Here is a 57,671-nt window from a genome sequence, read left to right as displayed (position 1 = left end):
CAGCGCACGGCTTGCGCCATCCTAGATTCGCTGGATTTCGACTTCTTCGAATTACTGGACAGCGTCACCATCGCGCGCTCGCGCAAGCACATTCAGACGTTTTACGACACGAAGGACATCGGCCCGTTCCCCGAGCGACGCAAACCTTTGTCATTCCATTCGCCGCTCACTCAGCGTACTGATGTAATGAGTTTCAACGAGATTTTCGAGCAGCTCTCGTTGCTCAGGCTCGCTGTATATGCGCCGATCAGCTACATCTTGCCAAGCCGACTAAAAAAGTACGAAGAAATGTACGACACGCAAGTGGCCGGTGGCAAAAGCAAGTTCAAACAAGTTGATCGCGAGAGAAGCCTGCAGGCGCTAATGACCACCAACCTGCTCAAGCGACTGGAAAGTTCCATTGAGTCGTTCCGGTTGACCTTGCAGTCACTGCGCACCAACCACACCAACACGCTAACCAAGATCAGCACCTTCAATCAGGGCGGCAACACCGCCAGTGTTGACGATTTGACGGATCAGTTGGAGAGTTTGGATGCCGACGACGATGACTTGCCAGCCATTGGCGACAACGAGATAGGCGGTAAGGTAAAGATCAGTCTGGCAGACATGGATCTGCCGTCTTGGGAGCGCGAACTCAAGGCGGACATGGAAATCATTGATGCCCTATTGGCATCAATGAACAAAATCACGCCCGCCGACGATGCGAAGTTGCAGAATTTGAAGTCGCTCATTCTGGGCAAGCTCGCCGCACCGATTAACCCGGGCAACAAGAAGATACTGCTCTTCACTGCCTTCGCGGATACCGCCGACTATCTCTACGCCAATCTGGCCCCGGACTTGTTGGCAATCCAGCACTTGCACAGCGCCAAGGTGACGGGCGGCGCGGCACCCAAATCCACCTTGAAGAAGAGTTACGACTTCCAGGAGTTGCTCACCCTCTTCTCGCCGTGCTCCAAGGAGAAGGCTGTCGTGCTGCCGAATGAACCGGCTGAGATCGACCTGCTGATTGGTACCGATTGCATCTCCGAGGGCCAGAACCTGCAGGACTGCGATTACCTGATCAACTACGATATTCACTGGAACCCAGTTCGCATTATCCAGCGCTTCGGTCGGATAGACCGCATCGGCTCAACTAACGCCAGCATCCAACTGGTCAACTACTGGCCAGACATTTCGCTCGACGAGTACATCAACCTCAAGGAGCGGGTTGAGAGCCGGATGATGATTGCCGACGTCACGGCCACCGGGGACGATAACGTACTGAGCGCCCAAGCCAACGACGTGTCCTACCGCAAGGAGCAATTGCGTCGCCTGCAAGAGGAGGTGATCGAGCTGGAAGACCTGAAGACCGGTGTGTCGATTACTGACCTGGGGCTCAACGACTTCCGCATGGACTTGCTCAACTATGTCAAGGCCAATGGCGAGTTGAACAACGTGCCGAGCGGCATGCACGCCGTTGTGCCTGCCAAGCCGGAGCTGGGCCTGCGCCCTGGTGTGATCTTCACCCTGCGTAACCGCAACCCGAGCGTCAACGTCAGCCAGCACAACCGGCTGCATCCGTACTACCTCGTCTACATCAACCGCGAGGGAGAGGTCATTCACGACCACACCGAGGTCAAGCTTCTGCTCGATCTGGTGCGCAGTTGCTGCAAGGGGCAAGCCCAACCTATTCCGGATGCCTGCCGCCTGTTCAACAAGGAAACGGCCGATGGCCGCAAGATGCAGGTGTACTCCGACCTGCTTGGCAAGACCATCCGCTCGATGATCGAGGTGAAGGAAGAGAAGGATCTGGACAGCCTTTTCAGCGGCGGCAAGACCACCGCGCTGGTCAATACCATTGCCGGGCTGGACGACTTCGAACTGATCACCTTCCTCGTGATTCAGGAGGCCGGATGAGTCAGCCCGCCCGATTCGAGTCGAATGCCGCGTTCATCAACTACCCGAAGCAGACCGCCTTTGGCCGCACCCTGCCAAAGAACAAGATCTACGAACACAGTGGTGCCAATACGAGGCTGAAGGACTTGTTCGTTGAACAGGTGGAGCAGATCGTCTGGCAATACAAGCTGGCCCCGGAAACGATCAACCTGCCCGCCAAGCCGGGTGTGCCAGAGCTTCAGATTTTCACCATCCAGCTCAAGACGGCGGAGCTGAATCTGGACGTCTTGCGCTGCATCGATGGCGCGGTGCAGTTTCCCATCATTTACGAGCTGAGCTTTGATGGCCGAACACAGGTGATTGCCGCGTACAAGCGCCCAAACGAGTCAGACGCCAGCCGTTGGGTCTTGAGCGACTACTTTGCGACGGCATGGTTACCGAGCGATGTCGAGCGCGCCGCCATGCCGTTGGCGCTCGACTTGGGTAGCTTGTACGAGCAGGTGCTTCACCGCCTGATTCCCACGCCCGCGCGCCAGCAAGAAGGCCTTGCTGACTTGGTCGCCCGCGTCGAACAGGTTGCGGCGAAGCAGCGTGAGGTCGAAAAGGCCGCCAGCAAACTTGCCAAAGAAAAGCAATTCAACCGCAAGGTGGAGATCAACGCTGAACTTCGGAAGCTAAAAAAGAGCTGGAGGAGCTCAACCAGTGACAGATAACAGGTCAAGGAGTCAAGACTGAAATGAAGATCCGATCCGTTCACATCAGGAACTTTCGCGCGTTAAAAGACGTGACGATCCCCTTTGATTCCGTCACGACTTTTATCGGGCCTAACGGAGCCGGCAAGTCAACTGTGCTTCGTGCGCTCGACTGGTTCTTCAATGGCAAGCCTGGGTCGCTGACGGATAAGGATTGCTCATTTGGCGCGACTGACGAAGACATCGAAATTCAGGTCACATTCGCTGAGCTTACCGAGAATGACCGCGAGGCACTTGGCAAGTACGCGCCGGAAGGTGTTGATACGTTCACTGCATGGAAGCGCCGATTCCCTGATGGCTCTGATGAACTCTCCGCCAATGCAAAGGGCTTTCCAGAGTTCAACGCGATCAAGGCGGCAAGCGGTGCTGCAGCGAAGAAGGATATGTACACCGCTCTTCGGCTTAGCCAACCATGCCTGGGCCTCCCGGCGGCGAACACCGGCGCTGCCGTTGAACAGGCAATGACAGCATGGGAGGCATCTCACACTGATCATCTTGTCAACGCTCCTGAACCACTGAAAACTGACTTCTTCGGTTTCAACAGCGGCGGCAAGATGAGTGGTCTTTTCGACTTCGTTCTGATTACTGCCGACCTTCGGGCGAGCGAGGAGTCGATTGACGGGAAGTCGAGCATCATTGGCCGAATTCTTGAGCGTTCGGTCGATCGTGCAGCAGCTGATGAAGCGATCGCAGAAATCGTCGAGGAGTCACGCGCGAAGCAGCAGAAAGTCTACGAGGAGAAGTTCAAGACGCAGCTCGATGCCATGACGACGCAGCTCAACGAGGTCGTCGCGTCTTACTCGCCTGGTCGGGCTGTTACGGTTTCCCCTGCTGAGGTGGTACTCAAGGCCCCTCGGACCACATTCGAGGTGGCAGTGCTCGATGGCACAACCGAGACTCATGTTGAGCGACAGGGACATGGCTTTCAGCGCACGCTTCTAATCTCGGCCCTCCAGCTCTTGGCGCAGTCAGGCGCAGCGTCAGCAGAAGGTATCATCTGTCTTGCGATCGAGGAGCCGGAACTCTTTCAGCACCCGATCCAAGCCCAAGCGTTCGCAAAAGTGCTACGGTCTCTCACCGAGGACGCCGATATGCGCATTCAAGTGACTTATGCAACTCATAGTCCCTACTTTCTTGAGGCGCGGCACTTTGATCAAGTCAGACGGCTGACAAGGTCGTCTGATGAGACCCCAGTGGTCTCTGTTCATTACGCAACGGTTGCTGACGTAAAGGCCAAGCTGCACGGAATTGTGGATGCTGATGTGGTTGATCGAAGACTTGACCACAATGTGGCCGATCAACTCGCTATCGCACTCTTTGCGAACCGAGCATTCCTTGTGGAAGGACCGACAGAATCATCAGTGTTCTATGGCATTGGAGATAGGTCTGCACCCGGCTCGCTTGAAGCGGCAGGTGTATCCATTGTCTTCGTAGGTGCCAAAACGTCGATCCCACTCGCACATGCGATCCTGACCTCGATTGGCGTGCCTGTTTACGCACTCTTTGATGCGGATGGCGAGTTTGAGGCACGCGCCAAGGCCAAAAACAAGAAGCAAGAAGATATCGATAAGGAGCGGAACAATCATGCAGCAGAGAACCGCAAGCTAATGCGGTATTTCGGGCTACCTGAAGAAGACTTCCCGTCCGCCACCGTTACTGATAAAGCTGCAATTTTCGAGGATAACCTTGAAGCGTTCCTGTCGACAAACTGGCCAGAGTGGGTCACGGCCTGCAACGACGTCGAGGTTGCCGCAGGGATAAGACTTAAGAAGAATCAACTCGCCTACCGAACGGCAACACTCAAGGCCGAGGGCGAAGTGCCTGAGATGCTTTTAAAAATCTTGACCAAAGTGGGAGGTAAATAACTATGCATGAAATTATCTGCCCGCACTGCGGTAAGGCATTCAAGATTGATGAGGCCGGGTATGCGGACATCCTGAAGCAAGTTCGCGATAGCGACTTCGAGAGGCAGTTACATGAGCGGCTTGAGCTGGCTGAGCAGGACAAGCGCAACGCCGTCGAACTCGCTCAAGCAAAAATCGCCAACGAATTACAGAAGGCTGTTTCTGACAAGGATGCCGTGATTCAGGAGCTGAAATCCAAGATCGATGCCGGTGAGGTTGCACGGCAACTCGCTGTAGCCCAAGCCTTGAGCGCAGTGGAGAAAGAACGCGACGCGCTTGCAAACGAGCTTGAGCAGGCGAAGCATGACAAGCACACCGCATCCAAACTCGCTGAGGCCAAACTACTGAACGAATTGCAGAAAACTGCTGCGACCAAAGAGGCAGAGATTCAGGAGCTGAAGGCGAAGCTCGACGCCAGTAACATCGCACAAAAACTCGCGATCACCGAGGCAGTCAGTTCAGTCGAAAAGGAACGCGACGAGCTGAAGAACGGCTTGCAGCGGGTAGAGCTTGAAAAACATCTCGCCGAGAAGTCCCTGAAGGAAAGGTACGAGACGCAGATCAAAGATCGCGATGACGCGATCGAGCGCCTTCGAGACATGAAGGCGCGGCTATCGACCAAGATGGTCGGTGAAACCCTTGAACAGCACTGCGAGACCGAGTTCAACCGAATCCGTGCCACAGCGTTTCCCAGGGCGTACTTCGAAAAGGACAACGATTCGCGAACCGGCAGCAAGGGCGACTACATTTTTCGCGACTCGGATGAGGCTGGCACCGAGATAGTCTCGATTATGTTCGAGATGAAAAACGAGATTGACGAAACGGCTACCAAGAAAAAGAACGAAGACTTCTTGAAGGAGCTCGACAAGGATCGCATCGAGAAGGGGTGCGAGTACGCAATTCTGGTCTCCCTGCTCGAACCCGACAGTGAGCTATACAACTCCGGGATTGTCGATATGTTTCATCGCCACCCAAAGATGTACGTCGTCCGCCCGCAGTTCTTCATTCCCATCATCACGCTGTTGAGAAATGCAGCGATGAATTCACTCAAGTACAAGTCGGAGCTGGCGCTCATGAAAGCGCAAAACATCGACATCACGAACTTTGAAACCGAGCTTGAGACTTTTAAGACTGCATTCGGGAAGAACTACGACCTTGCCGCCAGGCGCTTCCAAACGGCGATTGATGAGATCGACAAATCGATTGACCACCTGCAAAAAACGAAGGAGGCGCTGCTCGGCACCGATAAAAATCTTCGTCTTGCGAACGACAAGGCGCAAGACGTGACGATCAAGAAGCTGACTCGGGGCAATCCGACGATGGCGGCCAAGTTCGACGAACTTAAGAATCAAGATTCGTCTGATAAAGAATGAGGCTATCTATTCCAACCGCTTTTACGGGTAGAGCAGAGAATTCGTCGCCCCGCCAAAACCGTAGCACGGACCAAGGATACTAACGATGGAAAAAATGAAAATGCACTCGCCCAATCTCACGCAGGACAACATCGCCCGCATTCGCGAGCTGTTTCCGGGCTGCGTCACCGAAGCCAAGGGCGAAGATGGCGTTGTGAAGCTCGCGGTGGATTTTGACCAGCTGCGGCAGGAGCTGGCTGAGTCAATTGTCGAAGGGCCACAGGAACGCTACCACCTGAATTGGCCGGGTAAGCGTGAGGCACTGCTGACGGCCAATGCACCGATTGCCAAGACACTTCGGCCTGTGCGCTCCGAAAGCGTGGACTTCGATACCACGAAGAATCTCTTCATCGAGGGCGACAATCTCGACGCGCTGAAGCTGCTTCAGGAAACGTATCTCGGCAAAGTGAAGATGATTTACATCGATCCACCATACAACACGGGAACTGATTTGCTTTATGAAGATGACTATTCGGAGAGCAATGACTCCTACCGAGTCAAGTCAAACCAACAGGATGAGATGCGCAGAAAGCTAACCCTGAATACGGAGGCCAATGGCAGATTTCATTCGGACTGGTTGTCTATGATTTACTCAAGACTCAGGCTCGCATTGAACTTGTTAGCCGAAGAGGGCGTCATTTTCATTTCCATAGATGAAAACGAGGTTACTAACTTGCGGAAGGTATGCGATGAGGTGTTTGGGGAGAAAAATGCCCTTTCGCCATTTATTTGGTCGCTACCTCGTGGCATTAATGCAGGTCACATTTCAAGGTCACACGAATACGTTGTTGGTTACGCGAAAGACAAGTCCAAGCTACCCTTGTTCAATAAGCAGGGTGATGCTGAGCACTCAATTGACAGATGCAACAAGAAAGTTGACCGTCGGCATCCGGCATCGGAAATTAGCTTCCCAGCTGGCGTACGGTACGAAGGCACGGATCAGATATTGACGGGGGAGTTATCGGGCACGGAGTCGGTTGAGATCGTTGGGCAAATGGTATTTAAGGACGGTGCGCTGCAAAGTGCCGTTACGCTTAAAGCCGGTTGGACAATGAAAAACATGATCCAAGACTGGCTTGATGGCAAGAAAGTGTACGACACAAAGGGCCAAGAAATTCTTGAATTTTTCTTCAAGGAAAACGGGAAGTTATATTCAAAGAAAAGGGTGGAATTCGAGTCGCCTAAGTCGATTCTGTCCGATGTTCCAGACACCCAGATCGCACGAACACAAATTGCGGAGCTGCTTGGCAATCAGGATATTTTCCCGTACCCAAAGCCATCAGCGCTAATTGAGCGCTTGGTCAGCCTCACTACTGAGCCGGGCGATATTGTTTTGGATTTCTTCGCGGGTTCAGCAACGACCGCGCAAGCCATCTTTGACGTAAACGTAATCAAGTCTCCAGGAAGGCGCTTCATACTGGTTCAGTTACCTGAGCCATTGGATGAAGGTAACGTAGACAATGCCGCCGCGATCGAATTTTGCGAGAGCATTCGGAAGCCTGCCAACATTGCAGAAATAAGCAAGGAGCGCATTCGACGAGCTGGCAAGAAAGTGAAAAAGGACAACGCTCAAAAGGCAGGGGGCGACAAGCTAGACATTGGCTTTCGCATTCTTAAAGTTGACGCTTCCAATATGGCTGAGGTCTATTACGCACCTGATGCGCTTGACAAGACCAACCTCGACCTGTTCGTTGACAACATCAAGCCCGACCGCACGTCTGATGACCTGCTGTTCCAGGTGATGCTGGACTGGGGCGTCGATCTGGCCCTGCCCATTACCAAGCAGTCCATTCAAGGCAAAGACGTGTTTTTTGTCGATGGCAATGTGCTTGCCGCCTGCTTCGACGCCAGCGGAAGCATCGACGAAGCCTTCGTGAAGGAACTGGCCAAGCAGCAGCCGCTTCGTGTGGTGTTTCGCGACGCAGGCTACAAGAACAGCGCGGTGAAGATCAACGTCGAGCAGATTTTCAAGCTCTTGTCGCCCGCCACCGAAGTGAAATGCATCTGAGGGGCGCGCAATGAAACTCAAATTCAAGACGCAGGCTTATCAGACAGCGGCGGTGCAAGCCGTGGTCGACTGCTTCAAAGGGCAACCGCCTGCAACGGCGGAGGCCATCAGCTACCGCATCGATCCGGGCAAGGCCAAGAAAGGGGTCGAAGACCTGTTTGCGGAGGGCGGGTTCAAGAACGCCGACCTGAAGCTGACCGATATTGCGCTGCTGGAGAACATCACCCAAGTTCAGCATCAACAGAACTTGCCGCAGTCGTCCGAACTGGTGAAGACCAAGGTTAGCAGGGTCAATCTTGATGTCGAGATGGAGACTGGCACTGGCAAGACCTATTGCTACATCAAGACCATCTTCGAGCTGAACAAGCAGTACGGCTGGAGCAAGTTCATCATCGTGGTGCCCAGCATTGCCATCCGCGAAGGCGTGGCCAAGTCACTGGAGATCACGGCAGAGCACTTTCTGGAGACGTATCACAAGAAGGCGCGCTTCTTCATATACAACTCCAAGCAACTGCACCATCTGGAGAGCTTCTCTTCGGACGCGGGGGTCAACGTGATGGTAATCAACGTGCAGGCGTTTGCCGCCCGTGGCGCTGATAACCGGCGCATCTACGACGAGCTCGATGATTTTCAGTCGCGCCGCCCGATTGATGTGATCAGCGCCAACCGGCCGATTCTGATCCTGGACGAGCCACAAAAAATGGAGGGCTCGGCAACCCTGAAGTCCTTAGAGGAATTCAAGGCACTGATGGTGCTGCGTTACTCGGCCACCCACAAGACCACGCACAACAAGATCCATCGGCTGGACGCGCTGGATGCCTACAACCAGAAGCTGGTGAAGAAGATTGCGGTGCGCGGTATCTCGGTAAAGGGGCTGGCCGGTACCAATGCCTACCTGTACTTGCAGTCCATCGAGATTTCGACCAAAAAGCCACCCGAAGCCCGTGTCGAGTTCGAGCAGAAGCTGAAGTCCGGCGAGATCAAGCCTGTGGTGCGCAAACTGGTGAAGACCGATAACCTGTTCGACCTTTCAAACGGGCTGGATCAGTACCGTGGCTATGTGGTGTCGGACATCAACGCCAACACTGACACCTTGAGTTTCACCAACGGCGTGGAGCTGTTTGTGGGCGAGGCTGATGGCGACGTGAATGAGGCGGCCCTGCGTCGCATCCAGATTCGGGAAGCCATCAAGGCTCACTTCGATAAGGAGCTGGCCCTGTTCCAGCAAGGCATCAAGGTGCTGACCTTGTTCTTCATCGACGAAGTCGCCAAGTACCGTGACTACTCAGCGGCCGACGAGAAAGGTGACTACGCACGGATTTTTGAAGAGGAGTACCAGAGCTACCTCAACGAGGTGCTGGACCTGGATGAAACGCCGTACATCAAGTACCTAAGGGACATCGCCCCAGCCAAGACACACAAGGGCTATTTCTCCATCGACAAGAAGACCAAGCGTGACGTTGACCCCGCAGTTGCAGCCCGTGGCGAGAGCGCCGGGTTGTCTGATGACGTGGATGCTTATGACCTGATCTTGAAGCAGAAGGAGCGCCTGTTGTCATTGCAGGAGCCGGTGCGCTTCATCTTCTCGCACTCGGCCCTGCGTGAAGGCTGGGACAACCCGAACGTGTTCGTGATCTGTGCTCTCAAACACAGCGACAACACCATTTCCCGGCGTCAAGAAGTGGGCCGTGGCCTGCGTTTGTCGGTCAATCAGACTGGCGACCGGATGGATCATCCCGCCATCGTCCATGACGTCAACGTGCTCACGGTCGTGGCCAGCGAGAGCTACAAAGACTTCGTCTCTGCACTGCAAAAGGACATTAGCGAGTCCTTGTCGGTCCGCCCCAAGGTGGCAGACGAAGCCTACTTCACCGGCAAGGTGCTCAAGACCGCGACCGGCGATGTCGAGGTCACGCCGCAATTGGCCAAGCAGATCTACAAGTACCTGCTCAAGAACGACTACAGCGACGACACCGACCGTATCACCGGCACGTACCACGAGGCCAAGAAGGAAGGCACCCTGGCACCGCTACCACCGGAGCTGCAGGCTCATGCCGAGCAGGTGTACCAACTGATCGACAGCGTCTTCAGCGACAGCCAGATGTTTGAGATCAGCGACGACCGTCGCCCGAAGAAGAACCCGCTCAACAGCAACTTCGACAAACAGGAGTTCAAGGAGCTGTGGAACCGGATCAATCGCAAGGCAGCTTACAGCGTTGACTTTGATTCAGCGGAGTTGGTCACGAAGGCCGTCAACGAACTGGACAAGAGTCTGCGCGTGACACCGTTGCAGTACACGATTCAGACCGGCGAGCAGGCTGCCCAGGTGACCTATGACGGGCTAAAGGATGGCGAAGCCTTCGTGCTCAAGGCCACCGAAACCGAAAAGAATGTGCATTCCATCCACTCGGCCGTGAAGTACGACCTCATTGGGAAGGTCGCCGAAGGGACGCAACTGACCCGGCGCACGACGGCAGACATCCTCAAGGGGATCAGCGTCGCGGTGTTTGCACAGTTCCGCACCAATCCGGAAAGCTTCATCGCCGAGGCCGTTCGACTGATCAACGAGCAGAAGGCAACGATGATCATCGAACACTTGGCCTACGACCCGGTCGAGGACAAGTTCGACCTCGACATCTTCACCGCAGGCCAGACCAAGCAGGACTTCAGCAAGGCTGGTGACAAGCTCAAACGGCACATCTACGACTACGTGATCACCGATTCCGGCATTGAGCGGGAGTTCGTGAAGGAGCTGGATACCTGCACTGAAGTCGTCGTATACGCCAAGTTGCCTCGCGGCTTCCTGATCCCCACGCCAGTCGGTGACTACAATCCCGACTGGGCCGTCACGTTCAAGGAAGGCACGGTCAAGCACGTGTACTTCGTGGCCGAGACCAAGGGGTCGATGTCGTCAATGGTGCTCAACGAGATTGAGAAAACCAAGATCAAGTGCGCCCGGAAGTTCTTCGATGAGATCAACAGGAAGTACGCCCCCGAAAACGTCAAGTACGACGTGGTCAACAGCTTCGGAAAGTTGATGGAGCTGGTGAAATGATCGTCTGGCATGAGTGCTTCACTTGCGATTTTCAATCCATGGGCGATTACCCACTTGAACTTCAGGATTCGGCTGTGCTAACGGTGCTGCAACAGGCCGAGGAGTTGTCGTTGGGATGGGCCGTTGTGTCCAGACCTGGAACGGGAGGTGGTAATGGCTAAGACTAAACGGTCGTCGTCCCTTAAAGCTGCGAACGGAAAGGCCATATGGCTTCTGGTAAGCGCCGACATTGTTGTAATTGTTTTGGTGTTTACTGGTTTTGCGTTTACTCAAGCATCGCTGACTGAGCTTGCGCAGTCCGCACTCATTCGTGGAGTATTGCTGGCGACCGCTGGCCCAATCATGGCCGTGTTTTTGAATGACCTAGTGCCATCAAACGCGAAGGCTTCAATCGTGTTTTGGCGTTTCAAAGACGCGTTGCCTGGACATCGCGCGTTTAGCGAACACGCAGAAGCCGACCCTAGAATCAATATGGCAGCCCTAAAGAAGAAGATAGGAGAATTTCCGCAGAGTCCAAGGGATCAAAATACCTGCTGGTATCGGTTATTCCAGGGACATCAATCGAATGTCATCGTCGGCGACGCACACAAGCGGTTTCTCTTGTTTCGCGATTCATCCAGTCTAACGCTCTTGATATTGGTGATTACTGGTATAGCTACTGCGTTGTCAGGTGTTCGGCTCGCCCTTCAATCAATGCTCATCGGCGGGCTAGCGGTGCAATTTCTTTGGCTTTCCTTATCTGCTCGGAACACTGGTATACGGCTAGTGCAAAACGTCTTGGCGCTTGAATCCACCAATGATGGGGCGAAAAAGAAATGACCACTCGATCCATCGTGACGCGATTCCGTGCATATCAGCTTGGCAATGCCGGTGCTTCCTTTTCGGTCTTTGCCGACGACACGTTTACGTTAATCGAAGCGCGGCTTACCGATCTCAGTCGCCCGAACCTGAACCAAGAATTAGCGCAGTGTGGAAAGACCTCCATTGACGTACTGCACATTACCGGCTGGGACCAGGATCATTGCGCCATAGCTGATCTTGAGGAAATACTATCAATCTACAAACCCGCGAAAATTGAGTATCCAGGATATCGGCCGCATAGTGATACCGCAAATGAATGCTTAAAGATAATTCTGAACTATAGGACGACGAATTCGAACAAGGGGCGGTCGGTAAAATGCATCGCTGTCGATCCAGACTACATCAAGGGGCTCAAAAATGCAGAGGATCTGGCATATCGAGACACTCTGTATCACCCGCGTGCCTTATTCGATAGTGAATCAAACAACAATTCGACGATCAAGCTGTTTCGTCAGGGTTGTTTTAACATCGCTAGCCTAGGAGACGTGGAGGATGCGAATATCGGCGCCTACCTTCGGCGCTGCAAGATCTTTAAACGTGAAGTGGATGTCCTATTGCTTGCGCATCACGGAGCGGATTGCCCCACCAATTCGAAAACGTTCTTTGAAATAGTCCGGCCAAGGATCGCCATCTGTTGTAGCCAGTTTGACAACCAGTTCGAACATCCCAAGCCCGATGTTCGCCAGAGACTCTTTGATCTGAACATTCCGATTATGACGACCAAAACGGGTGATGTGCTAATCCGGTCGCTTTCGCCGCATTCGCATAAATTCCGTGCCACTAATCTAATCGCCAATTCGACGAAAGTTTCAAGTGAGCTTGATTTTACGGCGCGAAAGAGCCACTGGCTTTCAATGAATGCGGACACACTTAGAAACCTCTATCGACCGGGCTTCAAGGGACTTCGCTGATGGTGCTCAATAGAAATGGGGGGGGGATGGAGCCAAATGTAATCAATTGCGCGCATGTCACCAGCGCATTGCTTAGAGGCTGACACGATGGCCACCGTACACTTTCTCAATGTGGGTGAGGGCGACTGTATTGTGGTTCAACACAACAGTGGCAGGATCACGATGATCGACATCTCGTGTGGCAACTTGACCACTCTGAATGAGTCCACCAATCGACTAATGAAATTAGCAGGCCTCGCGGGCTCCGACACGGGCGGCAACTTTAACATGAAGGCCTATCCAACAAGGCCGCAGTCCTACTTGTCCAATATCGGGATCAACTCAATCTGGCGCTTCATCCTGACCCATCCTGATATGGATCACCTGGACGGGTTCAATGCCTTGATGGACGAGTTGGCCATCAGCAACTTCTGGCACTCGGGCGCCGACAAACCCAAGCCTGACTTCAATGGCTACAATGGCTATAAGGAAGAAGACTGGGATCGTTACGCGAAGGTAAAACAGGGCAACGAGCAAGGCACCACAACGCTAAAAATCCTTGCTGGCGACATTTTTAAGTATGCAAACCAAGACGATATCGGCGAGGGTGCCGATGGGCTCCAAGTGATCGCACCAACCAGAGACCTGGTGGATAAAGCCAACGAGAACGAAGATTTCAACGACTGCTCCTACGTGATTGTCTATCGCACGGCCGGCTTCAAGATCATCTTCACGGGCGATTCCCATGACGCGACATGGGAGCACATCTTGGACAATCATATTGAGGATGTCGCGAACTGCGACCTGCTGATTGCTCCGCACCACGGGCGCGATTCCGGTCGCTCATGGGATTTTTTGGATGTATTAAAGCCGCGCTTGACTCTGTTCGGTGTAGCCAACTCGGACCACCTAGCTTATGACGCTTGGAATCGACGTGGGCTGGATAAGATCACCAACAACCAAGCGGGCAATGTAGTCCTGGACATAGACGGTGATCGTATGCATGTCTATGTCGAGAACGATGTGTATGCTGAATCCATGAACCCGGGAAATGCCACGCGAAACGTACTTGGTTACCGAACACTGGGCTATCTGACGGCTAGTTGATCACGCGTTAGCATAGCAATGCTGACTCTGCTAACGGCACGCAGATAAGCCGCATGGCGGAAATTGTTAACTACGTGATCAATACGCCAGCCTTTTGAAATCGTTTAGTTGCAAGTCGACTGCTCAAACCGACGAACGATCAGTACTGAACGTAACAAAAATAATCATCGTTGTACTCCCCTCTTAGCAGCCCTTCGCCGGAGCAGGTTCTCTCATACTCGCGGCGCCCCCAAACTTGCGATGTCTAAAGCGGTGCCGGATCGGTGCCGCTTCGAACCTTGACGATAGGCCAATTCTGATTCGCGGGTACCGCGCTGACGGCACATCGCAATGGACTGAATCGAGTAATCCACATGAGGGGGTGCGGCATGGTGCCGACCGGCGTGTTGACTGGCCAAATCATGATGGTTTTTACCATCGTATTACTGGGAATATGGAGTGCCACCCAGTGGACGGCGGCTGCACTGGGCTACCAGCTACGCCTGGGCGCGCCGTGGTTCGACCTGCTCGGTATGCCGGTCTATCACCCGTGGAAGCTGTTCGAGTGGTGGTACTTCTTCGATGCCTACGCCCCAGACATTTTCCTGCGCGGCGGCGCCATCGCGGCCTGCAGCGGCTTCGCCGGCGCCATGGCGGCCATCGCCATGTCGGTGTGGCGCGCGCGTCAATCCAAGCTGGTCACGACCTACGGTTCGGCACGCTGGGCGCTCCCCGCTGAAATCCAGCGTTCCGGCCTGACCGGACCCGCCGGGGTTTTCCTGGGCCGCAAGGATGGCGACTATCTCCGCCATGAAGGCCCCGAGCATGTGATGGCCTTCGCGCCGACGCGATCCGGCAAGGGTGTCGGCCTGGTGGTGCCTACACTGCTTTCGTGGCCCGGCTCCGCCGTGATCCACGACATCAAGGGCGAGAACTGGAACTTGACCGCCGGTTGGCGCTCGCGCTTCTCGCACTGCCTGCTGTTCAACCCGACCGATGCGAAATCGGCTGCCTACAACCCGCTGCTCGAAGTGCGGCGCGGCATGCACGAAGTACGCGACGTACAGAACATCGCCGACATCCTGGTCGACCCCGAAGGCGCGCTGGAGCGGCGCAATCATTGGGAAAAGACTTCCCATGCCTTGCTGGTCGGCGCGATCCTGCATGTGCTTTACGCGGGCGAAGACAAGACACTGCGTGGCGTCGCCAATTTCCTGTCCGATCCGGCCTGCCCGTTCGAAGTCACATTGCACCGGATGATGACCACAAAACATCTTGGCGATGCTCCGCACCCCGTAGTCGCCTCCGCCGCACGCGAGGTGCTGAACAAAAGCGAAAACGAGCGCTCGGGTGTGCTGTCCACCGCGATGAGCTTCCTGGGTCTCTACCGCGATCCCACGGTAGCCGAAGTGACATCGCGCTGCGACTGGCGCATCGCCGACCTGATCGACGCTGCTCATCCCGTGTCGCTGTATCTGGTAGTGCCGCCCTCCGACATCAGCCGCACCAAGCCGCTGATCAGGCTGATCCTGAACCAGATCGGGCGACGCCTCACCGAGTCGCTCGATGGATCAGACGGCATCGCCCGCCGCCACAAGCTGCTGCTGATGCTTGACGAGTTTCCGGCGCTGGGCCGGCTGGATTTCTTCGAGTCGGCTCTGGCCTTCATGGCGGGCTACGGTCTGCGCGCCTTCCTGATTGCGCAATCGCTCAACCAGATCGACAAGGCCTACGGCCAGAACCATTCCATCCTCGACAACTGCCACGTACGCATCACGTTCGCCACCAATGACGAACGCACCGCCAAGCGCATTTCAGAGGCCCTTGGCACAGCCACCGAATTGCGCGCGCAACGCAACTACGCGGGCCACCGGTTGGCGCCGTGGCTCGGACACCTGATGGTGTCGCGCCAGGAAACCGCACGGCCGCTGCTCACGCCCGGCGAAGTCATGCAGTTGCCGCCCGACGACGAAGTGGTGATGGTGTCGGGCCATCCACCGATCAAGGCCCAGAAAATTCGCTACTACCTGGACGCGAATTTCAAGACGCGCATTCAGGCGCCGCCGCCATTGCGGCCTGGGCATTACGCCGATGTCCCGGCACCACGACCCGACGACTGGACCGGACTGGCCATACTCGCTGCACCGATTCCTGGTCTGGTCTTCCCCGCACACGGTGAGGCCATCGACGACGGCGGTCGCCAGCAGCAGCCGGAACTGGCCGAAGTCGCGTTCATGCCGGAACCCGAACACGCGGTGGACGATCTAGGCCTGCTCGATGACGACGACCTGCCGCTACCCCTGCCCGCCCAGCTCGATCCACGCCTGCAACGCACCGCGCGGCTGGCGGCCCTCGACCCTGACGATGGAATTGCGCTATGAGCCGCACCCGCCTGAACCTCTTCATCGAACCCGAGCACGCCAGGCGGCTCGACGAGCTGGCGACCATGAAGGGCTTGTCCAAGTCTTCGATCATCGCCGCCGCGCTGGCTTCGTTCCTGTCGCCCGATTCCGGCGACCAGCGCGAGGCGGCTATCGCCAAGCGGTTGGATCGCTTGTCTCGCCAGCTCGACAAGCTGGAGCGCGACCAGAACATCCTGATCGAGACGCTGGCGCTGTACGTGCGTTATTTCCTCACCGTCAGCACCCCCGTGCCGGAAGCGCATCAGGAAGCGGTGCGCGCCCAGGGACGGGCACGCTTTGAGCAGTTCATCGAACAGCTCGGTCGGCATCTGCTGCGCGGGCGCAGCCTGGTCAAGGACGTGGTCGAAGAAATCCAGCCCGATCAGAGCCAGTTCTTCGCCCAGCCGGAAAATGTTCCCGCCGCAGCGCCTGCCGACGAATCAGAAGGAGTGCCGTCATGAGTAGCGCGCCGCACGATCAGAGCTTGTCAGCCTCGCTGGAGCGTCGCGTGCTCATGCTGCGCACGGCGATGGGGTCGGACATCGCCAAAGCTTTGAACGACCCCGACGTGGTGGAAGTCATGCTGAACCCGGACGGTTCGCTGTGGGTGGATCGACTGGGCAGTGGCCGCGAACCGCTCGGTGTCAGCCTCACGCCAGCCGATGGCGAACGCATCATCCGCCTGGTCGCAGCCCACGTGGGCGCCGAGGTGCATGCGGGCAAGCCGCTGCTGTCCGCCGAGTTGCCGGAGACCGGCGAACGTTTCGAGGGTGCGCTGCCACCGGTGACGCCGGGGCCGGTCTTCGCGCTACGCAAGCGCGCGGTCGGCTTGATCCGGCTCGACGCCTACGTGGCCGACGGCATCCTGACCGAGGCTCAGGCGGAATTCCTGCGTAACGCGGTGCGCGAACGCCAGAACATCCTGATCGCGGGTGGCACCAGTACCGGCAAGACCACGTTGGCCAATGCCCTGCTCGACGAGGTCGCGGCCACCGGCGACCGCGTGATCGTGCTCGAAGATACGGTGGAGCTGCAATGTACGGCACACGACCACGTCCCGCTGCGCACCCGTGCAGGTGTCGTAACCATGGCCGAGCTGGTGCGCTCGACATTACGGCTGCGCCCAGACCGCATCGTCGTCGGTGAAGTGCGCGGTGCCGAAGCGCTGGACTTGCTCAAGGCCTGGGGCACCGGCCATCCGGGCGGCATCGCCACCGTCCATGCCGGTTCCGCTGCGGGCGCGCTGCTGCGCCTGGAACAACTGATCCTCGAAGTCGCGGTGACGCCACCACGCGCCCTGATCGCCGAAGCGGTGAACGTCATCGTCTACATCGCCGGTCGCGGCCATGCACGCCGCGTGCAGGAAATCGCCCGCGTCATCGGCTTCGACAGCCACGGCTACCAACTCAGCGCCGAGCTGATGCCTTCCGTCCCTTTACTTTCATCAACTCCAGGAGAACCGTCATGACGACTTCACGCATTTCCGTAAAACCTGCCTTGCAATTCGTGGCTCTCGCCGCACTGCTGCTGGCCATCGCCATTCCCGCGCATGCCGCAGGCTCGAACATGCCGTGGGAAGCGCCGCTGCAATCGGTGCTGGATTCGATCCAGGGACCAGTGGCCAGGATCATCGCGGTGATCATCATAATTGCCACCGGGCTGACGTTAGCCTTCGGTGACACCAGTGGCGGCTTCCGCAAGCTGGTGCAGATCGTGTTCGGTCTGTCGATCGCGTTTGCCGCCTCGTCATTCTTCCTGACCTTCTTCAGTTTCAGCGGCGGAGCGGTGCTGGCATGAACGCGCTACCTGCTGACGCATCCGGCTTCGAGGTGCCGCTGCACCGCTCGCTGACCGAACCCATCCTGTTGGGTGGCGCACCGCGCACCGTGGCGATTGCCAACGGGACACTGGCCGCCGCCGTGGGGCTCGGGCTGCAACTCTGGCTGCCCGGCATGGTGCTGTGGATTGTTGGGCACTCGCTGGCCGTGTGGGGCGCGCGACTGGATGCGCAGTTCATGGCCGTGTTCGCGCGGCACATCAAGCACCGGCAACTGCTGGACGTGTGAGGACGATCCCATGATGCACCTCGCCGAATACCGCAAGCGTCCCGCGCTGTTGGCCGATTGGCTGCCCTGGGCAGGGTTGGTCGCGCCCGGCGTCGTACTCAACAAGGATGGCTCTTTCCAGCGCACAGCACGGTTTCGCGGGCCAGACCTGGACAGCGCGACGCAAGGCGAACTGGTCGCAACCTCTGCGCGATTGAACAACGCGTTGCGTCGGCTTGGTTCCGGCTGGGCGCTGTTCGTGGAGGCCGAACGGCGCGAAGCGGCGAACTACCCGGAATCGGTGTTTCCCGAGCCGCTGTCCTGGCTGGTCGATGAAGAGCGCCGCGCCGCATTCGAGGAGGCCGATAGCCACTTCGAGAGCGCGTACCACCTGACGCTGCTGTATCTGCCGCCCGAGGAATCGACTGCCCGCGCCGCGAAACTGCTGTACGAGAACAGCAAGGTCGAAGGCGTGGATTGGCGTGAACGGCTGGAGGGCTTTGTGTCGGAGACCGAACGCTTCTTCGGCTTGCTTGAAGGGGTGATGCCCGAGATCCTCTGGCTCGATGATGGCCAGACGCTGACCTATCTGCATGCCTGCGTGTCCACGCGGCGGCATTCGGTGGCCGTGCCCGAGGTGCCTATGCACCTCGATGCGTTATTGGCCGATGAACCACTGACCGGTGGCCTTGCGCCCATGCTTGGCACGCAGCATCTGCGCGTGGTGTCGGTGCGCGGCTTCCCGACCTCGACCTGGCCGGGCTTGCTCGATGACCTGAACCGCCTGGGCTTTGCCTACCGCTGGAACACACGCTTTCTGTGCCTGGACAAGGCGGAGTCCGAGCGCGAATTGGGTCGGCTGCGTCGCCAGTGGTTCGCCAAGCGCAAGAACATCGCAGCACTCCTGCGCGAGACCATCTTCCAGCAGGAAAGCCCGCTGGTTGATTCGGATGCGTCGAACAAGGCGGCCGATGCCGACGCGGCCTTGCAGGAACTGGGCAGTGACCAAGTTTCATTCGGCTTCGTCACCGCAACCGTGACGGTGCTCGATGTCGACGCCACCGCCGCCGACGAAAAGTTGCACGCGGTGGAGCGGACGATCCAGGGCCGTGGCTTCGTGACCATTCCCGAAACCTTGAACGCGGTCGATGCCTGGCTGTCGTCGATTCCGGGACATGCCTACGCCAACGTGCGCCAGCCCATCGTCTCGACACTGAACCTCGCGCACATGATGCCGGTCTCCGCCGTGTGGGCAGGACAAGAGCGCAATACACATCTCGACGGCCCACCACTGATCGTGACGCGCACCGATGGCGCGACACCGTTCCGGCTGGTCACGCACATCGGCGACGTGGGCAACACGCTGGTGGTCGGCCCCATCGGCATGGGCAAATCGGTGCTGCTCGCGACGCTGGCAATGCAGTTCCGCCGCTACGCCGGATCGCGCATCTTCGCCTTCGACATGGGGCGTTCGATTCGCGCCACCGTGCTTGGGCTGGGTGGCGAGCATTACGACCTGGGTATTGATGGTGCCATCGCCTTCCAGCCGCTGGCCCGTATCGACCAGGACGGTTATCGCGCCTGGGCGGCCGAATGGGTCCAAGGCCTGTTGATTCACGAAGGCGTGGTTGTTGGGCCGGCCGAGAAGGAGTCCGTGTGGTCGGCGCTGAACAGTCTCGCCAGCGCGCCGCTCGGTCAGCGCACCATGACCGGCTTGTCTGTGCTGCTGCAATCGAACGCACTGCGACAGGCCCTGCAACCTTATGTGCTGGGCGGCGCGCACGGCAAGCTGCTCGACGCCGACCATGATCGGCTCGGTTTCGCCGACGTGCAGGCGTTCGAGATGGAAGAACTGATGCACAGCAAGGCGGCGGCGCTAGCTGTACTGCGCTACCTGTTCGCGCGCTTCGAGGAACGCCTCGACGGTGCTCCGACGTTATTGATTCTCGATGAGGCCTGGCTGTTCCTCGACGACCCGGTATTCGCCGCGCGCATCCGGCAGTGGCTCAAGACGCTGCGCAAGAAGAACGTCTCTGTCATCTTCGCCACGCAGTCACTGGCGGACATCAAGGATTCCAGCATTGCGCCAGCCATCGTCGAGAGCTGCGTGAGCCGTATCTTCCTGCCCAACCCGCAGGCGACCGAGCCGCAGATTCGCGTCATCTATGAAGGATTCGGTCTCAACACGCGGCAAATCGAGATCGTGGCGACCGCACAGCCCAAGCGCGATTACTACTACCAGTCCAGGCTCGGCAACCGCGTCTTCGACCTCGGGCTCGGGCCGGTGACGCTGGCGTTTGCTGGTGCGGCCAAGCCCGAGGACCAACGCGCCATCGACGCCGTTTCCGCGTCGGCGCCACCTGAGGACTTCGCAGCCGCCTGGCTGCGCCACTGCGGCCTCAATTGGGCCGCAGAGCTGATTGATCGCTATCCACCAGAAGGAGAAACGCCATGAATCTCAAGTCTTCATTCAAACAAAAAATTGCCGTCCTGATTGTCGCGGGCACGATGGCTGTCGGCGTGGTGCAGCCTGCGCACGCCATTTTCGGGGTCGGAGACATCGTGCTCGATCCTTCAAATCTGGCTCAGAACATCATGACGGCCGCACGCGCGCTGGAGCAGATCAACAACCAGATCAGGCAGATCCAGAACGAAGCGCAGATGCTGACAAACCAGGCGAAAAACCTGACAGGCCTGAATTTCAGCGCGCTCAATGAACTGCGCTCGGCGCTATCCGCGACGAACCAGTTGATCCAGCAGGCACAGGGGCTGGCCTTCAACGTGTCGCAGATGGAAACCGAGTTCGCGCGGCTTTATCCCGATGCCTACACCGCCTCCGCCTCGGGTAGCCAGATGGCCACCGATGCGCGCACACGCTGGCACAACTCGTTGGAGGCGTTGCGCACCGCGACCAAGGTGCAATCGCAGGCGGTGCAGAACTTCGCGTCCGACGAGCAGACCTTGACCGACCTCGTGAACAACAGCCAGTCGGCGGTCGGCGCGTTGCAAGCCACACAGGCGACGAACCAGTTGCTGGCTTTGCAAGCCCGGCAGGCGATTCAGGCGCAACAGCTTCAGATCACGCAGGACCGTGCTACCGCCCTGGAACAGGCACGTCAAGTCGCGGTGCAGGAGCGTGCCCGTGAAGTGCGCCGCCGCTTCCAGGGCGGCGGCACGCCCTATACGCCGTACACCGTCAACTACTACGGCAATTGAGAAAACGTGATCATGAAAACCCTCCTCATCGCTGCCGCCTGCACCGTGCTGCTGGCCGCGTGCGGCAAACCGGAACCAGCCGAGTCCGTCGAATCGCTGATGACCAGTCCAGAACGTCTGAAGGAAGTCCGCGCGCAGTGCAAGGCCGACCACGACAAGGCGGGGGACGCCCAATGCAACATGGCCGCCGAAGCCACGCGGCGGCGCTTCATGGGCAGCGGCACGCCGTACACGCCCGCGCCATCGGCTGCACCCGCTTCTGCACCGAAAGACTGAGCCATGAACGACCTGTCGGTCATCGACCACTTCCTTGATGTCTTCTCACACTACATCGACTCGGGTTTCGGCCTGCTGCATGGTGAGGTGGCGTTCCTCACCGCCACATTGGTGGTGATCGACATGACGCTGGCCGGGCTGTTCTGGGCCATGGGCGGCGAGGACGTGATCGGCAGGCTGATCAAGAAGACGCTCTATGTCGGCGCTTTCGCTTTCATCATCGGCAACTTCAACAACCTGGCAGGCATCCTGTTCCACTCGTTTGCCGGACTCGGACTGGTGGCGTCCGGTTCCACGCTGACAGAAACGCAGTTTCTGCAGCCGGGCCATCTGGCCAAGGTCGGCGTCGATGCGGCGCAACCGATCATGGCGCAGATCAGCGACCTGACCGGCTTCCCCGAGGTGTTCGCGAACCTCGATGTCATCGCCGTGCTGTTTCTCGCCTGGCTGATGGTGATCGTGAGCTTCTTTGTGCTCGCCGTGCAGCTCTTCGTCACGCTGATCGAATTCAAGCTGACCACGCTCGCGGGTTTCGTACTGGTGCCGTTTGCGTTGTGGAACAAGACCGCGTTCCTGGCCGAGCGGGTGCTGGGCAACGTGGTGTCATCGGGCATCAAGGTGCTGGTGCTGGCGGTGATCGTCGGCATCGGCACGGGACTGTTTGCACAGTTCCAGGTGCCGCCCGGCACTGAGCCCTCTATCGATCTGGCGCTGACCATCATGCTGGCCTCACTGGCAATGCTGGGGCTGGGGATCTTCGGGCCGGGAATTGCCACCGGACTGGTAGCCGGCGCACCTCAACTCGGAGCCGGTGCGGCGGCCGGCACGGCGTTGGGTGCTGCTGGTTTGGCTGTCGCCGGTGGTGCCGCTATCGCGACAGGTGGCGCGGCGGTAGCGGCGGGTGCGCGCATGGCGCCAGGCGCTGCGCGCGCGGCCATCGGTGGCGCTGCATCGGTCGGGCGTGCGACCAGCTCAATGGCAAGCGGCGCGAAGACCGCCTACCAGGCTGGCGCAGCCGCATCGGGTGGCGGTGGAGTTCGTGCTGCTGGCGCAGGCCTTGCCAATGTAGCCAAGAGCGGTGCCGGGGCCGTCGGCCAGCGCGTCGCCGCCAGTGCGAAAGCGGTCAAGGATCGCGTAGCCAATTTCGTCGCGGAAGCTGCTGCGCCTGCGGCGGCCGCGAGTTCTACCGAATCGGCCGATTCGACCGAAGCCAAGCCATCAACGGCAGAGCCCGCCTGGGCCAAACAAATGCGCCGCAAACAGCAGGTGAGCCATGCGGCCACGACGGCGGCGCACACCCTGCGCTCGGGCGATCACGGCGGCAGCGGGGCCAGCCCGAGCCTGCGCGACGATTCGAACCACTAAGGAAGCTTAACGGAGATCAGTTCATGCGATTCAAACGACCCCAGGTGAAGTACTCGGAAACGCCCGAGCCCGTCACCCCCTACCAGGCCGCCGCGCAGGTCTGGGACCAGCGCATCGGCAGTGCGCGCGTGCAGGCGAAGAACTGGCGGCTGATGGCCTTCGGCTGTCTGTCGCTCGCGCTGCTGATGGCGGGTGGGCTGGTGTGGCGCTCGGCGCAGTCCATCGTCACGCCTTATGTGGTCGAGGTGGCCACCGGCGGTCAGGTACGCGCGGTGGGCGAGGCCGCCACGCCATACAAGCCGAACGACGCGCAGATCGCCTACCACCTGGCGCGCTTCCTCACCGACGTGCGCTCGCTGTCGATTGATCCCATCGTGGTGCGGCAGAACTGGCTCGAAGCCTACGACTACACCACCGATAAAGGTGCGGCCACGCTGAACGACTATGCGCGCGTCAACGATCCGTTCGCGCGCATCGGCCAGACCTCGACGGCCGTCGAGATCACCAGCGTCGTGCGCGCCAGCGAATCCTCGTTCCAGGTGCGCTGGATCGAGCGCAGCTATGTGAACGGTTCGCCCTCTGGCGTCGAGCGCTGGACGGCTGTGCTGTCCATCGTACTGCAACCGCCGCGCACCGAGGAGCGACTGCGCAAGAACCCCCTAGGAATTTACGTGAACGGCCTTTCCTGGAGCCGTGAACTCGACGCGATCGAAGGAGCCAAGAAACCATGAAAACCAAAATCCGTATTTACGCTTTGCCGTTGATCCTGAGCGCCACCTTGGTGACTGTCAGCGGCTGCGCCACACACGGCAAGCCGCCGCCGGACATCACGCTGGACGAACCCGTCGCGGCGCACGCGCTGCCGGAATTGCCCAAACCCATCGAGGTGGTCGAAGTGCCCAAACCACTCCCGCTGCCCGAACAGTTGAAGCCGCTGGCGAGCTCGCCAGAGGACAAGCCAGTCGCCGAATCGCCCGACGAGAAGGTTCGTGTGGCGCGCGCCAATGCCGAAGCCCGCGTGGCCCCCAGCCGCGAAGGATATATAAACGCGATCCAGGTCTGGCCCTATACGGACGGCGCGCTGTATCAGCTCTACACCAGTCCGGAGCGTGTCACTGTTATCACCTTGCAGCAGGGCGAGGAACTGGTGACGGTCTCGGCCGGCGACACCGTGCGCTGGATAGTGGGCGACACGGCCAGCGGCGCGGGTGCCAGTCTGCGTGTGAACATACTCGTGAAACCCACCCGCGTCGGCTTGAAGACAAACCTGGTCATCACCACCAACCGCCGCACCTACCTGCTCGAAATGTCGTCGACGCCGCAGGCGTGGATGGCCTCGGCTTCGTGGGATTATCCGAAAGACCGCATGCTGGCCTTGCAGAAGCAGGCGCAGCAGGCTCAGGCGGCAGCGCCAGTGGACTCAGGCTTGTCGCTGGAGCAGATCAAGTTCCGCTACGCGATCACCGGCGACAGCCCACCATGGAAACCGCTGCGCGCGTTCGATGACGGCGAGCGGGTCTATATCCAGTTCCCTGCTGGCATCGCGCAGGGCGAGCTGCCGCCGCTATTCGTGATCGGGCAGCAGGGCGATGGCCAGCTCGTGAACTACCGCTTCCGCTCGCCCTATTACGTGGTGGATCGGCTGTTTGGTGCAGCCGAGTTGCGGCTAGGTGCGGACAAGGCCGCCGTCGTTCGTATCGAACGCACCGATGGCGTTGGCAGCACGGCGCGGAGGTATTGAGCATGAGCACGTCCGCCACACCGCAGACGCCGCCGACGGGGACAGATAAGGCCGACCCGGACACCTTGGCTCTGCGCGCTTCACCGCGTCCGGTCACGCGACTCAATCGGCGCATGCTGGCGGTGTTTGCTGGGGCGCTCGGCATCATCATCCTGGGAGCCACGCTCTGGTCCTTGCAGCCACACAAGCGCGAACGCAACCCGGCCACCGAGCTGTACAACGTGGATCGCGTCTCACGGGCCGATAGCCTCGACCAGTTGCCCAAGGACTATACCAAAGTGGTGCCAATGGCTAAGCCTGTGGTGCCGATGTTGGGTGAGCCGTTGCCGGGCGACTTGGGGCCGGCCATCGTGCATGCGCAGAACCACGGGAACACAGGCGCATACACTCCAGCGCAACCCGGCCGCATCGCTCAGCCGGGCGATGCCGAGGATGCGGCGCGTTCGTCAGTGTTCTTCCGCAGCAGTAGTGCAACAAAGGCGGCACCGGCAACCACCGCAGCCGCAATCCAGCCCGAGCAGGCATCGGGCAATCAGGCCTTCAATCCGATGGCAATGGCATCGACACAGCCAACCGATCCAACAGCTGTGCAGAACCGGCAGGATCAGAAGGAAGCGTTCCTCACGAATGGCGGCGACACCACCACCCGCAATCCGGCCAGCCTGCAATTGCCGACATCGCCCTACCAGGTGATGGCAGGCACCATCATTCCGGCGGCGCTGGTGACGGGCATCAACTCCGACCTGCCGGGACAGGTCATTGCCAATGTGACGGAGGCGGTCTACGACACGGCCACGGGTCGCTTCCTGCTGATTCCGCAGGGGTCGCGACTGATCGGCCGCTACGACAGCCAGGTGGCCTTCGGTCAGCGACGGGTACTGCTGGTGTGGACGCGCTTGATCCTGCCCGATACCTCGTCGATTTCGCTCGACCGTCTGCCCGGCATCGACCCGGCTGGTTATGCCGGGCTGGAGGATGGCGTCGATTGGCACTGGGATCGCATCATCGCCGGTGCCGCGTTGTCCACGCTGCTCGGAGTCGGTGCCGAGCTGGCAGCACCCAACAACAGCGGCAGTACCGGTGGCGTGACCGTCGCCGTTCGCCAGAGCGCGCAGGACACCGTGAACCAGGTCGGTCAGGAGATCACCAAACGCAACGTGAGTATCCAGCCGACGCTCACCATCCGGCCCGGATTCCCGATGCGGGTAATGGTGAACAAGGATCTGATCCTGCGTCCGTACCAGCCGCTGTTCTTCCAGAGGGGATCGTCGCAATGAATATGCCCACCAGCAAGCTGCGGCTAGGGCCGCTACCTAAAACCGAGACTGTAAAACTCACTGTCTCACTAACGGTCACGCTCAAGGCCGATTTAGAGCGTTACGCCGCGCTGCATGCGCAGACCTACGGCGAACCGGTCGATGCCGCCACATTGATCCCGCACATGCTGGAATCATTCATGGCACGGGATCGGGGATTCAGGAAGACCAGGGCGAAGTGATTCACAGCGATGCCGCATCAGCACAATCGCAATACGCCCATGTACGCCTGAGCGAGTTTTCGATAGATGCCGGAAAGATCACCATCACAGGACCGCATTTATACCGGCCGTTGCGATGCAACCAGCAATTGCCCTGATGATGGAGCAGATCATGTACAAAACAGATCGAAGCCTGGTGGCTGCGCGGCCAAACGACGACTCTGATACAAACGAACCGCACGACATGCAGCTACCACAACTGGTCGCGACGAATACCTTGCCGTTCAGACGCACAATCCGCCGTACCGAGCTGCGACAGATCGTGCCGCTGGCCGATACCACGATCTATGACATGGAGCGCCGCGGAGAATTTCCGCGCCGGTTCAATCTGACCGCGCGCTGCGTGGTATGGGACTTGACGGAAGTAGAAGCCTGGCTCGACGCACGTCGGCAAGCTTCCGATAGTGCACAGTTGAAACGGGCGCCTTCACCGGACGTGCGTCGGCGCAAGCGCCGCCCCGTCAAAGCAGCGCCTGTGTCGTGATGACCTTCATCGACGGTGGCAGCAACGTCGGAGTGTGTGACTTGCCGGCCACCCAAGCATCAATCATGTCGGCCCATTCTTGCAGCATGTGCCGGCGCTGCTCTGCGTATTCGGCCTTGTTGTAGACACCGCGTGATGAACGGCCATCTTCGTGCGCCAAGCACTTCTCAATCCAATCGCTGTTGAAACCGAGTTCGTTGAGGATGGTCGAACCGGTGCGGCGCAGGTCATGCACGCTGAAGCTTTCGATTGGTAGACCCTTCGCTTTCGACCGCTCGACGACTATCTGCGCGACGCGATTCAGCGTGGCGTTCGACATACACTTGTCGCCGTCATAGCGCGAGGGCAGCAGGTACTTCGAGCCACCGGCGCAGGTGCGCAGCGCGATCATGATGTCGAGCGCCTGCTGCGACAGGTAGATGTTGTGGGCCTTGCCAGCCTTCATGCGCGTTTTCGGAATAGTCCACAGCGCGTTCTCGAAGTCGATCTCGTCCCACGTCGCATGGATGAGTTCGCCCTTGCGCACCAGCGTGAGCAGGATCAGCCGCAGCGCCAGTTTGATGGTCGGGTACGAAGCCACGTACTCCAACTCCTTGTGCAGGACGCGTATCTCCGTAGGCGACAGCGCCCGATCTCTCGGCACGAAGGTGGCGATCGACGATGGCCCCACGTCGTCGGCAGGGTTGGCCACCTTCTCGCCGTGCAGGATAGCGAAGCCGTAGATTTGTTTGATGATGTCGCGGACGTGGATCGCCGTTGCTGGCGCCCCCCTGTCCTTGACCTTGTTGCACAGGTCACGCAGATCGTCGGGGCTGATCTCGCTCAGCAGACGGCTTTTGAACACCGGCAGAATGTCCCTGTCAAGGATGCTCTTGCGCATCGACCGGGTGCTATCGGCCATCCTGGCTTCCTCATACCATTTGTCGGTAAATTCCTGGAAGGTTTTGGCTTCGGACAGACGCCGTTTCTCGCGCTGCTTTTCCTGCGCCGGGGACTGGCCTTCCGAAACGGCTCGCTTCGCGTCGATGCACTTTTCGCGCGCCCGAGCCAGCGATAGACCGCCCGGCCCGTAGCGCCCAATCGTTAGCGTCTCGCGCCTGCCATTGATCCGGTAGTCATAGCGGAACGTGACGGTACCCGCCGTCGAGATCGTGACGTACATGCCGTCCCTGTCCGTTACCTTGTAAGGCGTGTCCTTGGGTTTGAGGTTCTTCAGTGCGGTGTCGGTAAGCATCGGCTCTTCCTCCTGATAACGGAAATTTTACCGTCAACGGCTTGAAAGTGACATGATGCTCCGAAACCCCTATGAATACTAGCTTTTCACGCTATTTTTTACCGTCACCACTGAAATCAGTCAGACGGTAAAATATTTCTGGTGATTGGCCTAGCTTTCATTACCGACAGGATTACCGACAAAAAGTTTTGCTTGTCGTCGATAGATGCCGATACATGTCGGCATGTAAACTTATATAAATCAATAGATTAACTTGTTTTTTCGATAGTCCCCGAAAGCTGCCGAAAGACCTAAAATTATTCCCACTCAATAGTTGCGGGAGGTTTACCGGAAATATCATATACCACTCGGTTGATACCACGAACTTCATTGATAATTCGGTTAGATACTTTACCCAATAAATCATAGGGTAATTCAGCCCAATGAGCAGTCATAAAATCACTGGTGACCACTGCTCGCAAAGCCACCACATATTCATAGGTTCGTCCATCACCCATTACCCCTACAGACTTAACGGGTAGAAAAACAGCAAAAGCTTGTGAAACTTCGTCGTACCATGCCCCTTGCCTAAGCTCATCAATAAAAATCGCATCGGCGCGCTGCAGTAGATCAACAAATTCAGGTTTCACTTCACCTAAAATTCTAACACCCAGACCCGGCCCTGGGAAAGGATGACGGTAAACCATTTCAGAAGGTAACCCCAATGCAACACCTAGGGCCCTGACTTCATCTTTAAACAGTTCACGTAATGGTTCTAATAGTTTTAGGTGAAGAGTATCAGGCAATCCACCTACATTGTGGTGAGATTTGATGGCGTGAGCTTTACCACTTTTTTTAGCGCCCGCTGATTCAATCACATCAGGGTAAATAGTGCCTTGAGCCAACCATTTAACTTGTTTTAACTTGTCCGACTCTTCTTGGAATACTTCAACAAAAATACGGCCAATAATTTTACGTTTTTGCTCCGGATCTGTAACGCCTTGAAGCTCTTTAAAGAAACGCTCCTTAGCATTCACGTGAATAACTTTTACACCCAAATGTTGAGCAAAAGTAGCCATTACTTGTTCAGCTTCTTGAAAGCGCAACAAACCATGATCCACAAATACACAAGTGAGTTGTTGGCCAATGGCTTGATGAATTAATGCTGCTGCAACGGAGGAATCCACCCCGCCTGAGAGTCCTAGCAATACTTCATCTTGTCCTACTGTTTGGCGAATATGGTTAACTGCTTCGCTGACATAATCAGGCATAGCCCAAGAGTTATCGCAACCACAAATATGGTGCACAAAGCGTTCAAGAATCGCTCTGCCTTTTCTGGTATGAGTCACTTCAGGATGAAACTGAACGCCATAAAAGCCTCTTGTTTCATCTGCCATCCCTGCAATAGGAGTCGCCGCATTGTCACAGATCACTTTAAAGCCTGATGGTAATTCAGTAACCTTATCTCCATGACTCATCCACACTTCAAGTAAGCCATGACCTTGATCATTCATATGATCTTGTATATCTTTTAGTAATTCTGAGTGACCTCTGGCGCGAACTTCAGCATAACCAAATTCACGGTTGATAGCATTCTCGACGCGTCCCCCCAATTGTTGTGCCATGGTTTGCATGCCATAACAAATACCTAAAACTGGTACACCTAACTCAAACACTACTTGAGGTGCGGAAGGTGGAGTACTCTCAGTCACCGATGCCGGTCCGCCAGAGAGAATAATTCCCTGAGGCTTAAATTCACGAATAAAGGCTTCACTGACATCATAGGGGTGCAACTCGCAATACACCCCTGCTTCACGAACACGTCTTGCAATTAACTGCACATACTGTGCACCGAAATCAATAATCAGAATTTTTTGTCGAGACATAAACTATTAATCAATATGGTAATTAGGAGCTTCTTTCGTGATATGAACATCATGCACATGGGATTCACGAATGCCAGCATGAGATATTTCCACAAACTCGGCTTTAGCATGAACGTCTTCAATGGTCGGACAACCCAGATAACCCATGGAAGCTCGTACGCCACCCATCAATTGGTGGATAACAGCGAGCACTGAACCCTTATAAGGCACCCGCCCCTCGACACCCTCTGGAACCAATTTATCAGCGTTGTTTTCACTGTCTTGAAAATAGCGATCACTGGAACCTTGTTGCATGGCACCTAAGGATCCCATTCCACGGTAGGATTTGTATGAACGTCCTTGAAAGAGTTCTATTTCCCCGGGCGCCTCTTCCGTACCAGCAAAGAGCCCCCCTACCATGACGGTGCAGGCTCCCGCAGCAATAGCCTTAGCAATATCCCCAGAGTAGCGCACGCCGCCATCTGCTACACAGGGTACGCCAGTACCTTTTAAAGCCTCAGACACATTACGAATAGCTGTAATCTGGGGTACTCCAACGCCGGCTACAATTCTTGTGGTACAAATAGAGCCAGGGCCAATCCCTACCTTAACGCCATCGGCACCCACAGCAACTAAAGCACGGGCCCCCTCGGCAGTGGCAATATTGCCACCAATCACTGGGATTGCCGGAAAATGAGTTTTCACCCAACGCACTCGGTCTAATACCCCTTGACTGTGGCCATGGGCAGTATCCACCACAATCACATCTACACCTGCTTCCACTAAAGACGCTACACGTTCATCAGTGCCTTCACCCACACCCACCGCCGCCCCCACCAGCAAACGACCACTGGAATCTTTGGATGCCAAGGGGTGCTCGGTGGATTTCATGATATCTTTGACCGTCACCAAACCACGCAATTGGAATTCATCATCCACCACCAACACCCGCTCTAAACGATGCTCATGCATGAGCTTCATGGCTATATCCCGAGATTCACTCTCATGCATGGTGACCAAACGTTCACGGGGAGTCATGACATTTCGGACGGGTTGATCTAAACGATTTTCAAAGCGTAAATCACGGTTAGTGACAATACCCACTACTTTCTTCCCCTCAAGAACTGGCAGGCCAGAAATACGATGCTGACGAGTGAGAGCTATGACGTCTCTCACCGTCATATCAGGAGTCACCGTTATGGGATCCTTAACCATGCCGGATTCAAAGCGTTTTACCTTAGCCACTTCCCGAGCTTGCTGTTCGATCGAAAGGTTTTTATGGACGATTCCAATTCCGCCTTCCTGCGCTAGGGCAATGGCCAAACGGGATTCCGTCACGGTATCCATGGCAGCGGAAAGGAGGGGAAGATTCAGTGTTAATTGACGAGTGAGTCGGGTGCACAAGGATACGTCCCGTGGCAACACCGTTGAGTGTGCAGGCAATAATAACACATCGTCAAATGTGAGTGCCTTTTCAACTACACGCATGGCAAAACCTCTTGGCAAAACAATATTATACGCAAGAGTACCCTCTTCTTGAAGAAAAATTATACTTTTTTGGTAATTGATCAGCGCAGGATAATTTGATTGTATGGCGACTAAACTTGCTGCCGACGCTGTTCTTTAGGATTCACCAGACGCGGGCGATACACCTCCACCCGATCACCTTCTCGTAACAGTGTCATAGATGGTTTTACTCGGCCATTAATGCCGAAAGATAATTGTGATCTATCCTGTGGCGCAACATGATTTAACACTTTGCTCAGGATGAGTGCTTGTTCCAAGGTGCAAACCTCAGGCGCGTTTAGCGATATAAACCATTGCCTATCGCGTAAGGCATAGACCACTTTAATATCCATCTACCCCTCGTTGATTGAGTTCGTCGGCGCGGGCCACAAAGGCATCGACCATGGTGTTCGCTATATGCTGAAAAACAGGGCCTACCACTCTTTCCAATAGAGCACTTGAAAAGGTCCACTCTAAAATAAATTCGATTTTACAGGCATCCTCGCGCAGCGTTTTGAACACAAACTCACCACGTAAATGCTTAAAGGGGCCCTCCACCAATTCCATGAGAACACTTTCCCCCTTAATGGAAGTGTTTTGTGTCGTAAATTGTTGTTTCAAGCCATGAAAATTAATAAATATAGTGGCTTTAGTATGCTGTCCCTCACGTTCGTGAATCTGTGCATGACTGCACCAGGGCAAAAACTCCGCATAACGTGGGATATCTTCCACGAGTTGCCACATGGACACAGCGGGGTACAGGACTAAAACACTTTTCTCAACACGCGTCATTGCACTCCAATTGAGTTAAAATAGTTTATTAAACAGCATAAGATACCTCTAAATGAGTATTATCGACAACCGTAAAGCGTTTCATGACTATTTTATTGAAGAGCGCCTTGAGGCAGGGATTGTTCTTGAGGGCTGGGAAGTAAAAGCCATTCGTGAGGGCCGCGCCCAAATTAAAGAAGCCTATATCACTGTACTGAGTGGTGAACTGTGGCTATTGGGCGCCCACATCAGCCCCCTTGCCACCGCCTCAACCCATATCAAGCCAGATCCCACACGGACCCGCAAACTACTGTTGCATAGCAATCAAATCGCCAAACTAATTGGTCAGGTGGAGCGTGCGGGCTACACTTTAATTCCTGTTAATATGCACTATTCAAAGGGTAAAATTAAATTAGAAGTTGGGTTGGCTAAGGGTAAAAAACAATATGATAAACGCGAAGCTGAAAAACAAAAGGATTGGGAAAGAGAAAAACAACGCTTACTGAAACAAAGTTAATCTCTCTTACTCCAACAAATTAAAAACGTCCACAGAGAAATGGTTGGACATTTATTCAACCAAACAACTACTTCGCGCAGGCTAGACAGACCCTCTGTCTACAAAATAAGAAAAACTGATACCTAACATCAAAAACTCTTACTTTACCTTATAGTTTTTTGTCGCTATTGTTGTTGTCATAACAACTTAAAACCCACTGAGTAAAAAAACGTGGGATTATATCTTTAGATTGAATCACCATTGAGGAGAGATACCATGGCAGTAAAAAAGTATAGCGCCGGCGTCAAAGAATACCGTAATACTTATTGGGAACCAAATTATTCCATTAAAGACACTGATATATTAGCGTGTTTTAAAATTACTCCCCAAGCAGGGGTTGACCGTGAAGAGGCCGCGGCAGCTGTAGCGGCAGAATCCTCCACCGGGACTTGGACCACCGTTTGGACCGATTTATTAACCGATCTTGACCACTATAAAGGTCGCGCCTATCGTATTGAAGACGTACCTGGAGATGACACCTGTTTTTATGCATTCATTGCCTACCCTATCGATCTGTTTGAAGAAGGATCTGTGGTCAACGTATTCACATCTCTTGTGGGTAACGTCTTTGGCTTTAAAGCTATTCGCGCATTGCGCCTCGAAGATGTGCGTTTCCCCATTGCCTATGTGATGACCTGCGGTGGGCCACCCCACGGTATTCAGGTTGAACGCGATATCATGAATAAGTATGGCCGTCCATTGTTGGGCTGTACCATTAAACCTAAACTAGGGTTGTCTGCGAAAAACTACGGACGAGCTGTTTACGAATGTCTGCGTGGTGGACTAGACTTCACGAAAGATGATGAGAACGTGAACAGCCAACCTTTCATGCGCTGGCGTCAAAGATTTGACTTTGTTATGGAAGCCATACACAAAGCAGAACGTGAAACCGGTGAGCGTAAGGGTCACTATCTGAACGTTACTGCCCCCACCCCGGAGGAAATGTACAAACGTGCTGAGTATGCTAAAGAAATCGGCGCACCGATCATTATGCATGACTATATTACCGGTGGATTTTGTGCCAACACGGGACTAGCTAACTGGTGTCGTGATAATGGCGTGTTATTGCACATTCACCGCGCCATGCACGCAGTACTAGATCGTAATCCCCATCATGGTATTCACTTTAGAGTATTAACCAAAATCCTGCGTCTATCAGGAGGCGATCACCTGCACTCAGGAACAGTGGTAGGTAAGCTTGAAGGAGACCGTGAAGCTACCCTAGGTTGGATTGATTTAATGCGCGAGAGCTTTATTAAAGAAGATCGTTCCAGAGGTATTTTCTTTGATCAAGACTGGGGTGCCATGCCCGGCATTCTACCTGTGGCTTCAGGTGGTATTCACGTCTGGCACATGCCAGCATTAGTGAATATTTTCGGTGATGATTCTGTACTTCAATTCGGTGGTGGTACCTTAGGTCACCCATGGGGTAACGCTGCGGGAGCCGCGGCTAATCGTGTGGCATTGGAGGCTTGTGTTGAGGCTCGTAACCGAGGTGTTGCCATTGAAAAAGAAAGTAAAGCGGTATTAACGGATGCTGCAAAACATTCTCCAGAGCTACGTGTAGCCATGGAAACATGGAAAGAAATCAAATTTGAATTTGATACCGTGGATAAATTAGACGTAACCCATAAATAAAATACCATCAAGGAGAAAAAAATTATGTCAGAAATGCTCGATTATAAAAGTCGTTTGAGTGATCCAACTAGCCGTAAGTTTGAAACCTTTTCCTACTTACCCGCCCTCACCCAAGAACAAATTCGCCAACAGGTGGAGTACATTGTTAAAAAAGGCTGGAATCCAGCCTTGGAACATACCGAACCTGAACATTTAATGGATACCTACTGGTATATGTGGAAATTGCCCATGTTTGGCGAAACTGATGTGGATGCCATTTTGGCTGAGGCCGAGGCATGCCATAAAGCCAACCCCCATAATCATGTGCGCCTCGTGGGCTATGATAATGATAAGCAGTCGCAAGGGGCATCGATGGTCGTTTTTCGTGGTAAAACGGTCTAGAGGTTAAGGCCCATGACTGATCCACTCGATCAATACCGCATCCGCAAAGAGCCCTATTACCGCTCTGTTGCGGATGAGGTATCACTATATGAAGCGGCTTACTCAGTTCGCATGCCCATGATGCTCAAAGGTCCCACAGGTTGTGGGAAAACCCGCTTTGTTGAATATATGGCCTTTCAATTAAATCGACCCTTGATCACTGTGGCTTGTAATGAAGACATGACAGCCTCCGATCTCGTGGGACGTTTTTTATTGGATCGTGATGGCACGCGCTGGCAAGATGGCCCTTTGGCACTCGCTGCAAGATTTGGTGCCATATGTTATTTGGATGAGGTAGTTGAAGCGCGCCAAGATACCACGGTGGTCATTCACCCTTTAACCGATAACCGGCGCGTGCTTCCCTTAGAAAAAAAGGGTGAATTACTGCAAGCACATCCCGACTTTCAATTGGTGATTTCCTACAACCCAGGTTACCAAAGCCTAATGAAGGATTTAAAACAATCCACCAAACAACGTTTCGGTGCCTTGGACTTTAACTATCCAGAGCACGATATTGAACGCGATATCGTGGCCCATGAGACAGGTGTAGAGAGTGGGGTAGCAGATAAATTAGTAGCCATCGCAGAACGTGCCAGAAACTTGAAGGGACATGGACTAGATGAAGGTATTTCAACGCGTATGCTGGTCTACGCAGGCAACCTCATCGCTAAAGGGGTGGCGGCTCAAAGTGCTTGCCGAGTGGCTTTAGTGCGTCCTATTACCGATGACCCTGATATGCGTGATGCTCTTGATGCGGCTGTGACTACCTTTTTTTAATTAACCATGACCCCCACCCACGGCGCACAGCAGGCACTCATCTCTGAACTTCCGGAGCGTGTGCAAGAATTAATTCATGATCACTGGCATGAGGCGTGCCGTTCTCTTTCAGCCCAGGGCTTACAGATTTATTTACAGGGAACTCTTTCGCTACATCACTTAAAGCGTGGTGATGAAGTTGTCTATGCATGGCTTGAATGTTGTCCTTTAATAAGTAAAGAAATTGGAGATGAGGTGCTTGAGGACTTGATTCACTGCGCCCTCAGCCTCTCCTCTAAAACGTCCGGTGCCGTGGTAGAACGCGTATTAAGTACCAGCTCGGTTGCTGCTAAACGCCTTAACGATGCTGAGCTGTTCCTTCAGTATCTACAATTTATCCAACAACTCTCCGCCACGGTCCCACGGGGGATTCGCCCTATGTTGGAGAACCTGGAAACTCTCTTTGAACAACTGACCTTAGGGGGGTTGCGACGCTGGGCTCTATGGGGAGCCTCTGCTTACAAAACCCAATTTGATGAGCAGCTAAACTATTTTTCTCTACAAAGTCGCGAATCCTTAGCGGTCATCCAACAGGAAAGAAAAGGCGTACTCTTGGTGGATGTACAACGTCGGCTCAATATGTATTTACGAGCACTCTGGGGACGAGATTTTTTTATGCGCCCCACCGCAGGTGACTTAGATTCTCGAGAGGGACAGCAACCCTTCATAGAGGATTATTTACTGCATTTACCTGATGCTTTGGATGATATTGAGGGCATTCCTGCACTCGAACTCTATCGCGCGAGCGCCGCTCACTGCGCAGCCCACATAGTGGCAACTCTCACACCACTCTCCGCTGAAGCCCTTAACCCACTTCAAATGGCGTTAATTGGCCTCATTGAAGACGCCCGGGTTGAAAGTCTTGCCATTGCACGCTTTCCGGGTCTTAAAAAATTATGGGGCGCCTTCCATGTCGTTAATGAACACGCTCATCAATCAGCAAAAGATTACTTTGCTCGCTTAGCGCGTTCTCTCATTGATGAGAGTTATCATGATACGGACCCTTGGGTTAAGGAAGGAAAGCTTCTCTTTGTCACCCAACAGCATCGCTTGGAAGATAATCAACTTTCATGGGACATTGGTGTGACCCTAGCGCACCGTTGGTTAGAAAAGAAAATAAGTTTTAATCCGCGGCAAGACGCCTTCATTACCCCCTACCGCGATGACAACCGTTACTTTTGGCACTTTGAGGGCTTTGACTTTGAGCGTGCATGTCACGCCGGTTACGACGCCGTTAAGCAAGTCAGAAAATATGTTAACGTCATGGCCATGGCCAATGAGGTGGATGTGGAAACAGCGGGCGAGGATGCCCAGGAGATTTGGGTGTTGCCCACTCAGCTCTTCCCCTATGAGGACATGGGAGTATCCTTTAACGACAGTATTGGCACTCCACCCATTTCTGATCCTTTTTACTACAGCGAATGGGACTACCACATTCAACTGGAGCGTCCCTCCTGGAGCACAGTATTTGAAAAACACGCCAAGAGTGATGACCCTGAAAAAATCAATACCATCACGGCTACCCATAAACGTCTTATTTCACGCATGAAATATCTGTTTGATGCATTGCAACCCCAGGGTGTAACACGCTTGAGAAAGCTAGAAGATGGCGACGAAATCGACTTAAATCGCGCCATGGATAGCATGATTGAAATCAAAATGAATATGCAACCTGACCCACGCATCATGATGCGCTCCGTGAGAAAAGTCCGTGATATCGCTATTTTAGTATTACTTGATCTCTCTGAGTCTACCAATGAGACAGTTAGTGGCAGCCAGCAAAGTATTCTTGACCTCACCCGCGAAGCGGCGGCCCTTCTCTCTGATGCCATTGACAAAGTGGGCGATCCCTTTGCTATTCACGGCTTTTGTTCTGATGGACGCCATGAGGTCAGCTATTATCGCTTCAAGGATTTCACCCAAGACTACAATGACACGGTGAAAGCAAAGCTTTCTGGTATGTCAGGGCAATTGTCCACCCGAATGGGTGCGGCACTGCGGCATGCCGGCCAACACATGGCACAGGTGAACGCCCAAAAAAAATTAATTTTATTAATTACCGATGGGGAACCCGCTGATGTGGATGTTCGCGATCCACAATACCTGCGACAAGATACTAAAAAAGCGGTAGAAAGCCTTGGCAGACAAGGTATACAGACTTTTTGCATGAGTCTTGACCCACGCGCTGATCACTATGTGGCACGCATATTTGGCCAAAAAAATTATATGGTGGTAGACCGAGTGGATCGTTTACCTGAAAAATTACCTTTACTCTATGCGTCATTGACACGCTGACGTATTACAATTAGAAAAAAGAAGAATAAAAAAATAATAATAATGATAAACAATTGATTACAATAATTTTTACATTGGGGAGGCAACACCATGCATCTGGGAAGAACAACCTTATCAAAATTTCTCATTGAGAACGTTAGCGGCACACCTGACGGTGCTGCCCTGGCAGCACTACTTGTGGATGTGGCGGCGGCGGTTAAAGCCATCTCAGCATTGAGTTCCAAGGGTGCCTTGGGCGGGGCTACAGGCACCTTAGACACCATTAATGTTCAAGGAGAAACACAAAAGCCGTTGGATGTCTTATCCAACACAGCCTTTGTCAACACCTTTGAGTTAGGGGGGCTTGTAGCAGGAGTGGCTTCCGAGGAAATGGATGACCCCTTTCCGATTAAACCTCCTCATACCCGCGGTCCTTTTTTAGCTATCTTTGATCCCTTAGATGGTTCCTCTAATATTGACAGTAACGTTTCAGTAGGTTCTATCTTCTCTATTCTAAAGGCCCCTGAACAGGGCGAGCCTGTACTCAAAGACTATTTACAGCCGGGGGTAGAACAAGTGGCGGCTGGTTACTCCGTTTACGGTCCTGCCACCTTAATGGTGATCACTGTGGGTAACGGTACCCATGGCTTTACTTTGGATCGTGAAGTAGGTAACTTCATTCTCACTCACCCCAATATGAAAATTCCCGTAGACACCAATGAATTTGCGATTAACACCTCCAACGAGCGGTTCTGGGAACCCCCTGTAACGCGTTATATCAATGAGTGTAAAGCGGGTAAAACAGGGCCCCGTGAGCGCGACTTTAATATGCGCTGGATTGCCTCCATGGTGGCTGAAGTGCACCGCATCATGATGCGGGGAGGTATTTTTATGTATCCCCGAGATACAAAAGATATGAGTAAACCTGGGCGCTTACGCTTAATGTATGAGGCTAACCCTATGGGCTTTATTGTGGAACAAGCGGGAGGAATGGCTTCCACTGGGCGTGAGAGAATTATGTCTGTAAGACCGGACACCATTCATCAGCGAGTCCCAGTGATTTTAGGCTCACGCAACGAAGTGGAGCGCGTCATTCATTATCACGCTCAATATGATGCCGGTACCGACCAACCCTTTGAGTCGCCGCTCTTTAATGAGCGTGGTTTGTATCGTCCTTAATAATTAACCATAAATATACCCATTCAAGCGAGGTTACTATGTCACGTAAACACCCCATTATTGCTGTTACCGGCTCATCGGGAGCTGGCACCACTACGGTGATGAATAGTTTTAAACATATTTTTAGACGTGAAAAAATTCAAGCTCAAATTGTTGAGGGAGATTCCTTTCATCGTTATGACCGCAAAGCCATGCGCGCCGAAATGAAAGCGCAAGAAGAAAAAGGTAACATGAATTTTAGCCATTTTGGTCCCGAGGCTAACCTGTTAAAGGAACTTGCCACATTATTTAAGGCTTATGGCGAAACCGGTACAGGTAAAATCAGAAAGTATCTTCATGATGCCGGAGAAGCTGAACCCTTCAAACAAGACCCGGGCACTTTTACGCCATGGATGGATGTAGAGCTTGGATCTGATTTAATGTTCTATGAAGGCCTTCATGGCGCATATGCAGATACTGAAATCAATGTGGCTTCTCACGTTGATTTATTGGTAGGGGTGGTTCCTATTATCAACCTTGAGTGGATACAAAAGTTACATCGTGATCAAAAATTACGTGGCTATTCACAAGAGGCTGTCACTGATACGATTTTGCGACGCATGCCTGATTATGTGAGCCATATTTGCCCGCAGTTTTCGAGAACCCATGTGAACTTCCAGCGTGTACCAACGGTGGACACCTCCAATCCCTTTATCGCCAATGATATCCCCTCGCCCGATGAGAGTATGGTGGTCATTCGCTTTGCTAACCCGAAGGGTATAGATTTTCCGTATCTCTTGTCTATGCTCGATAACTCCTGGATGACAAGACCTAATACCTTGGTAATTCCTGGTGGTAAGATGGGGCTTGCCATGCAATTAATCTTCACACCCATGATCATGAAACTCATGGATATAAAAAGTAAGTCTTTTTAAATGATGACCCTTAAATATATTTTTTTTGATTTGGATGGGACCTTAATTGATACCGCAGCCGAGATTACGGAAGCCACCAACCGGGCTCTGGCCGTCGATCAGATTGCCCCTCTGCCGCGCCAAGCAGTACAAAACTGGATTGGTAAAGGTACTGCTTGGTTATTCACTCAAGCGCTCAACCATGCTACTGGTAAGATAAGCGAGGAAAGTGAGCAGTTCAAGCGTTTGTATCCCGAATTTTTACGGCAATATCAATTGGTGACGGGACAATTTAGTGAGCCTTTCTCCGATATGGAAAAAGTACTGTCCCTTCTTAAAAAAGAAGGTCTAAAACTGGGTGTTGTGACCAATAAAGAACGCGCGCTAACCTTGCAATTGTTGGAACATCTTCAACTCATGCACTACTTTGATGTGGTGGTAGCAGGAGGCGATGCCAAGCGTGGTAAACCCCATCCTGATCCCCTTATTCTGGCTCTTGAAAAGGCGGGGGTCGTCGCTGATGAAATACTGTTTGTGGGTGATTCAATTAATGACATTGAGGCCGCCAGAGCCGCACATATTTCTATCTGGGCCTTCACCCATGGCTATAATCATGGTGTACCCATTATTGAAGCCCATCCAGATCGCGTCATTAACGGTTTTAATGATTTATATATACAATTAAAAACAACCTTTACTTTTTCACCAATACATTAATTTAAGAGGTATTAGAATATGGCACTCATCTCCTTACGTCAATTACTTGATCACGCAGCTGAACATGGCTACGGCTTACCCGCCTTTAACGTAAATAATCTGGAACAAATTCAAGCGATCATGGAGGCGGCTAAAGCCACCAACAGCCCCGTGATTATGCAAGGATCCGCCGGTGCCAGAAAATACGCAGGGGAACCTTTTTTACGCAAACTCATTGAAGCAGCCGTAGAAATGTATCCTGAAATCCCAATTTGTATGCACCAAGATCATGGAGCTAGCCCCTCCGTGTGCCAGCGCTCTATTCGCTCAGGTTTCTCCAGCGTCATGATGGATGGCTCTCTCATGGAAGACATGAAAACCCCCTCAAGCTTTGACTACAACGTGGATGTCACTCGTCGGGTGGTGGACATGGCCCATGCTGTGGGCGTCTCTGTGGAAGGCGAATTGGGATGTCTAGGCTCCTTGGAATCGGGCATGATGGGAGAAGAAGATGGTCATGGTTCTGATAAACAACTCAGTCACGATCAGCTCTTAACTGACCCTGAACAAGCCGCAGATTTTGTGCGTAAAACCGAGGTTGATGCCTTAGCTATTGCCATTGGAACGAGTCATGGTGCGTATAAATTCACTAAGGCTCCTACAGGAGACACTCTTGCTATCTGGCGCGTGAAAGAAATTCATGCTCGTATTCCTAATACTCATCTTGTTATGCATGGTTCCTCTTCAGTACCGCAAGAGTGGTTAGAAGTAATTCGGGCCAACGGTGGGGATATCAAAGAAACCTACGGCGTACCTGTGGCTGAGATCGTGGAAGCCATTAAGTACGGGGTACGTAAAATCAATATTGATACGGATATTCGCCTTGCCATGACAGGTGCCGTCCGTGCCCACCTCTTTAAAAACCCAGGTGAATTTGATCCCCGTAAATTCTTAATTGATGCCAAAAAGGCCGCTGTAGGGATTTGCAAAGATCGCTTTGAAGCTTTTGGCAGCGCTGGTCAAGCGGACAAAATCAAACCGATCAGTTTAGAGACCATGAGTGAGCAATATGTCAAGGGTACATTAAAACCTCAGGTCAAATAAAGATTACAAAAATTAAGGGAGAGGAAAACCATCATGACACAAGTGAGCACCAGCCAGATGGCTAATGCTATACGGGCCTTAGCCATGGATGCGGTACAAAAAGCCAATTCTGGGCATCCAGGAGCGCCTATGGGTATGGCCGATATGGCCGTTGCCCTGTGGGCAAAACATCTCAAACATAATCCTAAAAATCCACTATGGGCAGATCGCGATCGTTTTGTGCTATCCAACGGTCATGGGTCCATGCTGATTTATGCTCTACTCCATTTGACGGGTTATGACCTACCCATTGAGGAAATTAAAAACTTCCGTCAATTACATAGTAAAACCCCCGGTCACCCTGAGTACGGCATCACAGCTGGCATAGAAACCACCACAGGACCTCTTGGTCAAGGTATCACCAATGCCGTGGGGATGGCGTTGGCTGAGCGCATGATGGCTGAGCAATTCAACAAACCTGGGCATAGCATTGTTGATCATTACACCTATGCCTTTATGGGTGATGGGTGTTTGATGGAAGGCATTAGCCATGAAGCTTGTGCCTTAGCGGGTACCCTCGGCTTAAATAAATTAATTGCCTTTTGGGATGACAATGGTATTTCCATTGATGGTCATGTGGAAGCCTGGTTCGCCGATGATACACCCAAACGTTTTGAAGCCTATGGTTGGCATGTCATCCGTAATATTGATGGCCATAATGTGGTAGCGCTCACCCAGGCTATTGACAACGCTAAACAAAGTGGACAGCCTACTCTTATTTGTTGCAAAACCAACATCGGCGAGGGTAGCCCCAATAAAGTGGGCACCCACGACGTACACGGCGCACCGCTAGGTCATGATGAGATTGCCGCCACCCGCGCTAAGCTTAACTGGCCCCATGAACCCTTTGTTATCCCTCAGGAAATTTATGCTGCCTGGGATGCCACTGACTCCGGCAAACAAGCTGAACAGGCTTGGCAGGAGAGGTTTAACGCCTATGCAACAGCCTATCCTCATGAGGCAAAAGAATTCTTACGACGTATGGCTGGAGATCTACCCCAGGCTTTTGAATTAACGGTCATGGAATTTATTGCCAAGTGCTGTGATAAGGGTGAGAGCATTGCTTCGCGTAAGGCCAGTCAAAATACGCTAGAGGCTTATGGTCCAATTTTGCCAGAGTTCTTTGGTGGCTCTGCCGATTTAACCGGCTCCAACTTAACCAACTGGAGTGGCTCAAAGCCGCTTAAAAAAGGAGTGCCTGGTAACTACTTAAGCTATGGCGTCAGAGAGTTCGGCATGAGCGCAATCATGAACGGTGTAGCCCTCCATGGTGGTTTTATTCCTTACGGCGGCACTTTCCTAACCTTTTCAGATTACAGCCGTAATGCTTTGAGAATGGCTGCTCTCATGAGAATCCGCACCCTTTTCGTGTTCACCCATGATTCTATCGGTTTAGGGGAAGATGGCCCTACTCACCAATCCATTGAACAGGTTTCAAGCTTAAGACTGATCCCTAACATGGATGTATGGCGCCCTGCCGACACCACGGAAACTGCTGTGGCTTGGGCACAAGCCATTGAACGCAAGCAGGGTCCCAGTTGCTTAATTTTTAGTCGCCAAAACCTACCCTTTCAGTCACGTACGCCTGAGCAAATCGTTAATATTGCGAAGGGAGGCTATGTGTTAAAAGAGTCCGAAGGCATGGCCCAAGCAGTGATAATTGCCACTGGTTCTGAAGTGGGTATTGCGGTGGAGTCACAGCAACACCTCCTCAAAGAGGGCATTCCTGTCAGGGTAGTTTCTATGCCCTCCACCTTTGCCTTTGATCAACAAAGTAAGGAGTATCAAGAGAGCGTATTACCCCCTGGTATTCCTCGTGTGGCCATTGAGGCAGGATCCACTGCTTTGTGGTGGAAATATGGAACCAAAGCGGTTTTAGGCATTGATACCTTTGGTGAATCAGCTCCTGCTGGCGCACTCTTTAAACACTTCAAATTAACTGCTGAGCATTTAAGCTCAACGGTCAAATCTATCTTGTAATGAGTGCAACGCAACAACCAGTTTCTTGGTTGTTGCGTAATATTCACTTACCCGTTCTTATCTGTAACATTTTAGCAACAATATATTGACAATAGCTTGCATTCATTCAAAATGGTGATGCGGTATTAAGTCTTCAATTCTGTCTAAATGAAATACAAAAGTTGTTAATAAATACTTGTCTGCAAAGTAAGGGCAGGATTTGAGGGATTCATTAAATTATTAGGGGGTTTTCACAATGAAAATGATAAGCTTTTTATTTAAAGCTCGAGGTGCTTTATTAGCCCTCATGGGAGGGTTGGTATTACTCTCCTCATTGGACGCCAATGCTATTCCTGTGTTTGCACGTCAAACCGGGTTTAAGTGTGTGGCCTGTCACGTGGGTGGAGAATATCCACAATTAACAGCGTTAGGTCGTTATTTTAAACTGACGGGTTATACACAAGGTGATGCGAAAGATATCTTTGGTGAAATGACTACCAATTTAGATCGCGCACCATTTTCTGTGTGGTTACAAGCTTCAAAACAATGGTATGCCAACACTCAACCAGGTGGCATTAACGGAAATGCGCCTACATCTCAATTTTCAGGCCAAACCATTAGCTTATTCACTGGCGGTCATTTAACCGATCATGTTGGTGCCTTTATCCAATGGACGGCAGCAAAATATGATGGTTTAACTACCTCTTCAACTGGTCCAACAGCTCCCTTAAACTGGACAGTATCCATTGATAACTCTGAGGTTCGCGTTGCCGATCACAGAATTAATAAATCTGGAGATTGGATTTATGGTGCTTACATAAACAACCGTATTACTATGTCCGACGTGTGGAACACACAAGAGAACTGGACATCTGACTGGATTGGTTATTTTAATGCTGGCTTTAATGGCGTTACTGGATTAGCTCCTACCACTGAACTTCAGAGTGGTTCAACCCAACACAATAACGTTGGTGTAGGGACTTATCTTTATAAAGATAAAACCTGGTATGGTGAACTGGCCGTTTATAGAAAAGTATCTAATGGTCCATTGTCGGTATTCACAGAAGGCGTTGATGCAGGTTCAGCTCCCACTTTGAATAATAACCTATATACCCGTTTTGGTTACAATAAAGAATGGGGTCCACATGAACTATTCATTGGTCTTCATGGTTTATTTGGTTCAGGTGATCCCTATGGAGTAAATATTGGTACTACGGCAAATCCTATTACCTTCTATAGTTCAGCTAATAACCAAGCCACCTGGCAAGACATGGGGGTTGATGCGCAATATCAATACATTTTAGATCCTCATTATTTTTCTGCACACTTCCGTTTAACTCATGAAAACATGCAAAACAGCGCTCCTTTAATTGGAGGAACTGTAGCAAATGCCAACAATAATCTTAATGAATATTGGGCTGACATGACTTATATTTACAAAGCTAAATATGGTGCAATGTTATTCTTCCATGGTGCCAGAGGAAGTAGCGATACTGTTTTATATTCAAGCGGCGTAAGTGGTAGTCCTGACTGGGATTCAATCATGCCTAGCATCTTCTGGTCCCCTTACCAAAACATTCGTATTGGTTTGATGGAAACTTTTTACACGCGCTTAGGTGGTACTACAAGTTCACTGATTACCAACCCAGTGGCAGGAAGTGGCAATCTGAGTCCACACTCCTTTAACACCACGATGCTTTACGGTAGCGTAATTTATTAATCTGGAGAGGAATGACTATGAAAACTATCACAAAAATCATCTCACTCTCAGCCATGACATTGGCGCTAGCCTCCTGTTCTGATTTGGGTTCAAACCCAATGCACTCAGCTGAGAGAAGTCGTAATCTTGACAATCCTAAAGTCACTGGAGAAACCTATGCACAGCAAGTTTGCTCAACGTGCCATGGTTTAAACGGTCAATCTATTAATCCCACTTTCCCAAATCTAGCTCACCAGACGAAGGAATACATAGCTACTGAACTTCATGAGTTAAAGGATGAAACTCGTCTTGATCCAAAAGCTCAGCAGTTTATGTGGGGAGTTGCCCGAAACCTGACTGATAAGCAAATTAATGAACTTGCTGACTATTACTCCAAACAACCTGCCCCAGTGAACACCAACTACGCTGATCCTAAGTTGGCAGCTGAGGGTAAAAAAATCTGGCAAGAAGGTAACCTCTCACAAGGAGTTCCCGCATGCTCAGGTTGCCATGGAGAAAATGCTGAAGGTGCGGCTAATATTCCACGGTTAGCAGGTCAACATAAAAACTACCTTTATAAACAATTAATGGTGTTTAATGATGATTATGAATTAGTTAATGACCACAAAGACATTCAAAGCAATTTGGAGTTACCTGGTACACAAGAAAATGGTCAACCATGGCGAGCTGGTAACAACGGTGCAGTCATGGAATTAATGGCTCATGGTTTGAACGATGAACAAAAAGAAGCAGTAGCTAACTATTTGCAAACTGTTCGTTAATCAAATAACCCTGTACTTAAAACCCCGCTTAGGCGGGGTTTTTTTATGTTGATGATTTCAAGTTGCTAAACAAAAGTAATCTAGGTAAAGTAAACTAATATTAATTTTTTTATAAAGCTAATGATGATTAAAAATGTATTCCTTAGCCTAGCTTTTTCACTGGCCTTAATCTCTTGTGCCAATAACTCAACCACTAGTTTTGGAACCAGTCAAGGTGATGCAGTGGACCCTGTTAAATCTCAGCTCTTTGGTGACATGCCTCTCCCTCCCGGAGTAAAACTGAATAATGATCGCTCTATGATTTTAGGCGGAGGAAACAATTGGGTGGGTCATGTGGAACTTAATGGTAATCAAAATCTAACGGATACCTATGTTTTCTTCAAGAATCAGTTCCCAAGTTCAGGGTGGCAATTAGTCTCCGCAACCAAATCTAAGACAAGCTTACTGGTGTTCATTAAAGGCGATCGAACTGCTACCGTTGAAATTACCGATGGCGGAGATTTAATTGGCAACAGTTCAGTGATTATCATAACTGTAGCCCCCAAAGACACACTGGACTCAACTGGTACAGGGTCAACGTCGCAGTTACCGAGTGGTCAGCCAGCACAGTAAAACCATTATCTTTTTTTAAACTCTCCCGCTAAACGGATAGTGTTGGTGTGAAGTCTCACCGTGGTGGATACATCGTTGCCATAGCCTCCTCCCATAACGACTATGCACTTGGCCTGATGATCATTGATCCATTCAAAAACCCGTTGATCCCGGCGCTTGAGTCCCTCTTCTGTTAACATAAGACGACCTAATCGGTCGTTTTCATGAGGATCAGTGCCCGCTAAATAAAACACACAATCAGGTTTAATCTCTTTTTCAATTATTCTTAAAGCATCATGGAGTTTCTTCAGATACATCTCGTCGGTACAGCCATCGGGAAGCGCTATGTCTAATGTGCTTTTTTCTTTTGTAAACGGATAATTATTTTTCCCATGCATGGAAAAAGTAAACACTTGTTTGTGATGAGTAAGAATCGCTGCCGTGCCATCGCCTTGATGTACATCCAAATCCACCACGACTATTTTAAAACTTGGCAAGTGTTCTAATAGATTGAGGGAGGCCACAGCAATATCATTGAATACACAAAAGCCACCGCCTCGCCCTTGATGGGCATGATGGGTGCCTCCAGCAAGACTGGCTGCCATAGAATTGTCTAGCGCTGTTAAGGCTGCCTGATAAGTGGCTCCCACCGATCTCAAGGAGCGCTCCACCATTCTCGGACTCCAGGGAAAACCGATTTCTTTCATTTCTAACTTAGTCAAGTTACCGCTAATCACCCGATCAATATAGCTCTCATCATGGGCGCAAAGTAATTGTTGAGGATCTATTTTCGGCGCTTCATGAAAAACAATATGCGGTAACTCCGCCACAGCGTGGTAGAGCATGGCATACTTTTCCATAAGAAATCGGTGCCCTGGAGGCAGGGGTAATACAAAGTGATGACTGGTATAGACGTCTAACACATTTATTTAATAAGCGTATTGTGTCAAGGCTCCTAAAGACACAATACTAAGCGTTTTTTCATGGGTACTCTGTAACACTACTTGAGGAGCCATCCCTGCTTCGTAGGCTTCGCGCCAGCGCCGCGCACATAAACACCATTTATCGCCCGCCTTTAAACCCTTAAAACGATACTCTGGACGTGGTGTTGATAAATCATTGCCTCTCTCTTTTGAGAATTGCAAAAACTCCTCAGTCATCACCGCGCAAACGGTATGTGTTCCTAAATCTTCAACCCCAGTATGGCAACATCCATCTCGGTAGAATCCAGTTAGAGGGGAATACGAGCAGGCCTCTAATGCCTCACCTAAAACATTTTTTGCATTAATATCCATAATTACCTTTGTCTCAAGCTCATTCGTGATAAGACCGATACTTTATCTAGTTTTTCATGTTTATAAACGGCAATGATATGAATCGCCAATACAGCATATAACGTATAGTTTAACCCTGTATGCACTGTACCAAAGAGTTGATGAAGATATTCCTTGGTGCCGGGCTCAAGGTTCATGATCACACCAATCCTAGGCCATGAAACAAGACCAAACAAAGTCATGGGATGGCTAGAAGCCCCCTTCCAAGCAGAATCGTGTAACCACCCTGAAAAGGGGACCGCGACAATGAGTAGATACAGCAATGCATGGCCGAAGCTTGCCAAACGTAGCTCCCATATTTGCAAATGCTGAGGTAAGGGTGGCGGTTGGTGGGTTAAACGCCAGAGAATACGCATCAGGACTAAAAATAAAACAATAATTCCAAGGGATTTATGAAAATCAATAACAGACCTTAAATTTCGTTCTGGCCACCAATCATCGGTTAACGCCAATAACCCATTAAGTAGTAGTAATACCGCCACCAGCCAATGCATTAGCCGGGCAATCAACGTATAGTGCAAACTGACTTGTCTCATAGTGAAATTATTAAATAAAAACTGTTGTTTATATAGAGTTTTTTTAGAGCTCATGGTTCCCATGGGGGAACCTTATAGGGTTAATTCCTTCTAAAATAATTGTGAAATTAATGATTCTCCCTTATGAACCCACTTGATGTTGCTTTTAATCGCTGTTCGCCAAGGCTATTGCCCCGTAAAGCTCCTGTTTTTAGCTATCTATTAACCTTTGGAGTAACCCTTCTGTGGCTTGGCCTGTTAAGTCGAGCCTTTGCCTCTCACTCCCTTCTCGCCTGGTCAGCAGGTATTGTCTATGTGAGTTACGATACTCTACTAATTATTCTCATAACCCTCACCAGCTTGCCCTTGATATTACATAAAAGACCACAGCTTCATGCTGCCCCACTAAAAAACTTATCGGTAGGCGTTATTGTTCCAGCCTTCAATGAAGCACCAGTACTCGTCAGAACCCTTAAAGCTCTTATCCAACAAAAGTCACCTGCCGATAAAATTATCTTAGCAGATGATGGCTCAACGGATAATAGTTCACAGGTATTAGAGCAATTCTTGCAACTTAACACCCCGAAGAAGGGTGAGCTCAGCGCTGCTTCCCCTCGTTTCTCAAATATTTATTGGTTGCGTCTTCCCCATAGAGGAAAAGCTCAAACCCTCAATCACACCCTGCCCTATTTACACACAGACCTAATTGTTACGGTAGACGCTGATACGAGACTTGACCAAGCAGCTCTGCAAGAGGCAAAAACATATTTTACTGATCACCCACGGGTGGTAGCCGCCACAGGCATTCTAACCCCACAATGTGCCCCTCACACTAAAGGTAAGATACTTGAATTGTTTCAGCGCTACGAATATATCCGTAATTTTATCTCTCGCTATAGCTTTATGCGTGTTGACAGCCTTCTTCTCATTTCAGGAGCCCTCGCCATCTTTAAACGTGATTCACTTGTCTGCGTGGGAGGGTTTGATCCTGAGTGCTTGGTGGAGGACTATGAAGTGATTCACCGACTGCATCGCTTTAGTGTGGAGCATCAGCAAGACTGGCACACCGCGGTCATTGGCAGTGTTCAAGGCATCACAAGCTCCCCTTCCACCATCGGCTCCTTTCTGAAGCAACGTCGCCGATGGTTTGCAGGTTTCTTGCAAACACAACACTGGAACCGTGACATGATCGGTAACCCTAAATTTAAGTTACTGGGGCTTTTAATGATGCCCATTAAAACCTTTGATACTCATCAACCGGTGTATGGTCTTTCAGCCTTTACGCTGTTATTGTGGTATGTGCTCAGCGGTCAGTTAAGCTTGGTACTTGGTATCTTATCCATTATGCTGAGTAAAGTCATGTTTGACAGTCTCTATCATCTATGGTCTATTCTCTTATACCGCCGTTGGACGGGACTCAAACATACCTCCCCTATCGCCTATGCCCTGTTATCATCCCTCCTTGAACCCTTTAGCTTTCAATTGCTGCGTCACCTTGGTGCCACCTTGGGCTGGTTTCATTTCATGACCGGACAACGACAATGGGGGAAAGAAAAGCGCGCACACATTGTTTAACAACTACTGTACCTGATCCATCATATAGGTAGGAATGGGTAACCCTTCCCTCTGCCAATGACTCACTACTTCTATATCACTGTTGGAGTCTTTAAATAAGCTCTTATGAATACCAGAGCGCATTAGAACACTATCCATGTTCATGGTAGAGGCGCCCAATATATCATGATGAATGGAGTCCCCCACCATTAACACCTGACGGCTATCCGTTATTAGATAATGATTCAAGGTGTATTGATAAACCAGCGCATCAGGTTTACCAATGAATTCAACCTTTCCGCCTAGATCTTTCACATACTGCCCATAGAACCCAACGCTGGGTTTGATGCCCTGCGGGGTAAAGCGATGGATGTCTGGGTTAATACATAATAGTGGTAAGTGATGATGGTAAATGTCACGCATCAATTGTTCATAAAACTCGTGAGGCAATTCATCCGTGAGGCCAGCTAAGACTACCGCCTGATAATAGGTTAATAAAGAGAGATCCTGATCTAAACCCGCCAACGTATCTAGAGTTGAATCGAGCCAGAGGATTTTTTTATGGATAAATTGGTTGATTTTAGTATGAGCACACTCAAAGGCCCAGCGGGCCACGTCGCCACTCGTAACAATATGGTGGGCCAGGTCTCTATCAAGCCCCATGTCGAGTAATCGATCACAGTTCACGGCGGCGGATTTGCCAGAGTTACTTAAAATAATGATGTGCTTATTTAGCTCAGCTAAGTGTCTTAAGGTTTTGTTGACATGGGGATATAAATATTGACCATTATGTAGAACGCCCCACTGATCAAATAAGAATACTTGGTAGCGATCAGCTATGGCTAACAGAGAGTGAATAGATTGAGGGGATTCATTCGGATAATTCATGGGTTGTGGTTTCATCAGATATCTCACTGTTTAAAAAGTTAGAAGGCTATCCATTGCTGTGGTGTATAGAGTAAAAATTCATTGTTTTGCCAACTAAATAAATGAATCCATCTCCCATTCACTAAGTCCCGTAAGACAGAATGCTGATTAATCACTGTTTCAAGGGCTGTGGGTGGCGCACTCACCACCACTGTCAGACGCTGTGCTTCATGACGCCATTGTTCCCCATCATGCAGAGATTGTTTAGCCAGCCCTAAGCGCAAATCGCCACTGTTCCCTTCAAAAACACCCAAGTCCCCTCCTACCACGTTATGCAGTAATTTATTACCACTGCCCAACACATCAGGCAAGGTCCTTGAAGTGAAATAACCCATATTTATCCAGTGGGAAACAATTAAAGGGGCCAACAAAATCTGTTCTAATCGTTTCCAGTCATGGTCTTGCGCTTCATCATAGTCATGTAAAAAAACACGACCCTGTAACGGGCATCCCTTCGTTTGGGAACGCGGTGCAATAATTAAGGCAGCATTATTAATTAGTCCCCATTCAGGGCGTACCTGCGCCCAGTTGTGGGTTTTATCGCGCCTTGATGAGGAACGGACGTGTTCGTGATGGCTCGTGAACACATGGGAGGCTACCTGAGAGAATAATTGTTTTACATATTCGCCCTCTCTGTGGTGGTCCTCTAACAAGTCAATTTGCTGGGCTGTGGTGTTGTGATGGGCTGCATAAAAGCGCGTCTCCTGAGGGATAAGATAGCCTTCATTGTTTAGCCATCGCCGATGTGTCTCATCATTTAAAAGCCGCGCCATGAGAATTGCATTCAGCGCCCCTGACTGACCGCCACAGGCGCCACAGTCCAGGGAGTGTTGCTGGGGATTGTTAAGGCTTTGGGCGCCATGACCCACGATCACCACCCGTTTTGCTAATTTATTCTTAAGACCTGTTCCCTCTAAAAAGCTTTTCATGGCGCTCAGTATCAACTCGTCACTCATTTCAAGGGAGGTATCCTTTAATTGCTCAGTGATGTCTTGGTAATGAATGACGGACTGATCCCTTGAACAATGAAACAAATGGGTTATCAAGGAGAATAAATAAGTCATTCCAAAACCTTCTACCCATAATAAGGAGGATAGAGGATGAGATTTACTGATCTCTAAGGAGGATTTAAAGTAAGAGAGAATACGCTTCGTTAAGAGATGAAACCAACGGGATGAGTTTTGACTTCTCTTATGCCTGAGACTGCCGAGGGGTTTAAGTAAGCCATGATAGTAAGCAATGCTTTGGCCTTGGTGGGCACCTTGATAGATCACGGGTAAAGCAAAGAAGCCTGCAAAGCCCAACGTTTCAATTCCAGGATCGAGGTTTTCTAAGGCTCTTCTCATACTCTCTGAGCGTACATCAATACAGAAGATAAGCTGTGTATGAATGTCATCTTGCGTACCACTGTGTGCTGAATGGAGCGTTAATTCACCCATTAATTGCCGTTGATACTGAAACTCTTTTAACCATAACAACGAGTATTGTACATCTAGCGTAGCAGTTGCCGCCTCGGCATTATTGTGACGCCACTGCCCTTGCCACTGATCCCAAGGAGATCCCGTCTGACGAGAGCCCCTATCCACTAAATAATCCCAGGATACAAGAATAGCCAAGAAATCTTCCACATAATGCGTTGTTGTATCCAGCTCAACATGGTCTTGATAGGCGCACCAAGATACCCATCCCGGAAAAGCATAGAGATGACACTGAAACCAATCACTCCACCATTGACTATCTAAAGACAATTCGCGCACCACACAATCTATGGCTTCATGGGTATTATTGGGCAAACACAATAACCGTTGTTTGATGAAGGGATTAAATTGACCAAATTCCATATTCCATCTTTGTTCAAGATGCTTTTTCCAAAACAAATACAGATTGGTGTGTGTAGTATCACGCCACTGACTTTGCTGATGATCGGCAAAGGCTGCGGTGGTTTGTGAAATATGCAAGCGAATGGCCTCATTAAGATGGCCTTTGTACCCATCGTGCTCATCGGTTAGATGAAATAAGGTTTTCTTGTCAGAGTCAAATCTCACTGTCGCCTCAGTCCATAGTGGTAGCTTCTGATGAATCTGTTGATAATACTGGGTAGCTTGGGTTAACTCATCCTCTGATAAGCCCTCAAGGGGTGAGAGAGAGTCATTCTTACCATAGAGAGAGCGACCCGTCATGGCAAAAAACTTCTCAGCCCAATCTTTAAAGGGGATGGGTAGCTTGTGCCAAAAGGGATTCACCGCGATTTGCTGCGTCAAGGACCATTGCGGAGCTAGCGCTGTGTTGGCCTCAAGCAATGCTGCGTCTAACGCTCTCTGCCAGAGCTCTGGCGATACACTATGGGGTGTCATGTAAAGTCCTCGTCACGGAATTGGTGAACAGTGTTTTAAATTTTTCAGTAAGACCGACTAATACTTGAACCACATAATTACTCCACAGGGCATCCAGATAAAATCCTTCAAAGGCCCAAGTATTTAAGAGAGGAAAGCGGGATCCCAGTTGTCCACTTAAGATGAGAAAGTGCAAGAGATAGGTAATCAATAAAGTCGCCATGATCACTCGATTAACCCCTCCCGATAACTCTACAATCTGGGGAAACAAAGAGTTGAGCCATGTGTGGGAGAGAATTAATATAACCATGGTGACACTGAGCACCACTACCCTAATTAATAAGGAGAGAAGAGTCTCTTTCGTCAATAGCCACAACATGGGCGAAAGTAATAGTGATATAAAAAAAGTCTGTTGCCCTAATAAAGAAGACGTATTCACCCAGATGGCTAAAAGTTGTTCAATAGCAACAAATAGGGAGAGAGAGACTAGCGCTGAGAGAACTGGTGACAAGCAGTTTGGAGAAACGCTTCCTAGCATTCCCTTAATTTCCTCCTTGATAGGTTGTTCAGCCACTCGGCTCCCAGATAGAAGAAACGCTTGAGCCTTGTAAAGAGAGTGCCCAACAATATGAATCAGTGCCATCTCATACCAACCTTGGGCGCATTCAATGAATACAACACTCATTTGCGCGGTGGTTGACCAGGCTAGCCTGACTTTAATTGAGACTCTGGTTAACATCACCATGCTTGAGAGAATAAGACTCATTAAAGCCATTATCATTAACCATTCCCTCACCTCTGGATAATGGGTCCACCATGGATATAAACGCAACCACATCATGCCCGATAAATTCACAATCCCCGCATGCATGAAGGCCGATACTGGCGTTGGAACTTCCATCACCTGGATTAACCAGCCATGAAAGGGCATGATGGCAGCCTTAAGCATAAAAGCGGTCACGATCAATAGGAGAAAAAGTAAAGTGGAGTAGTGGTGGGGGGAAGTGAGTAACCGCTGGGATAAGAGGGCAATTGAAAAGGATCCCCCCTGTAAAGCCAGTCCGAGGAGACCGCTACCCATTAATATATTGGCCAGGGTATCATTGACCAATTGCTTATTAGCAATAGCATGAGTATGGGTGCGATCCCTATAAAATAACAGTAGTTGATTAACCACGAAGCCCATCACGCACCATGATAAAAATAAAAGAATAATAGATTGGCACAGTAGCAATAGAGCTACGCAAGAAGCTAATGTCAGTAGTAAACGTAAAAAAACTGTGCGTCTCCTTTCCCCAGACAAGTAATCGTAGGCAAAGGAAAAAATAACTATGGACAATAACTCTACTGAAGCGAGTAGCGACAAGGACAAGATGGCATCAAGTTCATGATGGATAATTGCCTGACACAAAAAAATGCCCACTAGTACACAAGCTAAAAATAACATCACAGGTATTTTTTTTATCCAATACTCTTTGCCATAGGATAAAAAAAGTGTTGATAAATGCAACAGTAAAATAAGAGACAACAACATACAGAGGACCCGTTAGATGAATTTGTATTAGTTTGACAGGCGTTAATTTATAAGTAAAATAGATAAAATATATATTTTTATTCGTTTTTAAAGAACAATGCCCATTAAGCAATTAAATTATCATCATCTTTACTATTTTTGGCAGGTGGCCAAAACGGGTCACCTCACCCAATGTGCAGAGCGTTTACATATAGCGCAATCGGCCTTATCTGCTCAAATTAAGCAATTAGAGGATGAGGTGGGACAGATGCTATTTTTACGTCACAATCGAAAGCTCACCTTGACCGATGCTGGCCATCAAGTATTACGTTATGCCGAGGCCATCTTTAATTTAGGCAATCAATTACTTAATGATTTGAATCAAGGCATTGGCAGTCACAACAAAATAATTAGAATTGGGGCGGTAGCTACCCTATCTCGGAACTTTCAGGAAAACTTTATTCGTCCAATTTTTAAGGAACCTGATGTCCATCTGGTACTGGAGTCAGCAAGCTTAACTGAATTATTAGAACGACTAAAACTACACCATCTGGATTTGATTTTATCCAATAAACCCATAGCCCTTGATCATGAATCTCATTGGCGATGTCGCTTAATTGCCAAACAAAGTGTGAGTTTAGTGGGCCCCCCACGTCACACTAACAAAGCATTTAAATTTCCCCAAGACTGTCAACAACTCCATCTTCTTCTGCCTGGCATTAGTAGTGATATCCGTAGTCAATTTGATGTATTGTGTGAGTCTCTTAACTTTCATCCCCTTCATTACAGTGAAGTGGATGACATGGCAATGCTGCGTTTACTGGCTCGAGATCAGGCAGGAGTGGCACTCGTCCCTGAGGTGGTGGTTCAAGATGAGTTGCAATACAAGACCCTAGAGAAATATTGCACCCTGCCCGATGTCACTGAAAACTTCTATGCCATTAGTCTCAATAAAGCCTTCCCCTCTGAAATATTTAACAAGTTATTAGCAGAAAACTAAAATGATCGTTTAAAGGGCAAATTGGTCATCACACTAATGTGATGCAAATTCCCTCCCACCTCTACGACTTAGCCTCATTTCTCAAGAGGTTTAATTAACACTATTGATTAAACATTTATTGAATCATCAGCCTGGGTAAGCGTTGACCTTTGTATAGAGTTAGATACAGCACAGAGAGGTCATACATTCTCGAATAAACCGATTATGGTGAAACAACGCCGTGCATCAGCTAGAGACTAGGCGGCCAAAATTGCTGTATTGTGGTCAATTATAGAGAGCAAAGTAGAGCAATCTACAAGCCTGCACTGCCGATGAGGGGAAAGGCTACACTATTTACCAGAAAAATAACGATCCAGTAATTGACGCATATCCTGAAGGTTATGATTAAAATTTGTGCAACCATCGCAAATAAAGAGGTGTAAACGAATCTTGATCCTTTCTATCCATGAAAGAGTTCTATCTTGGGCTTCCGAGAGAAGCTTTGTTATGTCTTGACAGTTATTCATCATAATTATTAACCGAATTATTCATGTACCAGTTGTTTTCTAGGCATTCTCTTAAACGTAACCTTGCGCGGTATAGTAAAACATTTATATTGGTGACCGTTAAGCGAAGAGTCACACCGATTTCTTTGACCTCTAGCCCTAGGTGCTCTCTCATCATGAATAATTGAGCTTGTTGTTTAGGTAACCGGTCAAGACACATCTCTAAAATAACCCAAAATTGCTTATCCTCAGCTTGCTGTTCTGGATTAGTCCAAGCTTGAGGTTTTTCACCGGGTAACCAATGACCCTGTTGATCGAATAACTCGTCCAAATCAGCCTCATCATCAACACTGAAAGAGCTTATATTGATACTACGGTTTTTTTGACGAATCAAATCAATAATTTTATTTTTTAAAATAGCAAAAACCCAAGTCTTAAACGCTGACTCACCCTGAAATTGTTGACTATTTTTTAGGGCTCCCAATATTGCCTCTTGGACCACATCCTCAGCCGCATGAATCTCCCCCAACTGCAGCAGAGCAAATTTCATCATAGTTCGTCTCATTTCTTCAAGTAATCGAGGATTACTTGTTAGCGCTGATTCAAGGGTATTCATAACAGATCCAATAACAGAACAGGATCTTATTGTATCTAATCTTTATGACTAATCCAGATCATTTTGTCTAAAGCAACACTATCCCAATACCTCCCTTCTTTTATCGGACAAAATTTTACGTCTTGGATTACTACTTAACAAACGATCCATTTTTTCATCACACACAACGAGTAGTTGCAATAGTACCGTTTTAATGCCTAAAGAGAGAACGGTATTTAACCCATTTACCACATTAATTTTTGGTAAATAAGAATTTCTCTTTCTTTTTTGTCCATCAATAAGCCATTTTTTGTACAAAACAAAATGTTCTTAACCTCCTGCCAAGAGTTCCCACCACCCACTGATTCACAATAAACTAGCCAAGGGGCTGTCCAGAGAAAGATAAACCCGGAGTCACCAAATGAAAAGCATTGCGCACTACTGACTTCATCAATAAAGACCTGATCTGGATAATGTGGACTTTCACACTGAGTAAGAGGCGTTT

The 57,671-nt window shown here is 51.3% G+C and carries 52 protein-coding genes (2 of these 52 only partly in view); 38 read left to right on the top strand and 14 right to left on the bottom strand.

Features of this window, described 5'->3' with window-relative positions:
• The 23 genes from FERRO_RS07000 to FERRO_RS06890 form a co-directional block, all read left to right on the top strand.
• Positions 1-1,896 carry the 3' portion of an SNF2-related protein gene (locus FERRO_RS07000; protein ID WP_056930163.1) on the top strand. 1,377 nt of this gene lie to the left of the window's left edge, so the window shows 1,896 of its 3,273 coding nt (coding positions 1,378-3,273); its start codon lies off the left edge, out of view; it ends in the stop codon at positions 1,894-1,896.
• The gene (locus FERRO_RS06995; protein ID WP_056930162.1) at positions 1,893-2,588 is read left to right on the top strand and encodes a DUF4391 domain-containing protein; all 696 of its coding nucleotides are present in this window, start codon (positions 1,893-1,895) and stop codon (positions 2,586-2,588) included. Before FERRO_RS07000 ends, FERRO_RS06995 begins: the two co-directional genes overlap by 4 nt.
• Positions 2,589-2,611: 23 nt before the next feature.
• Complete coding sequence (locus FERRO_RS06990) at positions 2,612-4,492, top strand: ATP-dependent nuclease (RefSeq protein ID WP_056930161.1); 1,881 nt, start codon at positions 2,612-2,614, stop codon at positions 4,490-4,492.
• Positions 4,493-4,494: 2 nt separating this feature from the next.
• Positions 4,495-5,904 (top strand): DUF2130 domain-containing protein, encoded by a 1,410-nt coding sequence (locus tag FERRO_RS06985; RefSeq protein ID WP_056930160.1) that lies wholly within the window; start codon positions 4,495-4,497, stop codon positions 5,902-5,904.
• A gap of 85 nt (positions 5,905-5,989) precedes the next feature.
• Entirely contained in the window at positions 5,990-7,951 is a 1,962-nt protein-coding gene (locus FERRO_RS06980) for a site-specific DNA-methyltransferase (protein WP_056930159.1), read from the top strand.
• 10 nt (positions 7,952-7,961) lie between these two features.
• Complete coding sequence (locus FERRO_RS06975; protein ID WP_056930158.1) at positions 7,962-11,006, top strand: type III restriction-modification system endonuclease; 3,045 nt, start codon at positions 7,962-7,964, stop codon at positions 11,004-11,006.
• 153 nt (positions 11,007-11,159) lie between these two features.
• Positions 11,160-11,825 carry a hypothetical protein gene (locus tag FERRO_RS06970; protein WP_056930157.1) on the top strand — a complete coding sequence of 222 codons (666 nt, stop codon included), beginning with the start codon at positions 11,160-11,162 and terminating at the stop codon, positions 11,823-11,825.
• Positions 11,822-12,778 carry a hypothetical protein gene (locus tag FERRO_RS06965; RefSeq protein WP_056930156.1) on the top strand — a complete coding sequence of 319 codons (957 nt, stop codon included), beginning with the start codon at positions 11,822-11,824 and terminating at the stop codon, positions 12,776-12,778. Before FERRO_RS06970 ends, FERRO_RS06965 begins: the two co-directional genes overlap by 4 nt.
• Before the next feature lie 219 nt (positions 12,779-12,997).
• The gene (locus FERRO_RS06960; protein WP_160318116.1) at positions 12,998-13,864 is read left to right on the top strand and encodes a ComEC/Rec2 family competence protein; all 867 of its coding nucleotides are present in this window, start codon (positions 12,998-13,000) and stop codon (positions 13,862-13,864) included.
• Between the two features lie 368 nt (positions 13,865-14,232).
• A complete protein-coding gene (locus tag FERRO_RS06955; protein WP_056930154.1) occupies positions 14,233-16,224 on the top strand; it encodes a conjugal transfer protein TraG in 1,992 nt (663 codons plus the stop codon).
• A complete protein-coding gene (locus FERRO_RS06950; protein WP_056930153.1) occupies positions 16,221-16,706 on the top strand; it encodes a CopG family transcriptional regulator in 486 nt (161 codons plus the stop codon). Before FERRO_RS06955 ends, FERRO_RS06950 begins: the two co-directional genes overlap by 4 nt.
• Positions 16,703-17,713, top strand: coding sequence for a P-type conjugative transfer ATPase TrbB (gene trbB, locus FERRO_RS06945; protein ID WP_056930152.1), 1,011 nt, complete (start codon positions 16,703-16,705; stop codon positions 17,711-17,713). The genes FERRO_RS06950 and trbB overlap by 4 nt, the downstream gene beginning before the upstream one ends.
• A complete protein-coding gene (locus FERRO_RS06940) occupies positions 17,710-18,042 on the top strand; it encodes a TrbC/VirB2 family protein (RefSeq protein WP_056930151.1) in 333 nt (110 codons plus the stop codon). The genes trbB and FERRO_RS06940 overlap by 4 nt, the downstream gene beginning before the upstream one ends.
• On the top strand, positions 18,039-18,311 hold the full coding sequence (locus FERRO_RS06935; RefSeq protein ID WP_056930150.1) for a VirB3 family type IV secretion system protein: 273 nt from the start codon (positions 18,039-18,041) through the stop codon (positions 18,309-18,311). The genes FERRO_RS06940 and FERRO_RS06935 overlap by 4 nt, the downstream gene beginning before the upstream one ends.
• Before the next feature lie 10 nt (positions 18,312-18,321).
• Positions 18,322-20,745, top strand: coding sequence for a conjugal transfer protein TrbE (gene trbE / locus FERRO_RS06930; protein WP_056930149.1), 2,424 nt, complete (start codon positions 18,322-18,324; stop codon positions 20,743-20,745).
• Complete coding sequence (gene trbJ / locus FERRO_RS06925; RefSeq protein ID WP_056930148.1) at positions 20,742-21,506, top strand: P-type conjugative transfer protein TrbJ; 765 nt, start codon at positions 20,742-20,744, stop codon at positions 21,504-21,506. The genes trbE and trbJ overlap by 4 nt, the downstream gene beginning before the upstream one ends.
• A 12-nt stretch (positions 21,507-21,518) precedes the next feature.
• On the top strand, positions 21,519-21,782 hold the full coding sequence (locus FERRO_RS06920; RefSeq protein ID WP_056930147.1) for an EexN family lipoprotein: 264 nt from the start codon (positions 21,519-21,521) through the stop codon (positions 21,780-21,782).
• Between the two features lie 3 nt (positions 21,783-21,785).
• Positions 21,786-23,147 carry a P-type conjugative transfer protein TrbL gene (trbL, locus tag FERRO_RS06915; RefSeq protein WP_056930146.1) on the top strand — a complete coding sequence of 454 codons (1,362 nt, stop codon included), beginning with the start codon at positions 21,786-21,788 and terminating at the stop codon, positions 23,145-23,147.
• Positions 23,148-23,170: 23 nt separating this feature from the next.
• Positions 23,171-23,878: a conjugal transfer protein TrbF gene (gene trbF / locus FERRO_RS06910; RefSeq protein ID WP_056930145.1), complete on the top strand. Its 708-nt coding sequence runs from the start codon at positions 23,171-23,173 to the stop codon at positions 23,876-23,878.
• Entirely contained in the window at positions 23,875-24,888 is a 1,014-nt protein-coding gene (gene trbG / locus FERRO_RS06905) for a P-type conjugative transfer protein TrbG (protein WP_056930144.1), read from the top strand. The genes trbF and trbG overlap by 4 nt, the downstream gene beginning before the upstream one ends.
• A 2-nt stretch (positions 24,889-24,890) precedes the next feature.
• Entirely contained in the window at positions 24,891-26,165 is a 1,275-nt protein-coding gene (locus FERRO_RS06900) for a TrbI/VirB10 family protein (protein WP_056930143.1), read from the top strand.
• Between the two features lie 2 nt (positions 26,166-26,167).
• Entirely contained in the window at positions 26,168-26,386 is a 219-nt protein-coding gene (locus FERRO_RS06895; protein WP_056930633.1) for a DUF2274 domain-containing protein, read from the top strand.
• A 223-nt stretch (positions 26,387-26,609) separates the two neighbouring features.
• Positions 26,610-26,909 (top strand): AlpA family phage regulatory protein, encoded by a 300-nt coding sequence (locus FERRO_RS06890; protein WP_056930632.1) that lies wholly within the window; start codon positions 26,610-26,612, stop codon positions 26,907-26,909.
• Here FERRO_RS06890 and FERRO_RS06885 read toward each other — a convergent pair.
• The 5 genes from FERRO_RS06885 to FERRO_RS06865 all read right to left on the bottom strand — a co-directional run bounded on the left by FERRO_RS06885 (position 26,887) and on the right by FERRO_RS06865 (position 32,285).
• Entirely contained in the window at positions 26,887-28,143 is a 1,257-nt protein-coding gene (locus FERRO_RS06885) for a tyrosine-type recombinase/integrase (RefSeq protein ID WP_056930142.1), read from the bottom strand. The genes FERRO_RS06890 and FERRO_RS06885 overlap by 23 nt on opposite strands.
• Positions 28,144-28,439: 296 nt before the next feature.
• Entirely contained in the window at positions 28,440-30,008 is a 1,569-nt protein-coding gene (guaA, locus tag FERRO_RS06880) for a glutamine-hydrolyzing GMP synthase (RefSeq protein WP_056930141.1), read from the bottom strand.
• Positions 30,009-30,014: 6 nt separating this feature from the next.
• Positions 30,015-31,475, bottom strand: coding sequence for an IMP dehydrogenase (gene guaB, locus FERRO_RS06875; RefSeq protein ID WP_056930140.1), 1,461 nt, complete (start codon positions 31,473-31,475; stop codon positions 30,015-30,017).
• Between the two features lie 110 nt (positions 31,476-31,585).
• Positions 31,586-31,846 carry an RnfH family protein gene (locus FERRO_RS06870; protein ID WP_056930139.1) on the bottom strand — a complete coding sequence of 87 codons (261 nt, stop codon included), beginning with the start codon at positions 31,844-31,846 and terminating at the stop codon, positions 31,586-31,588.
• Positions 31,836-32,285 (bottom strand): type II toxin-antitoxin system RatA family toxin, encoded by a 450-nt coding sequence (locus FERRO_RS06865; protein ID WP_056930138.1) that lies wholly within the window; start codon positions 32,283-32,285, stop codon positions 31,836-31,838. Before FERRO_RS06865 ends, FERRO_RS06870 begins: the two co-directional genes overlap by 11 nt.
• A 52-nt stretch (positions 32,286-32,337) precedes the next feature.
• Between FERRO_RS06865 and smpB the strand changes: the two genes are divergently transcribed.
• From smpB to FERRO_RS06800, 13 genes are all read left to right on the top strand, one after another.
• Positions 32,338-32,781, top strand: coding sequence for an SsrA-binding protein SmpB (gene smpB / locus FERRO_RS06860; RefSeq protein WP_056930137.1), 444 nt, complete (start codon positions 32,338-32,340; stop codon positions 32,779-32,781).
• A 255-nt stretch (positions 32,782-33,036) separates the two neighbouring features.
• Positions 33,037-34,458: a form I ribulose bisphosphate carboxylase large subunit gene (locus FERRO_RS06855; RefSeq protein WP_056930136.1), complete on the top strand. Its 1,422-nt coding sequence runs from the start codon at positions 33,037-33,039 to the stop codon at positions 34,456-34,458.
• A gap of 24 nt (positions 34,459-34,482) precedes the next feature.
• The gene (locus tag FERRO_RS06850) at positions 34,483-34,839 is read left to right on the top strand and encodes a ribulose bisphosphate carboxylase small subunit (protein WP_056930135.1); all 357 of its coding nucleotides are present in this window, start codon (positions 34,483-34,485) and stop codon (positions 34,837-34,839) included.
• Between the two features lie 12 nt (positions 34,840-34,851).
• Entirely contained in the window at positions 34,852-35,655 is an 804-nt protein-coding gene (locus FERRO_RS06845; protein ID WP_056930134.1) for a CbbQ/NirQ/NorQ/GpvN family protein, read from the top strand.
• Positions 35,656-35,661: 6 nt separating this feature from the next.
• On the top strand, positions 35,662-37,989 hold the full coding sequence (locus FERRO_RS06840; protein ID WP_056930133.1) for a nitric oxide reductase activation protein NorD: 2,328 nt from the start codon (positions 35,662-35,664) through the stop codon (positions 37,987-37,989).
• Between the two features lie 90 nt (positions 37,990-38,079).
• A complete protein-coding gene (locus tag FERRO_RS06835) occupies positions 38,080-39,147 on the top strand; it encodes a class 1 fructose-bisphosphatase (RefSeq protein WP_056930132.1) in 1,068 nt (355 codons plus the stop codon).
• Between the two features lie 38 nt (positions 39,148-39,185).
• On the top strand, positions 39,186-40,061 hold the full coding sequence (locus FERRO_RS06830; RefSeq protein WP_056930131.1) for a phosphoribulokinase: 876 nt from the start codon (positions 39,186-39,188) through the stop codon (positions 40,059-40,061).
• Positions 40,062-40,757, top strand: a complete 696-nt coding sequence (gene gph / locus FERRO_RS06825) for a phosphoglycolate phosphatase (RefSeq protein WP_056930130.1) — start codon at positions 40,062-40,064, stop codon at positions 40,755-40,757.
• Positions 40,758-40,775: 18 nt separating this feature from the next.
• Positions 40,776-41,840 carry a class II fructose-bisphosphate aldolase gene (fba, locus tag FERRO_RS06820; protein WP_056930129.1) on the top strand — a complete coding sequence of 355 codons (1,065 nt, stop codon included), beginning with the start codon at positions 40,776-40,778 and terminating at the stop codon, positions 41,838-41,840.
• Between the two features lie 33 nt (positions 41,841-41,873).
• Positions 41,874-43,859 carry a transketolase gene (gene tkt / locus FERRO_RS06815; protein ID WP_082601232.1) on the top strand — a complete coding sequence of 662 codons (1,986 nt, stop codon included), beginning with the start codon at positions 41,874-41,876 and terminating at the stop codon, positions 43,857-43,859.
• Positions 43,860-44,094: 235 nt separating this feature from the next.
• A complete protein-coding gene (locus FERRO_RS06810; RefSeq protein ID WP_056930128.1) occupies positions 44,095-45,558 on the top strand; it encodes a hypothetical protein in 1,464 nt (487 codons plus the stop codon).
• A gap of 17 nt (positions 45,559-45,575) precedes the next feature.
• Positions 45,576-46,319 carry a c-type cytochrome gene (locus tag FERRO_RS06805; protein ID WP_056930127.1) on the top strand — a complete coding sequence of 248 codons (744 nt, stop codon included), beginning with the start codon at positions 45,576-45,578 and terminating at the stop codon, positions 46,317-46,319.
• A gap of 120 nt (positions 46,320-46,439) precedes the next feature.
• Positions 46,440-46,931 carry a hypothetical protein gene (locus FERRO_RS06800; RefSeq protein WP_056930126.1) on the top strand — a complete coding sequence of 164 codons (492 nt, stop codon included), beginning with the start codon at positions 46,440-46,442 and terminating at the stop codon, positions 46,929-46,931.
• Positions 46,932-46,936: 5 nt separating this feature from the next.
• Here FERRO_RS06800 and FERRO_RS06795 read toward each other — a convergent pair whose 3' ends face one another.
• From FERRO_RS06795 to FERRO_RS06785, 3 genes are all read right to left on the bottom strand, one after another.
• Complete coding sequence (locus tag FERRO_RS06795; RefSeq protein ID WP_056930125.1) at positions 46,937-47,770, bottom strand: histone deacetylase family protein; 834 nt, start codon at positions 47,768-47,770, stop codon at positions 46,937-46,939.
• A 69-nt stretch (positions 47,771-47,839) separates the two neighbouring features.
• Positions 47,840-48,205, bottom strand: coding sequence for a DUF2237 family protein (locus tag FERRO_RS06790; protein WP_056930124.1), 366 nt, complete (start codon positions 48,203-48,205; stop codon positions 47,840-47,842).
• A 2-nt stretch (positions 48,206-48,207) separates the two neighbouring features.
• Positions 48,208-48,834, bottom strand: a complete 627-nt coding sequence (locus tag FERRO_RS06785) for a cytochrome b (protein WP_152975725.1) — start codon at positions 48,832-48,834, stop codon at positions 48,208-48,210.
• Positions 48,835-48,903: 69 nt separating this feature from the next.
• Here FERRO_RS06785 and FERRO_RS06780 point away from each other — a divergent pair, with 69 nt between their 5' ends.
• Complete coding sequence (locus FERRO_RS06780) at positions 48,904-50,334, top strand: glycosyltransferase family 2 protein (RefSeq protein ID WP_056930123.1); 1,431 nt, start codon at positions 48,904-48,906, stop codon at positions 50,332-50,334.
• Positions 50,335-50,337: 3 nt separating this feature from the next.
• Here FERRO_RS06780 and FERRO_RS06775 read toward each other — a convergent pair whose 3' ends face one another.
• The 3 genes from FERRO_RS06775 to FERRO_RS06765 are packed head-to-tail and all read right to left on the bottom strand — an operon-like array spanning position 50,338 to position 55,107.
• Complete coding sequence (locus FERRO_RS06775) at positions 50,338-51,216, bottom strand: TIGR01459 family HAD-type hydrolase (protein WP_056930122.1); 879 nt, start codon at positions 51,214-51,216, stop codon at positions 50,338-50,340.
• A 23-nt stretch (positions 51,217-51,239) separates the two neighbouring features.
• A complete protein-coding gene (locus FERRO_RS06770; protein WP_056930121.1) occupies positions 51,240-53,594 on the bottom strand; it encodes a putative inorganic carbon transporter subunit DabA in 2,355 nt (784 codons plus the stop codon).
• The gene (locus FERRO_RS06765; RefSeq protein WP_056930120.1) at positions 53,581-55,107 is read right to left on the bottom strand and encodes a proton-conducting transporter transmembrane domain-containing protein; all 1,527 of its coding nucleotides are present in this window, start codon (positions 55,105-55,107) and stop codon (positions 53,581-53,583) included. The genes FERRO_RS06770 and FERRO_RS06765 overlap by 14 nt, the downstream gene beginning before the upstream one ends.
• 103 nt (positions 55,108-55,210) lie before the next feature.
• Between FERRO_RS06765 and FERRO_RS06760 the strand changes: the two genes are divergently transcribed.
• Positions 55,211-56,086 carry a LysR family transcriptional regulator gene (locus FERRO_RS06760; protein WP_056930629.1) on the top strand — a complete coding sequence of 292 codons (876 nt, stop codon included), beginning with the start codon at positions 55,211-55,213 and terminating at the stop codon, positions 56,084-56,086.
• Positions 56,087-56,415: 329 nt separating this feature from the next.
• On the opposite strand, the gene FERRO_RS10670 is transcribed toward FERRO_RS06760, so the two are convergent.
• From FERRO_RS10670 to FERRO_RS06750, 3 genes are all read right to left on the bottom strand, one after another.
• Positions 56,416-56,592, bottom strand: a complete 177-nt coding sequence (locus tag FERRO_RS10670; RefSeq protein WP_082601283.1) for a zf-HC2 domain-containing protein — start codon at positions 56,590-56,592, stop codon at positions 56,416-56,418.
• The gene (locus FERRO_RS06755; RefSeq protein WP_056930119.1) at positions 56,585-57,187 is read right to left on the bottom strand and encodes a sigma-70 family RNA polymerase sigma factor; all 603 of its coding nucleotides are present in this window, start codon (positions 57,185-57,187) and stop codon (positions 56,585-56,587) included. Before FERRO_RS06755 ends, FERRO_RS10670 begins: the two co-directional genes overlap by 8 nt.
• Positions 57,188-57,411: 224 nt before the next feature.
• Positions 57,412-57,671 carry the 3' portion of a hypothetical protein gene (locus tag FERRO_RS06750; RefSeq protein WP_056930118.1) on the bottom strand. 112 nt of this gene lie beyond the right edge of the window, so 260 of the gene's 372 nt are visible here — the last part of the coding sequence; the start codon falls outside the window, past its right edge; its stop codon occupies positions 57,412-57,414.

The sequence above is a fragment of the Ferrovum sp. JA12 genome, from assembly GCF_001431705.1.
Taxonomy (GTDB): Bacteria; Pseudomonadota; Gammaproteobacteria; order Burkholderiales; family Ferrovaceae; genus PN-J185.
The sequence above is the reverse complement of the archived record's forward strand: the minus strand, read 5'-3'. Positions and strand labels throughout refer to the sequence as shown.

Coding starts and splice junctions, on each gene's coding strand:
- FERRO_RS06995 (WP_056930162.1), top strand. CDS start 1,893: ATGAGTCAGCCCGCCCGATTCGAGTCGAATGCCGCGTTCATCAACTAC.
- FERRO_RS06990 (WP_056930161.1), top strand. CDS start 2,612: ATGAAGATCCGATCCGTTCACATCAGGAACTTTCGCGCGTTAAAAGAC.
- FERRO_RS06985 (WP_056930160.1), top strand. CDS start 4,495: ATGCATGAAATTATCTGCCCGCACTGCGGTAAGGCATTCAAGATTGAT.
- FERRO_RS06980 (WP_056930159.1), top strand. CDS start 5,990: ATGGAAAAAATGAAAATGCACTCGCCCAATCTCACGCAGGACAACATC.
- FERRO_RS06975 (WP_056930158.1), top strand. CDS start 7,962: ATGAAACTCAAATTCAAGACGCAGGCTTATCAGACAGCGGCGGTGCAA.
- FERRO_RS06970 (WP_056930157.1), top strand. CDS start 11,160: ATGGCTAAGACTAAACGGTCGTCGTCCCTTAAAGCTGCGAACGGAAAG.
- FERRO_RS06965 (WP_056930156.1), top strand. CDS start 11,822: ATGACCACTCGATCCATCGTGACGCGATTCCGTGCATATCAGCTTGGC.
- FERRO_RS06960 (WP_160318116.1), top strand. CDS start 12,998: ATGAAATTAGCAGGCCTCGCGGGCTCCGACACGGGCGGCAACTTTAAC.
- FERRO_RS06955 (WP_056930154.1), top strand. CDS start 14,233: ATGGTGCCGACCGGCGTGTTGACTGGCCAAATCATGATGGTTTTTACC.
- FERRO_RS06950 (WP_056930153.1), top strand. CDS start 16,221: ATGAGCCGCACCCGCCTGAACCTCTTCATCGAACCCGAGCACGCCAGG.
- trbB (WP_056930152.1), top strand. CDS start 16,703: ATGAGTAGCGCGCCGCACGATCAGAGCTTGTCAGCCTCGCTGGAGCGT.
- FERRO_RS06940 (WP_056930151.1), top strand. CDS start 17,710: ATGACGACTTCACGCATTTCCGTAAAACCTGCCTTGCAATTCGTGGCT.
- FERRO_RS06935 (WP_056930150.1), top strand. CDS start 18,039: ATGAACGCGCTACCTGCTGACGCATCCGGCTTCGAGGTGCCGCTGCAC.
- trbE (WP_056930149.1), top strand. CDS start 18,322: ATGATGCACCTCGCCGAATACCGCAAGCGTCCCGCGCTGTTGGCCGAT.
- trbJ (WP_056930148.1), top strand. CDS start 20,742: ATGAATCTCAAGTCTTCATTCAAACAAAAAATTGCCGTCCTGATTGTC.
- FERRO_RS06920 (WP_056930147.1), top strand. CDS start 21,519: ATGAAAACCCTCCTCATCGCTGCCGCCTGCACCGTGCTGCTGGCCGCG.
- trbL (WP_056930146.1), top strand. CDS start 21,786: ATGAACGACCTGTCGGTCATCGACCACTTCCTTGATGTCTTCTCACAC.
- trbF (WP_056930145.1), top strand. CDS start 23,171: ATGCGATTCAAACGACCCCAGGTGAAGTACTCGGAAACGCCCGAGCCC.
- trbG (WP_056930144.1), top strand. CDS start 23,875: ATGAAAACCAAAATCCGTATTTACGCTTTGCCGTTGATCCTGAGCGCC.
- FERRO_RS06900 (WP_056930143.1), top strand. CDS start 24,891: ATGAGCACGTCCGCCACACCGCAGACGCCGCCGACGGGGACAGATAAG.
- FERRO_RS06895 (WP_056930633.1), top strand. CDS start 26,168: ATGCCCACCAGCAAGCTGCGGCTAGGGCCGCTACCTAAAACCGAGACT.
- FERRO_RS06890 (WP_056930632.1), top strand. CDS start 26,610: ATGCAGCTACCACAACTGGTCGCGACGAATACCTTGCCGTTCAGACGC.
- FERRO_RS06885 (WP_056930142.1), bottom strand. CDS start 28,143: ATGCTTACCGACACCGCACTGAAGAACCTCAAACCCAAGGACACGCCT.
- guaA (WP_056930141.1), bottom strand. CDS start 30,008: ATGTCTCGACAAAAAATTCTGATTATTGATTTCGGTGCACAGTATGTG.
- guaB (WP_056930140.1), bottom strand. CDS start 31,475: ATGCGTGTAGTTGAAAAGGCACTCACATTTGACGATGTGTTATTATTG.
- FERRO_RS06870 (WP_056930139.1), bottom strand. CDS start 31,846: ATGGATATTAAAGTGGTCTATGCCTTACGCGATAGGCAATGGTTTATA.
- FERRO_RS06865 (WP_056930138.1), bottom strand. CDS start 32,285: ATGACGCGTGTTGAGAAAAGTGTTTTAGTCCTGTACCCCGCTGTGTCC.
- smpB (WP_056930137.1), top strand. CDS start 32,338: ATGAGTATTATCGACAACCGTAAAGCGTTTCATGACTATTTTATTGAA.
- FERRO_RS06855 (WP_056930136.1), top strand. CDS start 33,037: ATGGCAGTAAAAAAGTATAGCGCCGGCGTCAAAGAATACCGTAATACT.
- FERRO_RS06850 (WP_056930135.1), top strand. CDS start 34,483: ATGTCAGAAATGCTCGATTATAAAAGTCGTTTGAGTGATCCAACTAGC.
- FERRO_RS06845 (WP_056930134.1), top strand. CDS start 34,852: ATGACTGATCCACTCGATCAATACCGCATCCGCAAAGAGCCCTATTAC.
- FERRO_RS06840 (WP_056930133.1), top strand. CDS start 35,662: ATGACCCCCACCCACGGCGCACAGCAGGCACTCATCTCTGAACTTCCG.
- FERRO_RS06835 (WP_056930132.1), top strand. CDS start 38,080: ATGCATCTGGGAAGAACAACCTTATCAAAATTTCTCATTGAGAACGTT.
- FERRO_RS06830 (WP_056930131.1), top strand. CDS start 39,186: ATGTCACGTAAACACCCCATTATTGCTGTTACCGGCTCATCGGGAGCT.
- gph (WP_056930130.1), top strand. CDS start 40,062: ATGATGACCCTTAAATATATTTTTTTTGATTTGGATGGGACCTTAATT.
- fba (WP_056930129.1), top strand. CDS start 40,776: ATGGCACTCATCTCCTTACGTCAATTACTTGATCACGCAGCTGAACAT.
- tkt (WP_082601232.1), top strand. CDS start 41,874: ATGACACAAGTGAGCACCAGCCAGATGGCTAATGCTATACGGGCCTTA.
- FERRO_RS06810 (WP_056930128.1), top strand. CDS start 44,095: ATGAAAATGATAAGCTTTTTATTTAAAGCTCGAGGTGCTTTATTAGCC.
- FERRO_RS06805 (WP_056930127.1), top strand. CDS start 45,576: ATGAAAACTATCACAAAAATCATCTCACTCTCAGCCATGACATTGGCG.
- FERRO_RS06800 (WP_056930126.1), top strand. CDS start 46,440: ATGATGATTAAAAATGTATTCCTTAGCCTAGCTTTTTCACTGGCCTTA.
- FERRO_RS06795 (WP_056930125.1), bottom strand. CDS start 47,770: ATGGAAAAGTATGCCATGCTCTACCACGCTGTGGCGGAGTTACCGCAT.
- FERRO_RS06790 (WP_056930124.1), bottom strand. CDS start 48,205: ATGGATATTAATGCAAAAAATGTTTTAGGTGAGGCATTAGAGGCCTGC.
- FERRO_RS06785 (WP_152975725.1), bottom strand. CDS start 48,834: ATGAGCTCTAAAAAAACTCTATATAAACAACAGTTTTTATTTAATAAT.
- FERRO_RS06780 (WP_056930123.1), top strand. CDS start 48,904: ATGAACCCACTTGATGTTGCTTTTAATCGCTGTTCGCCAAGGCTATTG.
- FERRO_RS06775 (WP_056930122.1), bottom strand. CDS start 51,216: ATGAAACCACAACCCATGAATTATCCGAATGAATCCCCTCAATCTATT.
- FERRO_RS06770 (WP_056930121.1), bottom strand. CDS start 53,594: ATGACACCCCATAGTGTATCGCCAGAGCTCTGGCAGAGAGCGTTAGAC.
- FERRO_RS06765 (WP_056930120.1), bottom strand. CDS start 55,107: ATGTTGTTGTCTCTTATTTTACTGTTGCATTTATCAACACTTTTTTTA.
- FERRO_RS10670 (WP_082601283.1), bottom strand. CDS start 56,592: ATGAATAACTGTCAAGACATAACAAAGCTTCTCTCGGAAGCCCAAGAT.
- FERRO_RS06755 (WP_056930119.1), bottom strand. CDS start 57,187: ATGAATACCCTTGAATCAGCGCTAACAAGTAATCCTCGATTACTTGAA.